The following is a 57,671-nucleotide window of genomic DNA, read 5'->3' as shown; positions in this document are numbered from 1 at the left end:
GTAGCGAATTAGATGCTCTAACTCAGTATTGTGAATAACTGCAGCCATGGCATGAACGGGCCGAGCTGAACATAGAACGACAATAGTATTCCAATTGATAACCTGCTTTATCGCGCTAATATTCTGTGCTGATATTTCATTTTCCTTATTGAGCAAGGTGCCATCAAGATCAAGGGCCAGTAATTTATACATAGTTTCACTCCAATAAAAAGGGAGAAAATATTCTCCCCCCTGCTTACTGACGGCAATTAGTGAGTAATAAACTGCGAGACAACGTCCTTGGCGGCATTGCAAACCACATTATCAATGGCCGTTCCCACCACCAAAATATTCACTCCAGTATCTTTAAATGCTTTGGCATTTTGCAGATTAATGCCTCCCTCCGCTAATGTTGGCACTGAAACCGCCCCTACCAGTGCCAGAAGCCGCTGTTTAATGGCCTCCGGAATATCGCCAGCAGTAACCCCCTCATAGCTCATACCCGTCATTAAACCAATCATATCAACACCCAGTGCTTCCATCTTTTTCGCCACTGCCGCAACATCAGCCGGTGTTTCAGCCGCGATACCGAAAGTGTGTAGATCACTTGGGTGGCCAATATAAGCGTCAACTGTCAGGCCATATTTATGAGCCAAATCGACCAATTCCTTTAAGTCCTCAAAACTGGATTTATGGGTATGCAAACCATCAGCACCTGATTGAGAAATCAATAAAATATCCTGTTCAGTAACCGGCGTGGGGATAGTTTCCGTAAAGCCCCCGGCAATTCCGACAGTAATAAAAATATCGTCGGCCACCACATTACGTACCCCCTGTACTGCTTCTGCCATTTGGTCGATGGTTATTTCATGGCGGATGCGTTCAGCGGCATGCATATTTGTTACGCCATTATGGCCACGCGCTAATGCCAATGCCGGATGATTAGGTTCCAATAATTTTACACCTGAATCGCATACTGCTTTCGCTAAGCGAGCATCATCGCCAGTTATTCCGGTGCTCAGAATAGTTTGACCGCCATGTAACTCAATTGCATTACGTACCTTATCCATGGCGACGGAACGTTTCTTACTCATATCAGCGTGGAACATATTGACCTCTACTTGATTTATATAAAGCTGCTTTTTTAATTGTTAACTCTTAGCCGAGATCCCTGATGCTGAGGATTCGGGCACTGCCTTTTTAATGGCAACAAATTTATTAGCTAATAGCGTGATAATGCAGGTCAGTACCAAGGTTACTGCCATCACCACTGCCATATAAAAAGCGTTATTTGATAAGAATGGTGAGGCAAACGCAGGAACATAAGCCACACCTTTAATATTGAGTAATCCCAGCAGCATGCCGCCAATACCGGCTGAGAATATTGCTCCTGCAAAGACGACTTTATTCGAGAACATAAACGGATAAGCTGATTCGACGAAAGTCCCAAAGCCAAGGTTAATTAACAGACCCGGAGCCGCCACCGCCGCTTCACTTTTTTCTCGTGGGGCAATAACGTTCGCTAGATTAATTCCTGCCGCCACCATGACTAAACCAACCATATCCACCGCACCAAGGAAACTGACTCCGGATTTTTCCATTTCCAGTAATACCAGTGGCAATATAACGGCATGATACACACCGCCCAAAATAGCTGGCCAAATCACCAAGCCGGCCAGTAATCCCGCTAAGATTGGGCTGAAAGCCAGTGTGGCTTCAATAGCCAATTTGATATAATCGCCAGCGGCTAATGCTAGTGGACTGAGCAGGTAATACATCACCAAACCGGAGAACAAACCGGATAACCCACCCGCGACGATATTGATGGTGGTCATTGGGAATTGCCATTTCAAGCACAACCCGAATAAGTAACGCACCATAATACCGGCACCTATACCACCTAAAATCCCACCAATTAATCCCCCTTCAACCGACAGCACACCTGCAACTACACCAGCCACAATCGATACTTCATCCAGCTCGGAGACTTGTTTTGCCGCAATCACCGCGACAATGACTGGCAGCCCTTTCAACAACAATTCAAAAATTGCATTCAGCGATTGCAGCCCAGGGATATGGCTCAATGCCAGTACAATTGCCATGGCAATAAAACCAGGTAAAGCCGGGATCATAATGCTGCGGATATTGATTCTTTTTAACAGGCTCTTGTTGCTACCCGGTACGCTGACATCACCGCTGCCTAGCACCGGGGTATATTTTATCTGCCAGTATTTGCACAATGAGGCCGTAAAGGAGATAGCACGAGTGCGGCTATTGGTGCCTGTAGTGCCTGATGTAGCAATGACATTCGCCCCTTTCGAGGTGATAATCGCCATCGAAGTACCGCCCGTACCGACTATGGGTATTTTCTTTTCTATTGCTGCCAGAATGGCTTCTTTATTGCTGCGCTCAGGATCTGCACTCATGATAATGATGCCATCAATATCACCAGCACGAATTTGTGCCGCAATTGCCGCATCCGACGATTTAACGGCGTCATTCACCTCAGACAGTTGCCCCTGAAAACTGATACGGGGCTGGTCCTGATCTTCTGCTGTTATGGAATAAACGGCGGCGGCAGTGGTGGGTTTTGCCACATCCATCGATTCTTCAGCAGCAATAAATTGCACGGCGCTGACAGCTAAACCGGCAGAATGGAGTTGGGTATAGATCTCTTGTAAAAGTCGCTCAGGGTATGCACCACCAAGATTGAACAGATTTCCCCCGCTGCTTCCGAGTATTGCTACATTTTTCATGTCGGGCCTCAAAAGATAAGAAATGTTAGAAAGTGTTATTATGTTTTTAACTGCAATTCACAATCACAGAAATAGCCAGACAAAGCAACATTAAACAACATATCGATATTGATTAGCCCCATTAACATGACAGCAATTAATTCCAATAATTAAATTTTAAATTCATAAAGTTAAACTAATATTCTTTAAAATTAAGATAGTATGAAATTTAAAACCATCAAGGTCCATTTTGTTGTTTTATTTTGTTTTGTTGTTTTCGTGATAAGGTTCAAACTATCGATGGGGATATTTCAGGCAGGAACGAAAATACAAAGAGAATGATGGGCAGAATGATTATTTTAGGCAACGGGCCTAGCAGCACATACTACCAAGCCCTATTGCACTATCACGCCGCGGGTCGATAACGCCATAACCAGCGGCCAGTGGACATGCGCCGGTAAAACAACACGCCACGGACTATCCAGTCGAGGAACATCCCCATCCATACGCCCGTGACACCGAATCCCAGGGTGATCCCCAGAATATAGCCAGCAACAATGCGACAACCCCACATGGCAGCTACCGCCACCCACATCGTGTAACTGGCATCTTTTGCCCCTTTCAAGCCCGACGGCAACACCCAGGCCGCCGCCCAGATGGGCATAAACAGCGCATTAATCCAGATAAGATGCTTCACAACCTCGATAACACTCGGTTCATTGGTATACAGCGATGCCAGAAAACCGGCGCTGGGAATAGACAGTAAGGCGATAAAACAAACCCCCAGTGTGGATAGCCAAAAGATATGTTTAAGCTGGCGAATCGGCTGCAAAATTTGCCCTTTCCCCAGACGGGTTCCGATAATAATCGTCGAGGTGTAACCCAGCGCATTGCCGGGTAAGTTAATCAATCCGACGATGGAAAAGGCAATAAAGTTACCTGCAATCACTTCCGTTCCCATTCCGGCAACAAAACGCTGAGTAATCAATTTACCTATGCTAAACATCACCGACTCAACACTGGCAGGGATGCCAATACTCAGAACCTCAAACATAATGGCCGAGGTAAAGGGCATAAAATAAGCCTTAAAAGGAATTCGCAGGGTATTACTGGCCCCAAAAATCAGCACCAGTACCACCACCAATGCACCAATATAGCGAGAAAGCGTAATGCCAATTCCTGCACCAACAAACCCCAATCCCGGCCAGCTAAACAGGCCATAAATCAGCACACTGCTGATAACAATATTGAGAATATTCATGGCGATATTAATAAACATCGGCAATCGTGTATTACCAGCGCCGCGCAATGCTCCACACCCCACCAGCGCTATCGCCATGGCGGGATAATTCCAGACTGTCAATTGCAGATAGGTCAATGCCATCGCCTTAACAGCAGGATCCGCCTGGCTGGCCATCAAATTAATGATGGTTTCCCCAGTAAAATGCACCAGCAATACCAATAACAGCGAGATGAGTACTAAGAGAGAAATAGACTCACGGGCGGCAGTTTGCGCTTGTTTGCGTTTACGTTGCCCTAAACTGAATGAGACCACTACCGATGTTCCGAGTGCGACGGCACCAAAAAATGCAGCAATCAACATATTGAAGCTGTCAGCTAGCCCCACCGCAGCCATGGCTTCTTTACCTAGCCAACTGACCAACAGGGTGCTGAACACCCCCATCAGCATGACACACAACCCTTCAATAAATAGCGGAATAGCCAGTGGTGTTATTTCACGCCAAAACAGCACTCGATAGGATTTTCGCTTTTTGTACCACGCGCTTTCGCGAAAGATTTTCAACTTAACAGTCCCTGAAACCATGTCTATTTGCATACATCCGCGCTTTCCACCACTATGGTGAAATATCCCTATGCGCCGATTTACAAAGGCGATTTCCCACTTTAAATTTTAACGGTTTATGCGTGATAAAAAGTTGATACAAACACCATAACAGAACGGTTAATTAATTTAAATGAAACGCGATTTTACCAAAGCGCCAATGAAATAGTTATGCAATGAAATACACATAAATATGCAAAATACCTTTGACCAAACTCGGGTTTTGCGATATCAATGTAGGCATTGAAACCTTTGCCAGACAGACCTAATTCATACAGGATTTAATTGATGACAACTATTCTCAAACACCTTCCTATTAATCAACGTGTTGGTATTGCTTTTTCCGGTGGTTTAGACACCAGTGCGGCACTGTTGTGGATGCAGAAAAAGGGGGCGATTCCTTATGCCTACACTGCCAATTTGGGTCAGCCTGATGAAGAAGATTACGATGCCATTCCGCGTAAAGCGATGGAGTATGGTGCTGAGAAAGCGCGTCTGATTGACTGCCGTAAGCAATTGGTTGCCGAAGGTATCGCTGCGATTCAATGTGGTGCTTTCCATAACACTACCGCCGGTGTGACTTATTTCAACACTACACCGCTGGGCCGTGCTGTAACAGGTACTATGCTGGTGGCTGCCATGAAAGAAGATGGCGTAAATATCTGGGGTGACGGAAGCACATATAAAGGTAACGATATTGAGCGTTTTTATCGTTACGGTTTGCTGACTAACGCTGAGCTAAAAATTTATAAACCTTGGCTAGATACCGACTTTATCGATGAGCTTGGTGGCCGCCATGAAATGTCTGAATTTATGATTCAGTCCGGTTTCGATTACAAAATGTCGACCGAGAAAGCGTATTCCACTGACTCCAATATGCTCGGGGCAACACACGAAGCCAAAGATCTGGAGTTCCTAAACTCTAGCGTCAAAATCGTTAACCCAATTATGGGCGTGAAATTCTGGGACGAAAATGTCGTTGTCAAAGCTGAACAAGTTTCTGTCCGTTTTGAACGTGGTTATCCGGTTGCGCTGAATGGCGTGGTCATTGAAGACAGCGTTGAATTGATGATGGAAGCCAACCGTATTGGCGGGCGTCACGGTCTGGGCATGAGCGACCAAATTGAAAACCGTATCATTGAAGCCAAGAGCCGTGGCATCTATGAAGCACCGGGGATGGCGTTGCTGCACATCGCTTACGAGCGCCTACTGACCGGTATTCATAACGAAGATACTATTGAGCAATACCATGCCAATGGTCGAGTGCTGGGCCGCCTGCTGTATCAAGGCCGTTGGTTTGATCCACAAGCGCTGATGCTGCGTGATTCAGCCCAGCGTTGGGTTGCCAGCGAAATTACCGGCGAAGTGACGTTGGAATTGCGTCGTGGCAATGATTATTCCATCTTAAATACCGTGTCTGACAATCTGACATATAAACCAGAACGTCTGACCATGGAGAAAGGGGATTCTGTGTTCTCACCAGATGACCGTATCGGCCAGTTGACCATGCGTAACCTGGATATCACCGATACCCGTGAGAAGCTGTTCAACTATGTTGAAACCGGGTTGTTATCTTCTTCTGCGACCACCGGTTTGCCGCAGGTAGATAATAATAATCTGAGTGCTCGTGGCTTGCAGGATAAACGTAAGTAATTATCGTTTTACCCGTTCAGGGGAGAAGTCCCCTGAACATTCTATCAACCCGCCAGATGATCCCGCCGCTTTAAATCCCTCAACGTAGTACAAGCTCGTGATTTCTCACTAATGACCAGCATCACACTTTCACTCCACAGATCTGTGATAGGCATCATGCACAATTTATCGGTTTTGCTATGTAGTTCGCACTTTACTCGAATAGCACTGTTTCTATCCCAGCCTCTATCCACCCCCCCATTTATTTCGTCAGGGAAATGCTTATGCTCATTTCAAGCTTAAGGCGTAGAAGCATCACACGACAAACTCATCGCCAAATGCCGAATTCTTTGTGGATCGAGCAACAGTTTGAACGTGTAAGGATGGTGCTCCCCAATGGTGAGAAACCACGTCTCCAGTTCGGTGACAAAGTGATGCAGTTTTTGTAATGCGAGTTGGAGTTGCTGCCGCTGCTGGGGATGATCACCATACTTATGGATCCACAGGCGGAGCGCAAAGGCATCCGTGATATGGCTAAAAGCTCGGGTATACCAGAAGGCTCGTTCCCAAGTATCAATAAGGGTCTGTTTGAACGTGTCAGTGAGCGCCATTGCGGGCAATTTCTTGTTCACTTGCGTACGTAGATACTCGGCCAAAAAACGGGATTTTTGCTTTTCCAGTGCGATAAGTTGCATCTGTTGCTCACCAACCACTTCATCGTCAGGGGGCATCAATGGCTGGAAAGATTGTGACCAGTTGGCACTGCGCGTATCCATATGCAGTAGCTGCAGCGCTTGTTCAAAGTCAAAAGGTGGCTGGCTATGACGTTGCAATAGACGGCCGAGCAAACTGGACGTTTTGCATATCCAGTCATAGCTGGAGGTGTAAATGGCAAAGAGATCGTCTATCTCTTGCTGTGGCAGTGGCTGTAGAGAATATGCTGCCAACCACTCAATAAAGATAGCGCGAGGTGAAATGGTGGGAGTACGAATCAGGCGCGCAAGAGCGAACAGATTTAGCTCATTGACGGCCCCCAGCAATGGGTTATTCGGCAGCCATTCCCAGTTGATACGGGCGGTTATCGCCTCAAGTTCGTCACCGAGGGTTTGGGTAGCCCAGTGCAAACGCTTTTGCAATTCGTCCAATAAGCAACATGGGAGCAACGCCCAGCCATACTCGATGCCCCAAAGGTCGAACTCTACCCATTTGCGATAGCCACTTAGGTTAGTCAAGTTTGGGTTATTCGCAAAACCGGGTCGATAGTCCAGTTCTGTGGCCTTCATTGAGGCTCGTACATCATAAGACAAAGCATCTAACGCCATCTTTAATTGCTGGCGGGGCCACTCTTTGTCCTGATAGTCACGCAAAACTAACTGGCGGCCCTGAAGGCGTAGGCTCTGATAGAGATGCTGAAGTGCTGTTTCCCATTCGGTTCGATGGACAGTTGGTGTCGAGAGGGACAGCCGTAACCCGCGAACCGTAGGCAGATGGCTCAATATTTCCGGCAATGTTTCGCTAAAAAAGAGATTAAGAAATGCCGCCTCATTATGAGAGTCATTGGACAAAAAATATTCGGGAAATTTACGACGCAGCTCGTGGTTATCGGGTGTCGCCTCCCCTTGCAGCCACAATTGAAGATGATTTTCTTCGCAATAGTGCCCCACTTTTTGCAGATATTGCAGGGCGTTATTTCGGGCCAACAACATGTGCTCGACCGTGGCACGTGGGCACCGAGGTGAAGGCTTGGCCAAGAGCGCCAGCAGTGATTGCTGATGCACGATTAAACCATTGCAGGGGAGTTTTTTGATATGACGCATCAGGTCGAGAAACACCTCCCATTGCCACATGGCAGGCGTGTTTATCTCAATAAACAGCAGCGGGACTGGGCTACCCATGATGGTTCTCCTACAAGCTGTATGGGCACGTCATACAAGTGAACGGATAGTAGAACGGGGGTTGTGGTGAGTCAATCGCAGTCCTGTGAATGAGCGAAAGGAAAAAGGAAATGAGTATGAAAACCTATGCACTGGTTGGCGCCGGTGGGCGTTCGGGAATGTATTTGGAGGCAATTGCCACAACTTACCGACCAACGGCGCGTCTGGTTGCGCTGTGTGACACGAATCAGACGCGCATGGATTATGCCAATCACAATCTCGAGAAATGGGGCCATCCCGCAGTAACAACATGGAAAGCCACAGATTTCGAGCAGATGATTGCTCAACATCGGCCCGATGTCGTCATTGTCACCAGTGTGGATCGCACACACGATCACTACATCATTCGTGCCATGGAGTTGGGGTGCGACGTCATCACAGAAAAACCAATGACAATTGATGCCGATCGTTGTCTGGCCATTGTTGACACTGTAGAGAAAACGGGGCGCGATCTGCGCGTCACGTTTAATTATCGATATGCACCGCACCACAGCAAATTGCGTGAGTTAATTCTCAACGGCACGGTTGGCGAGGTCTTTTCAGTACACTTTGAGTGGCTACTAAATACTCAACACGGAGCCGACTATTTTCGTCGCTGGCATCGAGATAAACGCAACAGTGGCGGGTTGCTGGTGCATAAATCTACTCACCATTTCGATTTGGTCAACTTCTGGCTCGACTCCGTACCCGAGTTTGTCTTTGCTCAAGGTGACCTGCGTTTTTATGGCAAGGAAAATGCCGAAAACCGTGGAGTGACCGAGTTTTACCCGCGCTGCCACCGCAATCCACATGCACTCAACGACCCCTTTGCTTTGCATATGGAAGAGCGAGACATGCTCAAGAGTCTGTATCTGGATGCCGAGCACGAAGATGGCTACTTACGTGATCAAAGCGTATTTAGCGATGGCATCAGCATAGAAGACACATTGGCAGTAATGGTGAAGTACCGCAATAAGACCCTGCTGACCTACTCCCTGAATGCCTATCAACCGTGGGAAGGACTAAACATCGCTTTCAATGGCAGTAAAGGGCGGCTGGAAATGAAGCTGGTGGAGAACTCTTACGTCAATGGTGGCGGTGAACGTAAGGAAGAAGGCAGCTTAATGGACTGTGATATCACTTGGTATCCAATGTTCGGTGCGCCAGAACACATCGCGGTGGAGTACGGACAAGGTGGGCATGGCGGTGGTGATGCCCTGATATTAGCAGAACTCTTTGGCAACCCCGGCCCGGATCCCCTCAAGCGACGAGCGGATAGTCATGCGGGGGCGATGTCCATTCTAACGGGCATTTGCGGCAATTTATCCATGCAGCGCAATCAACCTATTTTTATCGATCAATTACCCGTTGGCAGAAAACTTCTGTCGCGGCACAACAGGGAGCAATAACCAATGGCCAAGGGCGACATTTACCCACTCGAATATCATGAGTACATCGATCAAGATACTGGCTCGCGTGTCACCAGACTGACACCACCCAACGTAATCTGTCATCGTAATTACTTCTACCAAAAGTGTTTTCTGGACGAAGGGCGCGCACTGATTTTCGCGGCGGAATTTGACGGATTTCGCAATTATTACCGGCTGGAGTTATCCAGCGGTATAGCGACTCAATTGACCGAAGGCCCGGGTGATAACACCTTTGGTGGATTCCTCTCACCTGACGAGCAGTACCTCTACTACGTAAAAAGTGAGCGTCATTTAATGCGCGTGACGTTACAGGACTTATCAGAGGTCGCGGTATATCAGGTGGCTGATGAGTGGGTCGGTTATGGCACGTGGGTCGCTAACTCCGACTGCACCAAGCTGGTGGGTGTGGAAATCCACCGCGATAGTTGGCGGCCCGTCAGCGACTGGACGGTATTCCAACAGTTTTACGAAGAGCAGCCACTCTGCCGGGTCATTCGAGTCGATTTGCACACAGGGCAGCGCACCACGTTATTACAGGAAAACCAGTGGTTGGGTCATCCTATCTACCGTCCATATGATGATAATACCGTAGCATTTTGCCATGAAGGGCCACTGGATCGGGTAGATACCCGAATGTGGCTGATGAATGAAGATGGAAGCCATATTCGTAAGGTTAAACAGCCCACACCAGGGGAAAGTTATACTCACGAGTTTTGGGTGCCCGATGGTTCCGCCATGATGTACGTTACCTATGTCAAAGACAGTCCGGTACGCTATCTATGCCGGGTCAATCCCGATTCTGGACTGGATGAAAAGATCGTGGCAATGCCACCCTGCTCGCATGTGATGAGCAATGATAATGGGCAATTGGCCGTCGGTGATGGTTCTGGAAAACCTATTGATATCGTCGACAATGACAACTATGGCGATGCCACAGACCCTTATCTTTATCTTTTCGATCTGAAAAACAAGCAGACTCACAGGATAGCCAAGCACAGCAGTTCGTGGGCCGTACTTGATGGCGACCGTCAGGTCACCCATCCTCACCCTTCTTTCACTCCCGATGAGAAAAGCGTGTTGTTCTCCTCGGATAAAGATGGTCAGCCTGCGTTGTACCTAGCCACTCTTCCCGACTCAATTCTCGACAGTATTCAATAATAATAAGAGGGTTTAGCTATGTTAAAGACACCAAGAACCATTGCCGCAATGTTGTTACTCGCCACCTCCGGTATCGTACAAGCAGAAGATGTAGAATTAAGATTCTCATGGTGGGGGGGGAATAGCCGCCATCAGGCAACACTTCAGGCAATAAAAGCATTTGAGCAGCAACACCCCAACATCAAAGTGCAGGCAGAATACGCCGGTTGGGAGGGTTATCTATCACGTTTTACCACCCAGATTGCCGGTGGAAAAGAGCCGGATGTTATCCAAACTAACTGGAACTGGCTGCCGATCTTTTCCAAAGATGGCTCAGGGTTTTATGACCTGCGTAAGCTCGGCAAGACACTGGATCTGACGCAATATGAACCTGAGTCGTTAAAGAGCGTGACGGTCAATGACAAACTCAACGGTATCCCGGTGGCAATGACTGCTCGCAGTTTCTATTACAATAAAAAACTCTGGGAAGAGACGGGGGTCGCCTATCCCCAAAGTTGGGATGAGCTGAAAGCCGCAGGAATGGCCTTTAAAGCCAAGAATGACAATAGCTATCCATTGGTTCTGGACTATATGGAGTCGCTGACGCTTCTGCACTCTTATATGGCGCAGAAATACACTATCTCCGCCATTGATGAGCAAACCGGAAAATTCAATTACACCCCTGCTCAGTGGGAAGAGTTTTTCCAACTGTATAAAGATCTGGTCGACAGCCATGTCTTCCCTTCCATGCGCGTATTGGCCTCCTACGGAAAAGCCAACACTTGGGAAATGAAGCCTTGGATTAACGGAACTTGGGGTGGAATCTATATGTGGAATACCAACGCCACCATGTATGAAAACAGCCTACAGCCGCCGTACAACAAACTCGAACTAGGGCCATTTTTCATGTTGCCGGGAGCTAAAGATGCAGGCCTATTCTTTAAACCGACGATGATGTTCAGTATCAGCCGGACGACCAAACACCCTGAAGAGGCTGCCTTACTGGTTAACTTCCTGATGAATGAACCTGAAGGGATTAAAGCGATGGGGCTGGAGAGAGGTGTTCCGCTAAGTGAAAAAGCCTATCAGCAATTGGTACAAGACGGCGCAATTCAGGAGAGCAGTATCGCTGTCGCGGGGCTGAAATCATTTATGGCGCTACCCCACAATGTTCCGACTTCCCCTTATTTCGATTACCCACAGTTTGTATCGCTCTACCACGAAACGATTCAAAAGATCGACCAAGGTGATTTATCCGTTAAAGAGGCTGCATCTTCTTTTGCCAAAAATGCCGAGCGAATTATGAAGCGCGCCATGAAATAACGCACATCTTTGCCAATAATGACTCCGTCACAGGCTCCCCGATAACGTCGGGGAGCAAGGCTCTACTCTTTTTCCATGGAATGAGAATATGATTAAATTTAGTGCCACGCTCACCTGCCAATATGACGCTATTTTTTCCCCTTTCAGTGCCACAGACTTTCATCTAGGGCTGGCGTGGTTAAAAAAGAGCGGCTTTGACGCCGCGGAGTTGTGTATTGCCGATTATAACGATATTGATATCCAAACCATCGCCAAAGCACTCGCTAGACAGGGTTTGGAGTGTACAACGATTGCCAGCGGTCAGGCACGTAAGCGAGAAGGACTGTCGTTGTTGGCTAAAGACCCCGAGGTACTTCAGCGCACTCAGCAACGGATTTATCGCCATATTGATGCCGCTGCAATACTCGGCTCTTATGTCACCATTGGTTCATTGCGCGCCGCAGGATATCCCCTCAATGCGGAACACTATCGCCATTTGCTAGCTCAAGGATTAAGCCCTTGTCTGGATTATGCCCAAAAATGTGGCGTTACCCTGATTATCGAAGCTCTCAACCGCTACGAGATGGAGCATCTCAATAATGCTGCCGAGATGGTGTCATTCGTTGATTTCATTGGCGCACCATCTCATGTCGGTATTCTATGGGATGTGTTTCATGCCAATATTGAAGACCCACATTTTGCATCCGCAATCCAATTGATGGGAACCCGGCTGCGCCATGTGCATTTTGCCGACTCTAATCGCGCATTTCCGGGTTATGGTCATCTCTCTTTCGATGATATCTATCGACAACTGCTGCATTGCGGCTATCAAGGTGCCATCTCATTGGAGTGCCTCAACAGGCCATCAGCAGAGGTAGTCATTGAGGAGTCGGGGCCATTTATTCAGCGACTGCGTCAGTTATCCGTGGCAAAACCGCTGATGTCTAAAACTCAATATCAGCCACAATGCTAAACACGATGTAGCCCAACGGCTCACCCCCCATTTGCGGGTAACTCAATATTACTCTCGGCCAGTGATCCCATATTGTTGTACATCGCGCAGGCGGCATCCACTAAATGCATGGCAAGTGCCGCACCGCTGCCCTCACCTAACCGCATGCCCATTTGCAAATAGGGTTCGAGCTGCAAATGACTCAAGGCAATCACTGCACCTTTTTCTGCCGATAAATGAGAGGGAATCAGATAATCACGTACACCGGGCGCAATGCGACATGCAGCCAAGGCTGAAGCATAAGAGAGAAAACCATCCAAAATGACCGGCAATCCTGCGGCAGCTGCTCCCAGCATGACCCCAGTCATGCCCACCAAGTCAAATCCTCCCACTTTAGCCAGTACGTCAATCCCATCACTGCCATCGGGTTGGTTAGTTTCGATGGCACGCCGCACTACAGCAACTTTGTGATGCAGTTGATCCGTGGGGAAGTTTGCCCCAATCCCCACCACCAGCTGTGGGTCGCTATCGGTAAAGACACTGACCATCGCCGCCGCTGGCGTGGTGTTCGCCATTCCCAGTTCCCCTACAGCGAAAACTTTCACCCCATCTGCAGCCTGTCGCAATGTGAGCATGGCACTGGCCAGCAGTAAATCTTCAGCCTGCTGGCGGGTCATGGCTGCTTCACGGGCAATATTACCGGTGCCACGGGCCACTTTCATATTGAGAACACCGGGCAATTCATCGCAATCAATGCCCACATCGACAATTTTAACTTCAGCTCCGGCATTGGCGGCCAATACACAAACTCCGGTGACACCTTTCACCATATTGAGTGCCTGAACCATCGTCACTACACGTGGCGAGACGGCGACACCTTCATCATAAACACCGTGATCAGCCGCCATCACGATAACTTGCTTACGGCAGACTTGATGACCATACAGACCACGCATCCCGGCCAATTGTACAGCTAACTGCTCCAACCGCCCCAAACTGCCGGGGGGCTTAAGCAGGCCATCGAGTCGTTCTTTGGTGCGAGTCATCGCCTTGCTATCAAGCGGCGAAATGGTGCGTAGGACGGATGAAAGTGTTTGCATGGGTTTAATCTCTGTTTGCAGACTGCCAAGCAGCCCGGCTGTTCAACGCACGCAGCGTGACAAATCCTTCATGGATCTCCAACACACTGTATGCCCCCTGTTCAAAATGAAAATGCCACATCGCGCTCGCCGGCATTAACAGTAAGCGCGCCAACATCAGGCTTAATACCCCCTGATGGGCAACCAATAACTGATTGTTATCTTGGCGATGATCTGATGTAGTTGCTGCGGATAGAAGGGGTTGGACCACCCCTTCTATCCGGGTCGAAAATTGTGAAAAAGACTCTCCGCCGGTGGGACTGGCTTGCTGCCAATCGGCAACCCAAACGGCCCACGCATCAGGGTCTTCCCGTTGTAAATCCTGGTGATGGCGCATCTCCCACTCACCAAAATTCATCTCATTCAATTGAGCATCGGTGTTGGCCTTCAATGGATGGCCTGCCAGCACGATATCGGCCGTATGGCGCGCGCGTATAAGCTGGCTGCTGACACTGTGTGTGAAATCCACATTAGCCAGCCAACCTGCAACCTCTCCGGCCTGCTCCACACCTTGCGGGGTAAGAGCCACATCGGTCAGGCCACAAAATACACCGCGCAAATTGGCTTCTGTTTGCCCATGACGCACCAAAAAAAGTCGCATAACTGCCTCATTAAATGTGGTTATAGCAGTGCCAGCAAGAAGACAAACTCCCCCACTTCGGCTGCCGCGCCCAGCGTGTCGCCGGTTTGTCCACCTAAACGCCGGCGCAAATAAGTTGCCAACAGCAATACCACCACTACAGTGATGATCAACGCCCACAATGCTGCACTGTTGCCGAGCAATAGGGTCAGTATCGCGCCACCCACCAAGGTCACCACGGTTTGTCGGCCGGTGACTTTGCCGATATAAATATTGCCAAGCCCGTTGCCTTCACGAGCATAACGCTGGCGGTACATCAGCAGAACAATCACCGTGCGCCCAGCCACCGAGGCCGCCGTTAGCATGGCAAACATCGACTCATCACGCAGTGCCAGTTCACTGACCACCAGCACCTTGGCCACGACGATAAAAATTAGCGCCAAGCCGCCGTTAGTACCGAGTCGGCTATCACGCATGATCTCCAGCATTTGCTCGCGTTTGCGAGCAGAAAAGACCCCATCACAGGTATCAGCCAGCCCATCAAGATGAAAAGCACCGGTAATCAAGGCCAGTGCCAAAACATAACCCAACGCCGCCAGCGGCACACCGCACCAAGGTGCCAGCAAGGTAAAAACCGCCCCACCAATCACACCAACAATCAGACCAATAAAGGGGAAACCCACAATGCCACGTTCGTAGTTATCCATCGCCAGCCCCTGTGTCCAGCGCTCCGGCACCGGAATACGGGTCATAAACTGCAATGTGGCGAGAAACAGACGCAAACTCATTTAATCTTTACCTCAATACCTGAAACCACTAAGAACACTTCGTCAGCCGCTGCCGCCAAACGCTGGTTGACTCGGCCCGCAATATCACGAAAATGCCGTGCCAGCCGGTTTTCCGGCACAATCCCCATGCCCAACTCATTAGTGACAAGATAAATAGGCGCACGGCTACGGGCGCACGCAGCCAGCAGATCAGTAATCTGCTGCTGAATGCCCACCTCCAACACAGCAAAATCCATTTGCTCCGGCGAGGTATCACCCGCCAACTCGAATAATAGATTGGTAATAAGCGTAGTAATACATTCCAGCATTACCGCTTCATCGGGGTCTAGCTGTTGATCTATCACCGTGCCTAAGTCGCGATACCCTTCCCACGTCCGCCAATATGCGGGGCGACTGGCGCGATGTAATGCTACTCGCTCGGCCATTTCAGCATCAGTGACCACGGAGGTGGCGATGTAAAATACCCGCTCACACGTCTGTGCTGCCAAACGTTCCGCTAGCGAACTTTTGCCGCTGCGCGCCCCACCGGTAATCAAAATCACTGCGAACACTCCTGCTGGTGGGTTGTCATTAAGGTGAAAATTCTATCAATATCAATATGCTGTCGCATCTGTTCTGCCAGAATATCGAACTGCTGTTTTTTATGTTCGCCATAATCCACTGTCAGGCCATCAAAGGCTGCCAGCCCTTTACGTTGTCGTAGATTGTTCAGCAGTGCGCGGGTAAAGAAGTGGCTGTCGAACAGACCATGAATATAACTGCCCAATACCGTGCCGTCCGTGTTCACCGCGCCATCTACCCAGTGCTCCGCTTGCCCGTTGCGTAACGTCAAGCGCGCAAATGGCATAGCATCCGCTCCAAGATGGGAGGCTCCCATATGAATTTCATACCCCTCAAGTGGTCGATCACCACAGGCGGCTAACATACCCGGCAGGTCAATCTGGCAATAACCACTCACTCGCGTAGTGACTTTATCCTGTGCAAATTGGGTTTCAACGTCCAACAGCCCCAAGCCGTCCATCTGATCAAGTTCCGACTCCACCCCATCAATGATACGTTTACCCAACATCTGGTAACCACCACAGATCCCCATCACTGGCACGCCTTCTTGATGCAGTGCCAGCAATGCTGTCGCCAGCCCACTGTGGTGCAACCATTGCAAATCACCCAATGTATTCTTGCTACCCGGCAAGATAATCAGATCTGGTTGCCCTAATGCCGAGAGTTGAGAAACATAGCGCACGCGTACATCTGGCTGAGCGGCCAGTGCATTAAAATCGGTAAAATTGGCAATGTGCGGCAGACGAATAACGGCGATATCTAGCGCCTTTTCCGCCGCACCATGATATTTACCATTTTGCAGAGCAACGCCGTCTTCATCTTCCAAATCAATATCCAACCACGGCATCACGCCCAAAACAGGCACATTGGTTAGGGCTTCAATCTGCTCCAAGCCGGGCTTTAATAACGCAATATCACCACGAAATTTATTGATGATGACACCTTTGACTCGCGCTTTTTCATGTGGATGCAGTAACGCTAAAGTGCCATAAATAGATGCAAATACACCGCCGCGATCGATATCGGCCACTAATAAAACAGGGGCATCGGCTATAGCCGCCATGCCCATATTGACGATATCACGATCGCGCAGGTTAATTTCTGCTGGGCTACCCGCCCCCTCCAGCACCATGATGTCATACTCATTGGCCAGACTGTGGTAAACCTCGCTGATTTGCTGCTGCAACTGCGGCTTGTATTGGTGATACTCCACGGCATCCATATTGCAGGCTACTTTGCCCATCAGCACCACTTGTGCTTTGCGGTCACTGGTGGGTTTGAGCAGTACGGGATTCATACGGACATCCGGGGCAATTCCTGCGGCTTCTGCTTGAAAAATCTGAGCGCGCCCCATCTCTTCACCCTGCGGTGTAATCCCCGAATTAAGTGCCATATTCTGCGATTTAAAGGGGGCACAGCGATAACCATCTTGCCTAAAAATGCGGCACAGCCCTGCCACCAACACACTCTTACCGACATCCGAGGCCGTGCCTTGCACCATTATTGATAATTTCACCGCAGACTGATTCATCGCACTTCCTCCGCTTCACGCTGACGCATCAACGCAAAAAGTTGTTCTTCGGTTTTACACAGTGGTAAGCCCAGCTCACTATGCATTTTCACCAACCATGGCTGAACCAGCCCGGCAGCTTGCAATTTATCTTGTTGCAGGAACACCTCGGTGGTTTCACCTGCAATCATCAAATGACCATGCGATAAGACATAAAGATAATCACAAACCTTATAAATCAAATCGATATCATGGCTGGAGAGAATAACCCGTTTTCCCTCCGCCACAATGCGTTCAATGATAGTTATCATGTGCTGCCGCCCAGCCGGGTCCAGCCCAGCGGTGGGTTCATCCAGCAGCAGATACTCCGCTTCCATGACCAAGGCACCCGCAATGGCCACACGTTTTTTCTGGCCATGACTCAGATGTTGAATAGATTTATGGCGAAAACTCTGCGCGTCGACCAAGGTCAGCGCCCGGTCAACGCGCTCGGCGATCACCGCTTCTGGCATACCAAGATTGCGTAGACTGAAAGCAATATCACTGTCGATATCGGTATAAAAAATCTGCTGTTCTGGGTCCTGAAATACCGTCGTCACCCGCTGGCGTAGCTCACGCAGATGGGCTTTTTTATAACTTAGCGGTTGGCCTTGCCACAACACAGCACCTTGCTCTGGTTGCAAAATGCCGGTCAGGTTCATAAACAACGTCGACTTACCACAACCATTCGCTCCCAAGACACCGGTGACCGCATGCTGGCTGAAATCGAGCGTCAAATCATGCAAGACCTGCTCATCCTGATAACTGAAACCTAACTGTTGGGTGGCTAACATCAACTCCTGCCTTACAGGTGGAAATCACCCTGATAAAGTTTCATATCCAGCGAGATGACCATCTGTTGATAGCGAATCATCACGCGGGTAAATAGCATGCCGACCAGCATTGCCAGCGAATGGTAGCCAGTTCGCAATGAGATATAACCAAATCTCAGAGACTGCGCATGATGAATCGCCGCCGCCTCTTCAATCAAAATAAAAATAAAGCGCCAAGTCAGCAGGATTTGCTCGGTGAGCAATCGGGGAGCATGACAGCGTTTGAGTATTTGAATCAGCTGCGGAAACGGCGTATTGAGCACAAACCAGAAGGTCGCAGCCAATGCCGCCAGACTGCGCCACAACGTTTGATTCGCAGTCATTAGTCCTACGCGATCAATACCCAGCCACCAATGGCCTATTTGCACCCCCCACCACAAGCTTTCCGGTTGGCGGGCGAGCGATAGCACAATCGTCACCAACCCCACCAGTAGGAAAGAGAGCGGGATGGCCAACCAGCGCAGGTAGCGACGCGGGCCGACCCGCAGTAAATAGCAGGTCAATCCGGCGATGAACACCAACAGCAGTGCTTGATACATCGGTGGACTCAACATGGCCAGCAGCAGGAAGACCCCATACAGCACCAGTTTCCCGATGGGATCAGCCTGTCGCCAGCGGCTTTGATAACTTAGTTTATCAATCCCCAGCATGCTCACCGCGTTTCCCCCGGTAATAGCCCAAGATATAGAAAATCACCGCGGCCCCAATACTGCCTTGTAACGTGAATAACAGGCTTTCAATTTCACCGCTTGCCGGTTCATACAAAGGCTGGAACCACGGTTCATAATGTGGCGCAGTAACCTGAATCAGGGTTTCAGCTTCACCATCAGAGCCGCCGTATTCACCACCATGATTAATAAAGAATGGCAAGATAACCAGAGCGATAACCATTGCCAGCAGAATAAGTGTCTTTTTCATGTTAGTGAGTCTCCGCAGTAATGAGCTTGCGTTTAGTTAACTGGTCGTAAATCATGACGGTTAACAACCCTTCAGCAATAGCAATCGGAATTTGGGTAATGCAGAACACGCCCATAAATTTGACAATCGAACCGCTGACACCAAATTGTGGGTCGGGGAAGGCCAAACCAAGTTGTACAGAGGTGACAAAATAGGTGGTTAAATCTGCGAGCATCGCGCACAGAAATACCCCAACATCACGGCGTAATCCCGCTTTACAGGCCATTTTCCATACCAGATAGCCCACCACCGGCCCAATAACCGCCATCGACATGCCGTTAGCTCCCAGCGTCGTCAGTCCTCCGTGTGCCAGCAACAAGGCTTGGAATAACAACACAATAGCCCCTAATACGGCCACCACTACCGGCCCAAAGAGGATAACCGCTAGCCCAACGCCGGTTGGATGGGAGCAACTCCCCGTCACTGAGGGAATTTTCAATGCCGACAGCACGAAAATAAAGGCACCGCACAGTGCCAGCAGGACTTTCTGATTACTGTCTTCCGCGACAATCTGTTTCAGCCGTACCAATCCCATAAACAGACAGGGCAAGAACAGAACCCACCAAGCTAGCGCCCACATCGGTGGTAAGAACCCCTCCATAATGTGCATTGCAAAAACATCATTCGGGGCAATCGTCAGGAGTATTGCCATCGCCAAACCGGTGAATGACAATTTCTTTAGTTGTTGTTCCATTTCGAATTCCTTTAAATAGTTTTTTATGCAAAAACTTAACTCACCCGTATTCGAACTGACTTACTCATCGCGACTCACGATCTGCTGCTTATTGACTAAAATGGTCGAGAAATAGGGCAGTGGCTGATCTGCGGCAACGCTATCGAGTTGACGCCAGCATACTTCCCCCGGTAATGAGGCTTCCGACATCAATAGCGCATGCGGGAACAGATTTAACCGCGCCAACAGCGCCTGTATTTGGGCAAAACGGCCATAGACTTTCATCAGCACCACACAATCATGGTCGCGCAATGCGCGCTCTAACTCCGCTTGTGGTGCGGTGCAAGACATAATCGCTAGGGATTGCTGCTCCATCGCCAGCGGCAAACCCGCGCGCGAGGCAATCGCAGCAAAAGAAGTCACGCCGGGAACAATTTCCAACCAATCGGGCCGACCAATTCGTTCTAACAAAAAGACCCAGGTGCTAAATAACATGGCATCACCGAGAGTGATAAACCCAACCTGACGGCCTTTTTCCACTTCCGCCTGCAGCTGCTGCGCCACGTCATCCCATACCGCTTGCTTCTCACTGTCATCAGCACTCATCGGGAAATGACAGGTGCGTATTTCGGTATTCGGTGATAAATATTCACGCACAATAGACAATGCCAGGCTGTCGCCGCCTTTACGTCCTGCGGGGGCATACAACACATCGAGTTGGGCGACTAACCGTGCAGCACGTACCGTGATTAAATCGCTAGCACCGGGGCCGACCCCTAATGCATAAAGTCTGCCGCTCATTACGCTGCCTCCTGCTGTTTTTGTTGTAAGGCATGATCTAAATGCTCAACAAACATCTGGCGAATCAATGGGTTTTCACCCAAACCTTGCAGCCATGACTGGGCACGAATACCCGCTGCCTCCAACTGTGATTGCCATGAATCTGGTTCATCTGAAGCCATATCGTTGATAGCGTGATCCCCCGCGACCAACATCAATGGCATTAAGTGCACTTTCCGCACTCCCTGCTGTTGTAACCGGGTGATGATATGACTGATTTCCGGGTAGCTTTCGACCGCTCCGACCAGCGCAGGAAAATTCAGTGAGGCCATTAAATGGTCAAGGCAGGCATAGGCAGAAAAAGCATAGTGACTGGCACCGTGCCCCATAAAGACCACACGCTCATCAGCGGCCAGCGACGGCATTTGTGCTTGCAGCGCCACCAGCAATTGCTGGTAATCAGCAAAACTGCTCAATAATGGCGTGCCTAACACCAGATGATGAAAACAGTCACTGAAAGCTCGCACTTCATTGGCCACTTTTTCGTATTCATCGCCATTGATCACATGCAACGATTGAATCGCGACATCCTGATAGCCCTGCTCTGCCAACAGTTTTAGGGCTTCTCGCGGGTTATTGATTAGCAAACCATCACGTTTGCGTAACTTGCGAATAATCATTTCCGAAGTGAATGCACGGAACACATCTCTATCGCTGTAGGCTGCCGCCAGTTGCTGCTCGCAAGCGTCAATATTCTTTTGGCGGGTTTGTTCATAACTGGTGCCGAAACTGATGACCAACAGTGCTTTTTTCATTTTATTGTCCTCGTTGTTGCTGCCAGCGCGTCAGATGCTGGGCAAATTCATCCAATGACGTGACTTGCTGCCCAATATTGTCCAAAACCACGCTGGCCGGGCGACGCACCACAATGCAGGGAAGATTCAGCGCCAGACAGGGAGCCACTTTTTCTTGATAGCCGCCTTGTGCGCCAGACTCCTTGGTGATGACGACATCCGGTTGACAAAACTCATACAGCGCCTGATTGAATTGCGCGCTAAATGGCCCACGCAGCGCAATAATATTCCCCACGCCTAGCCCCAATGCCTCGCATTGGCTCAGAACATCAGCAGTGGGCAATACCCGCACCAGCAGAGTTTTACCTGTCAGCCCCTGTTGATACTCAGCCAACTGTTTGCTGCCGGTCGTGAGCAATATCCGCTCCCCCAACTTCTGCGCTACAGCACAAGCGGCCGTAACACTGTCAACTTTGTGTAGCAGTGGGTGACTGAGCACCTCAATTTCACTCGGGCGCGCATAGCGAGTTAGTGGCACAAAGGCTTGCCTGCAAGCGGCCACCACATTGTCACTGAGTAGCTCGGCGTATGGGTGCGATGCGTCAATCACCCATTGCACTTGCCTAGTGATAAGAAAATCGACCATTGCCACCGTATCCATCCGCCCCACCACCACCTCGCCGCGAATATCGCCCGCCAGTTGCAAACCCGCATCACTGGCGACTGACAGGCTATAGCGCTCACCGGCTGTATCCAGCAACTGACAAATTAGCCGTGCATCACTGGTGCCGCCAAAAACATGAATCGGCGGATAGCGGCCAGTCATAATGAATTGCTCGTCATAATGCATAACCTCGAGGGGTGATCATCAGCCCGTCACGGCAATATGTAGCCTGGTTACCCACGATCACTAGACTGGTCATGTCGACCGGTTCGTAATCCATTTCGCCCAATGTAGTTAACCATTTTTCCTGTTTTTTACGCCCCGCCGCTTTCACCACACCAACCGGAGTTTCCGCTTTTTTCCATGGCTGCATTAACTCAAAAGCGCGTGCCAGATGCCCTTCGCGGCCACGGCTGCGCGGGTTATAGAAACAGATAACAAAATCAGCCTGTGCTGCGGCGATAATGCGTTTCTCAATCACGGCCCATGGCGTCATCAAGTCACTCAAGCTGATATGACAAAAATCATGCATTAGTGGTGCGCCAAGTAAGGAGGCTGCGGCAATACTGGCGGTAATCCCGGCCACCAACCGCACTTCCAAAACCAACTTTTGTTGCGTGACCAACTCCAAAACCAATCCGGCCATGCCATAAATACCGGCATCACCACTGCTAATTAGCGCCACGTTATGCCCGGCCAGCGCCAAATCAATTGCGGTTTGGCAGCGCTCAATCTCTTTGCACATACCGGTTTTGATCACCTGCTTATCCCCAGTCAGGGGCTTGACCAGATGGGTATAGGTTTTATAACCGACGATAATTTCAGCTTCGCGGATTGCCGCAATCGCTTCCTGCGTCATCATCGATTCACTGCCCGGTCCAATGCCAATCACGGTTAACATTAATGCGATACTCCCAGAGTGATGGTGACGCCCTGCTGACGCAGAGTATTGCCAACCAATTTACCGTCGCTCATCAGCCAGGCGACCGGTTGTGACACGCTGCCGACACCCACCGTTTGGCGGACAAAATCAGAAGCAGGAAAACGCTGTTCGTGGCGGCTCAACTCGCCCACACTGAACAGCTCGAAGGGCACCCGCCAGCACTGTGCTAGTTGGTGCAGTGCGGGTTCGTCTTTTTTGATGGTGACACTGCCAATCGCCCGCAGCGCCATCACGTCGAAGTGATTCTCAGCCATTTGCTGTTGCAGCAATTCAACCAGTGTTTGCAGTGAGGTCGCGCGGCGACAACCAATACCTGCAACCACTCGGCGCGGCACTAATTTGTAAACAGGCAATGGCAGTGACGGCAACGAGTCGCGTAGAGTGATGCACACTAAGGCATCCAATGAGGGAAGCGCATCCAATGAATCTACGGGCACAAAGCCACGGGTATCGCAGCGTTCACGCTCAGAGATCAATGGCGTGTCCCACCACAACCCAACTTTTTGCTCACTGACCAACATTTGATTGACCACTTTGACCGCGTGGCGGAAATCCTGCATTTCGGCATCTAATTGGGTCGCTAAAGTGTCCAGTGCCGCCATCTCATTAACATCGGTGGCAGTCGTTATCACCGGATCCGCCCCCAAAATCCCCGCCAGATAGCGGGTTAACGTATTGGCACCGCCCACATGACCCGACAGCAAACTGATCACGTGCTGCCCGCGCTCATCAATCACAACTACCGCGGGGTCCGTCATCTTGTCATTGACCAACGGCGCAATAACTCGCACGGTCAGGCCGATAGCCCCAACCACCACGAGCGCCGAGTAGTGTTTGAAGGCCTCACGTAGCGTGTCACCGAAGCTACCGTTAAATGGTAAAAAACCCGATTCCAGCAATTTGTCACTGGTAAAACAGGTCAGTGGCAGATGCATTTTCAAACGTCGAGCGAGCCGTACTCCGCCCGGAGTGAGGCAAAAAACGGCTATCGATTCAGGCTTGACGATATTCATGACTGAACCCCGCGTCATAGAGTTTGGAATAGTGGTATTCATCACCCAAGAAGGCCCCCACCAAAATTAAGGCGGTTTTATGAATACCTGCGGCCCGTACCAATTCAGCAATGTTTGTTAATGTGCCGCGCACGGTACGACTTTCAGCCCAAGTGGCTTTGTATACCACTGCCACTGGCGTCGTCGCCGGATAGCCCCCCGCGATCAAACGCTCTGCAACTCGGTCCATTTCTTGCACCGACAAGAAAATAGCCATTGATGTTTGGTGTGCCGCAAAAGACTCCAGTTGCTCCAGTGGTGGCATTGGTGTGCGCCCTTCAATCCGGGTGATAATCAGGCTTTGCGCCACTTCAGGTACGGTGTATTCCACGCCCAATTGTGCTGCTGCCCCCAGAAAAGCACTGACTCCCGGCACTGACACAAAGCCAATGCCATGCTCACCCAACACTTCCCCCTGCTCACGAATGGAACCATATAAAGAAAGGTCACCGGTTTGTAACCGCACCACCAATTTGCCCGCCCGAACCCCTTCCACCATCAACTGGATAATTTGCTCCAGATTCAAACTCGCGCTGTCGTAGCAATGCGCCTGTGGCGAGCAGTACTCCAGCAGTTCGGTATTGATCAACGATCCGGCATAGATAACGACTTGCGCTTGTTGCAACAAACGGTAGCCTTTGAGCGTAATCAACTCTTTATCACCGGGGCCAGCACCGACAAACCAGACTTTTTGTGTATCCCATTCGGGGGTGACTGATGATGGAACAGAACTAAGATGCTCGGACATTGCGCGGCTCCTTGTGGCAGGAAATAAGATAAGTTGGATTGTTCGGTTTAAAGTAGTGCCCGCTGCCTAAGGGGGTCAGGGTGGAGAGTTGCAATTGAACACAGTCCAACTGGCTGATGGCGAAGGTCTGGGAGTGCGCCAACCGGTCTAAATGGCTGAGTGCATCATTCAGGTTATTGAGCAAAATAAAGGTCATTACCAAACGACCTCCGGGGTTTAACATCATCAGCGCCCAGTCGATGAGATCAGTCAAATGGCCACCGCTGCCGCCGATAAAAATGGCGTCGGCTTTGTCTGCCAGTGGCAGTGGCGCGATGCCAGCAATAACGGCCACATTGTTGCATCCCAACCGTTGGCGGTTTTCAGCGATTAACTCAAGGGCTACCGGATTGCGCTCAATCGCTGTCACGTTGAGCTTGGGGAACCGTAGTGCTGCTTCCAGTGCCACACTGCCAGTGCCCGCGCCCACATCAATCAGATGAGCCGCACCGGGTAACACCAATCGTTCCAGTGCCAGTGCTCGCACGACTTCTTTGGTCATGGGGACTTTTTGCCCACGTAAGAACAGTTCATCTCTCATTGAGGATCACCACCACATTCATGTCATAGCGGGTCGCTACCTGCTCGACTGGCAGGCGGTGAATTCGTTCGTCAGGTTGTGAGAGATTTTCACCAATAATCAAGGTACGAGACAGACCACGTTGATGTAGAGCATCAGCAATCGCACGTGGGCCGATAATGCCGTCGGTCACCATCGCCACTTTGTCGTGCTGAAAAATCCAGTCAAAATCAGGTTCTCGCCCATGACTGCTCGTAAGAAAAAGGTCGTTCATATCCAGCGAGACTTTGGCACACAGATATTGAATCGCGCTAATGCCGGGGACGATATGTAACTCCTCGGGACTGAAGTTTGCGGCCAGCAATTTGCCAATGCCAAATAGCAAAGGATCACCAGAGGCTAGCACCACAATGGCGCGATCTTTATGGCTATCTAGCCACTCCAATAACCCCAGTAAGTCAGCATCCAATAGGCGGCTCTGTTTAATATTGCCGCTAAATGTCGCCAGATGGCGTTTCCCCCCCACCAAGACCTCGGCCTGTTCAATAGCATGCCGGGCATTGGGGGTAAGATATTCGGTGCCTCCGGGGCCAATCCCCACAACAGTAATCATCGTAGAACCTCCACAATGTCACCCAGCGGGCGGTTACTCCCCAGAACCTGATTATCAAAAGAGAATAAAATAGCGTCACACTGCGGAGGATTAACGGAGAAACGCATCATCTCGGCAATACGTTCGCAGATGCGTTCTGCAATGCGCGAGTACACGCCTTCCCAGCCCTGATCGGCAATCAATTCCATTGCCGCCTCGGTGGTATCGCATTGATTCACTTCAAGTAACAGAGCATGTGGTGCACCCATCAGAGCCAGATGTGCCACTAATGTCTCCATACGACCGTCAGCAATGTGGCTGTGAGTGTGAAAGATACCGGCAGCCACTTTAACTAACTTGCCGGGGTGCCCTACCAACAGGACATGGCGAAAACCCAGCCGCACGGTTTCTTGCAGCATATAGCCGACGAAGTTACTCATCGTGACCACCCGTTGGCTATCAAGGCCCAAATGGTCACGTACAAAACGTTCACCATGGTTACCTGGCACCAGAATAACTCGGTCCTCACCGGCCGCGCGCTTCATCTCCAGCTCCAACGCCAATGAACGTTTCCAACTCTCTTCCGACATCGGCGTCACAATGCCAGTGGTACCGATGATGGAGATCCCCCCCAAGATTCCCAGTCGCCCGTTGTATGTTTTCTTTGCCCGCTCTTCGCCCTCTGGAGCAAAGATTTCAACCTCCGCCCCACGTAATGGACCGATAACTTCACGCACTGCGGCTTCGATAGTTTGGCGCGGAGTACGATTAATGGCACTGCTCCCCACCGGCAAGCCAATACCCTTGCGAGTGACGGTGCCCACCCCTTCGCCACCGCGTAAGGTGATATCAGTTTTATCCGTTAGGGTCACGCGGGCAAAAATCAACATGCCGTGGGTGGCATCAATATCATCACCGCCATCCTTAAGAATCGCCGCTGTGGCTTGTTGGCCCTCAATCAGTGGTTGCTCAACATTTAGGCACAGGGTGACACCGGATGGCGTAACAATCGAAATCTGGTCAATCACTTGTTGGCGTAACACCATCAGCGCAGCCACTTTAGCCGCAGCTGTAGCACAAGATCCGGTGGTATAGCCTTTACGGTATTGCTTGCCGTTATGCCAAATACTGTCTAATTGCTGGTTTTGTAGCGCAGCGTCATCACTGACCAGCTCCTCATTAACCAGATTGTCACTCATAATGCCCCCCTTAACTGATAGAGGATGGCGTTAATAATGGCGGCGGCCACATTGCTACCGCCTTTACGTCCCAGTGCCGCAATGCACGGCAAGTCACTCTCAAGTAGCGCGTCTTTAGATTCCGCCGCCCCAACAAAGCCGACGGGCACACCAATGACCGCCACCGGATCTGCCTGACGCTCCAGCAGACGGAATAAGGCCGTTGGCGCATTGCCAAACACAAACAGTTTTTCGCCCGGCTCCGCCAGTGCAACATCCACCGCTGCCATCGAACGGGTAATGCCCTGTCTGGGCGCACTGTCCACCACCCGAGGGTCACTGATATAGCAGCGGCATTCGCAGCCCATCTGCGCTAATAGGGTTTTATTGATACCGGACATTGCCATGGTGGTGTCGGTGTACAAGGTGCAACCTCGGCTGATCCCGTCAGCAATGCGGGTCAGCACCTCTGGTGAAAAATGCAAAATATCCAACCAGTCAAAATCTGCCGTGGTATGGATAACCCGCTTGATCACCGCTTCGTGCATTTCACTGACAAAAACATAATCGGGCCGCTCATTGGCAATGATGTCGCCAATAATCGCAAAGCTGTTTTGCTCTATTTTTTGCGGGTTCTTTATATAGTTCATCAGGTTATCCTTATTAAATGCCAACGAGCAGCAGATGGATCAGGGCAAACAGTAAAAGGGCGAGTAACGACGCCACCTTCATCAAATGGATGCTGCGCGGGATATCGCTCAGTGCGACGTCGCGCCGCTCATCGCCAATCCAAGGTTTTTCTACCCGCTCACCAAAGTATTCATTCGGGCCGCCAAGGCGTATCCCCAGCGCACCCGCCACCGTGGCCTCTGACCAAGCACAATTCGGACTGGAATGTTGATAACGGTCACGCCAGCCAATCCGCAGCGCCTGCCGATAATCGGCCCGAATAAGCCACGCTGCCGCACTCAATAGCAGCCAGCTCAGTCGGGCGGGGATCCCATTCGCCAAATCATCCATGCGCGCCGATACATAGCCGATAGCCCGGTATTTCGGAGTTTTGTACCCCACCATCGAATCCAGGGTATTGATTGCCTTGTACGCCATCGCCAACGGCGCCCCCCCTAACATCAGAAAGAACAGCGGTGCAATCACGCCATCGACACTGTTCTCCGCTACCGTTTCGACTACCGCACGGGTAATTTGCGGTTTCTCCAATTGCGAGGTATCACGCCCAACAATCCATGACAGTTTTTCGCGACTTTGCGCCAATGACCCCTGTTGCAGCGCATCAAAAACCAAAAGTGCCGCGTCACTCAGACAGCGCCCGGCCAGCAAGGTGTAAATCATCCACACCTGCGCCAACCACCCAAGCCACGGATTAATCTCAGCCATCAGCCATAAAAACCCCCAACTGATAAGCCAAGTGATCCCCACCACCGCTATCCACAACACCGCCCCTCCCCACTTGAGCGCCCGCTCGCTAGGACACACTGCGCGAATAGCCCGTTGTAGCACGGTGATTAGGTTACCAATCCAGCGCACCGGATGTGGCCAGTGCGGCGGGTCACCGAGCCAACTATCAAGCAGAAACGCCACAAACCACGCGGCAAGAGTCATAACCGACTCCGCGCGGCATTTAGCCAGCCATTTAATAAACCGGGGCGCTGTGCGAAATGAATATGTAGATAACTGGCCTGCGTCTGTTGTACTTGATAGCCGCTGCTCCAGTGCTGAATCACCTCGCCATCACGCCACTTGCTGCTATCAAATACTGGCGTCAGCGGGCTGGTAAAATCGGAGTAATGGAATTCATGACCACGTAACATCTCGCCTTGCGCGGCCAATAAAGTGTCACGACGGGCCTGCGCCTGACAGTAGCCAAAGCGGGTTAAGCGTTTTCCCATTTGGCTTTCACCCGCCAAAATCCCTACCATCGAGTGGCGTTGTCCATTTTCATCCGTTAACCCCTCACCCAAATACATCAAGCCGCCACATTCGCCATACAATGGAATTTGCAGGCGATGGGCCTGTTGTAATGCCGTGTGCATGGCAGTATTGGCCGCAAGCTTTGCGGCGTGAATTTCTGGATAGCCGCCCCCCAGATAGATCATCTGGCATGTGGGTAATTGGCGGTCATGTAGAGGGCTGAAACGTTGAATGCGCACCCCGGCCTGCTCCAGCAGATCAAGATTATCGGGATAATAGAAATTGAAGGCTTCATCTTCGGCTAGCGCCAGTGTCAGGCCCTCAGCTAAAGCTTGAGGAGGTAGCTCCGGAGAAGTTCCCACAGGAAGTTCAGTGCGGGAAGTCAGTGACAGTAGCCGGTCCAGATCGATAAATTCTTCAACCTGCTGTGCAAGACGTTGCCAACGTGGTGCGCTATCGGGGTGTTTGCCCACTGACCCGCCGCGCTCTTGAGCCGGAATTAATCCTAAGTGGCGCGATGGCAATGCCACATCGTCCATCACCGGCAGACGGCCTAATACTGGAATACCGCAATAGTGTTCGATGGCATGGCGGATAAGTTGGTAGTGATTATCTGAATTGACGCGGTTAACAATAACGCCCGCAATGTGGAGGTTTGAATCAAATTGACAAAAACCCAGCACCGTGGCGGCAACCGAGGTTGATACGGCTTTACCGTCGACCAGTAAAATAACCGGGCAGCCAAGTTGTTTGGCCATGGCGGCGCTGCTGCAATAATCAGGGTCAGTGCCATAACCGTCATACAGGCCCATGACACCTTCAATCACCGCCACATCGGCATGCCGCACATGTTGGTTATACAATCCATTGAGTGTGGTGGGGGGCAGCATAAACGCATCAAGGTTGCGTGAAGTTACGCCACTGACCGCGGTATGCCAGCCGGTATCCAGATAGTCTGGCCCCACTTTAAACGGTTGCACCGACAATCCACGCGCCATCAGCGCTCGCAAAATACCCAGCGTCACGGTGGTTTTACCGCATCCGCTACCGGTTCCCGCGATGATAAATGCTTGTTTGTCTGAGCGCTGCATAAAAAATCCCGCCATTTCAAGCGGGATAAGCAGTGTCAAAAAGGTGCGCCTACACAACGTCACCGCTGCGCGCATCTGATGACAACCCGCTTCCCACCGAAGGAGTTGAATATCTTTTACTGAGTTGGCTGGTCTTCTGGCTTAGCGTCATCCTCCCCTGCACCTTCCCAATCCTGTGGATCAGTGGTTTCAGCAGGTTCGTCAGCATCACAGCAGCGGGGGCTGCGGGGGATTGTCACCCCCTTCCCAGTTATGCTTTAGTGCATAACATATCCATTTCAGTAACTACGTGAGTTTAGATTTTGTTATTTAATTTTATGTTACTATAGAATTTATCTCTTTATTTACACAGTTGTAACGTCAACTGACTTATTAAGCTTGATGAATATTAATATACTCTTTTCCACAAATAAAAAATGGTTAATTTCATTTTTTTGTGACTATTTTATTGCGTAGTTATAGCAAAAAATTGCTACAAAAAATAAAAATAATCATTAAAAAACAATAAATTACCATTGGTTTTTTCTTTAAAATTATAACAAAATATTGTCATTAATTATTTTAAGAACTTAATTACTAATTTGACTTTTAAATAAACAAACATGAATTAAAAACATGAGGAATTGATATTAATTCAATAACTGCTATTCCATTTCATTACGCTCAGAAGAAAGTGAGCGAAATACCTGTGGTGTCACATTATAGGCTTGGCGGAATACTTTGCAGAAATAGCTGGTTTGTGAAAAACCCAGGTTCTTGGCAATACTGGCAATGCTCCAATCGCTATGCTGTAACATCTCTCTCGCATTGGCCATTCGTTGCTGATTCACCCACGCATTAAAACCAATACCCTGATATTTTTTAAATAATTTGCTGAAGTAGTAGGGGCTGAGATAGACCTTGGCTGCCACATCCTCCAACCGCAACTCTTCTGACAGATGAGTATCAATATAGCGCAATGCTTTCTTCATTTTACTGTCATGAGGATGTACCGGACGAATTCTGCCGGGCTCTTTGCTGCCCATGTTGTCATTGATAACCACAAAATTAAGGTGCTTTTTCAGACAATTTTCAACAATCAACTTCAGCAAGTCCGCAGACGCGATCACTCGAGAGAAATCCATGATAGGGACATTATGAAATTCATCCATCAGTGCCGGATTCTGTTGCCAGTGATTATCAACATTCAGGATATCAATCAGATAAACATCCGTGTGCAGCCGCACCTGACCACATAAAACAAAGCCAACCAGATGACCGGCAATCACCAATGGGATAGAGAAATCTGTGAGTCCGGCGTGACAACGATAAATACAAGGTTCGTTGGATTTTGAGGCCTCAAGGCCACCACAGCGATCACTCATACGACATCGAAGATGATTCACCGGATCTTGGCGCATCAATTGACAAAACGGTGTGAAGTTGAATAGGTCGGAGATCTCCTCACCGTGAATATTCACAACCACCACCGCCAGCCCCGTTGCTTGAGCAAAATCCTGGGCGATTTTATTTATGAGCTCTGAGTTTAGAGAACTGGCAGAAATCATGATAAAACCTCTCAGTTAATTTTAATTTATTGTTATTAAATTTCGTTTATTACTATAAATCATCCCTGTAATGATAGATGTGTTACCGCATTGTTATATTTTCATTCCCATTAGCCATGGTGAAAAACCTATTTCCCTGTGAAGGTATACTCTCCGGTGAAATGAAAACAAATAACAACCCACCTTACCAGAGTCATAATCAACAGGGGATGATAATCCATGCATTAACCCGAACAGATCACGAAATTTCCTCACCTTAATACCCATTTGCAGTCCCAAGATGAGGAAGTCGTCATTCATTTTCAGGTTTAATTAATAGCTTCTTCATCATCTAACTTACAGGTATTGCACGGCAAATTTTTACCAATTAAGAAGCGATAAACTGCGGCACCCAGGCAAGCACCAATAATAGGCGCCACAATAGGAATGATGAAGTAAGGAATATCACGCCCACCGGTCATTGAAATTTTTCCCCAACCGGCAAAGAAGGTAAATAATTTAGGGCCAAAATCACGCGCCGGGTTCATGGCAAACCCCGTTAATGGGCCGGTTGCCGCCCCAATCACCGCAACCAGAATACCGATTAATAAAGGGCCTAATGCGCCACGCGGCACACCATTACCATCATCTGTAAGTGCCATAATCAGCCCCATCAGAATTGAGGTGATAATGATTTCAACAAACGCTGCCTGCCAAACACTGATGGCGGGGGATGGGAATGTACTGAAAATACTGGCTAATTGCAGACTTTCCAAACTGCCACGCACCATCTGATGGGCAGTTTCAAAATCAGTAAATAAGTTGTGATACAGCATGTAAGATAATGCTGCTCCACCAAAAGCACCGGCAATTTGTGCAATGCTATAAGGGATAACTTTACGGCCTGGGAAGCAGGCAAACAGCCATAAAGCAATGGTGATGGCTGGGTTGAGGTGAGCACCCGAAATTCCGGCGGTCAGGTAGACGGCCAGTGAAATCCCAAGCCCCCATACGATACAAATTTCCCACAGACCAAAACTGGCACCGGCCACTTTCATCGCAGCCAGACAACTAATACCAAAAAATAGAAACAGCCCGGTACCGAGGAATTCCGCAATACACTGAGCTTTTAGCGAGTCGTTCATAGGGTTACCCTGCTTGTAATTAATAGGTTATATGACTTTCTGTATCGAATGCACGGCCCATGACCTACCCACTATAAAGAGACGAAAAATGAAAGTGTTGTCGTGATCTGCCATTCACTAAACAAAAACTAGAGTTTCTATAACAAATTATTGCTATTACATCCTTAAAAAACAGCCACAATACCCGATGAATAAGCAAGTTAGCGGATAATTAAATAATGTGACTTTCTTGCCATTTATTCTTTCTATTATTGTTATCAAGCTCGCAGTTTCTCATTTAATGTGAACTAGCCCCTTCCTTATATTAATGCGCGCAATACCAAAGATAATATCGGCTGTCACGAGTTTAATTGTAATTTTGAATATACAATAACCAATTATTATCACCATGCAATCATAAAATAGACTTAAAAAATAATAAGTTAACATATTCGGTGACAATATTTTGTTATTTCATCACTAACCATTCTCGCCAGTAAATTCATTACAGCCATTCTTTTTCATTGCTTGTTTGTATATTCAATTCCAGCACGAACCTGACAACGCTATTTCTGAACATGACAATTCAAGCCAGAACAAGGCATCTGATATTCCGTCGAGGTATTTATGCAACAAGAAGCACTAGGAATGGTGGAAACCAAAGGGCTAACCGCTGCCATTGAGGCGGCTGACACCATGGTGAAATCAGCCAATGTGACGTTGGTGGGCTACGAAAAAATTGGCTCAGGTCTGGTCACCGTCATCGTCCGTGGCGATGTAGGGGCGGTTAAAGCGGCCACGGATGCAGGTGCCATTGCGGCTGCAAATGTGGGTGAAGTGAAATCAACTCATGTTATTCCGCGTCCGCACACTGATGTCGAGAAATTTTTACCTAAGGGAAATAACTAATGAAAAGCAATGACCTGGTCGACCAAATCATGGCGCAGGTGATAGCGAAAGTCAGCGAACACGCTCCGGCGTCTTCCTCACCCTCATTCGATAAACAACCATCCTATAAACAACGAGATACGGCTATGGCTGAGAAAACTTGCAGTTTAACGGAATTTGTTGGCACCGCGATCGGCGACACCGTCGGACTGGTCATCGCCAACGTCGATAGTGCCTTGCTAGATGCAATGAAGTTGGAAAAACGCTATCGCTCCATTGGCATCTTGGGCGCACGTACCGGTGCTGGCCCACACATTATGGCGGCAGATGAAGCAGTAAAAGCCACCAATACCGAAGTGGTCAGCATTGAGTTACCGCGCGATACCAAAGGCGGCGCAGGCCACGGTTCGCTGATTATCTTCGGTGGTGACGATGTTTCTGATGTGAAACGTGCTGTCGAAGTCGCACTGAAAGAGCTAGACCGGACATTCGGTGACGTTTACGCCAATGAAGCTGGCCACATTGAATTGCAGTACAGCGCCCGTGCGAGCCATGCACTGGAAAAAGCCTTCGGCGCGCCACTGGGTCGCTCTTGCGGTGTGATTGTCGGCGCACCGGCATCTATTGGTGTTCTGATGGCTGATACCGCCGTCAAATCTGCCAATGTTGACGTAGTGGCCTACAGCTCTCCGGCTCAAGGGACAAGCTTTAGTAACGAAGTGATTCTGGTTATCTCCGGCGATTCTGGCGCAGTTCGTCAGGCAGTGATTTCTGCCCGTGAGATCGGCAAAACGGTATTGGCGACCTTGGGTGCTGAACCAAAAAATGACCGCCCTTCTTATATCTGACGCCACAGTGAGGCTGTTTCATGAAATCGAAAAGATTTGAAGCGTTGGCGAAACGCCCGGTTAATCAGGACGGCTTTGTCAAAGAGTGGATCGAAGAAGGCTTTATTGCCATGGAAAGCCCGAATGATCCGAAACCTTCCATCAAGATTGTAAATGGTGTGGTGACTGAGTTAGACGGTAAACCACAGAGCAGTTTCGACCTGATCGACCACTTTATCGCCCGCTACGGTATTAATCTGACACATGCGGAAGAAGTGATGAAGATGGACTCCATCAAGTTGGCCAATATGCTGTGTGACCCAAATGTGTCGCGCCGTACCATTGTGCCGCTGACGACAGCCATGACACCGGCCAAAATCGTCGAGGTGGTCTCCCACATGAACGTGGTGGAAATGATGATGTCGATGCAGAAAATGCGCGCTCGTCGTACCCCATCACAACAAGCTCACGTCACCAACGTGAAAGATAACCCGGTGCAGATTGCCGCAGACGCTGCCGAAGGGGCTTTCCGTGGTTTCGATGAACAAGAAACCACCGTGGCCGTAGCCCGTTACGCGCCCTTTAATGCTATCGCGCTATTGGTTGGCTCGCAGGTGGGGCGTCCTGGCGTATTAACACAGTGCTCTCTGGAAGAAGCTACCGAGCTGAAATTGGGGATGCTCGGCCACACCTGTTACGCCGAAACCATTTCGGTTTATGGGACTGAGCCGGTGTTCACCGACGGTGATGACACCCCATGGTCAAAAGGTTTCCTCGCCTCATCCTATGCATCACGTGGTCTGAAAATGCGCTTTACCTCCGGCTCTGGTTCTGAGGTCCAAATGGGCTACGCCGAAGGCAAATCCATGCTGTATCTGGAAGCTCGCTGTATTTACATCACGAAAGCCGCCGGGGTTCAGGGGCTGCAAAATGGCTCAGTCAGTTGTGTCGGTGTGCCATCCGCTGTGCCATCCGGTATCCGCGCTATCTTGGCGGAAAACCTGATCTGCTCGGCACTGGATTTAGAATGTGCATCCAGTAACGACCAAACGTTTACCCACTCAGATATGCGTCGTACCGCTCGCCTGCTGATGCAGTTCCTGCCGGGTACTGACTTTATCTCCTCTGGTTATTCTGCGGTACCGAACTACGACAACATGTTCGCCGGTTCTAACGAGGATGCCGAAGACTTTGACGATTACAACGTGATGCAGCGCGACCTGAAAGTTGATGGTGGCTTGCGTCCGGTATTAGAAGCCGATGTGGTGGCTATTCGTAATAAAGCTGCGCGCGCTCTACAAGCCGTCTTTGCCGGAATGGGCCTGCCGCCCATCACCGATGAAGAAGTGATTGCCGCAACCTATGCCCACGGCTCGAAAGATATGCCGGAGCGTAACATCGTCGAAGACATCAAGTTCGCTCAGGAAATCATCAGCAAAAACCGCACCGGTCTGGAAGTGGTTAAAGCCTTAGCACAAGGCGGTTTCGAAGATGTGGCGCAAGACATGCTCAACATCCAGAAAGCCAAAATTGCCGGTGACTACCTGCATACCTCGGCGATCATCAAAGGCGACAACCAAGTGCTGTCGGCAGTGAATGACGTCAATGACTACGCAGGGCCAGCTACCGGTTATCGGCTGGAAGGTGCACGTTGGGAAGAGATCAAAAATATTCCAAACGCGCTTGATCCGAATGAGCTTGGCTAAGGGGTTCACGAGATGGTGGATATTAACGAAAAACTGTTACGCCAAATTATTGAGGGCGTATTGCAGGAAATGCAGGGAGACCAGAATACCGTCTCCTTTAAGCAAGAGACTCAGCCTGTAGCGGCGGCAAACACCGGAGCATCTGGGGATTTTCTCACTGAAGTGGGTGAAGCCCGTCCCGGAACGCATCAGGACGAAGTGATTATTGCTGTTGGCCCGGCATTTGGTTTGTCACAAACCGCCAACATCGTTGGGATACCGCACAAAAATATTCTGCGCGAACTGATTGCCGGTATTGAAGAGGAAGGCATCAAAGCTCGAGTTATTCGCTGCTTTAAATCTTCCGATGTGGCCTTTGTTGCCGTCGAAGGTAACCGTTTGAGTGGCTCTGGGATCTCTATCGGCGTCCAGTCAAAAGGCACCACAGTCATTCATCAGCAAGGTCTGCCACCGCTTTCTAATCTGGAGTTGTTCCCGCAAGCACCGCTGTTGACGCTGGAAACTTACCGCCTGATTGGCAAAAACGCTGCTCGCTACGCCAAACGGGAATCACCACAACCGGTTCCGACCCTAAATGACCAAATGGCCCGGCCAAAATATCAGGCCAAGTCGGCGATTCTGCACATTAAAGAAACCAAATATGTGGTGACCGGCAAGAATCCTCAGGAACTCCGGGTCGCGCTTTAACAAAGGAAAACACAATGAATTCCGAAGCTATTGAATCCATGGTCCGCGATGTACTGAGCAAGATGAACAGCTTACAAGGCCAGACACCTGCAGCGACTTGCCCAGCGCCAACAGGCAGTTCGCGCAGTGATGCCAAAGTCACGGATTATCCACTGGCTAATAAACACCCTGAATGGGTGAAAACCGCCACCAATAAAACGTTGGATGACCTGACGCTGGCTAACGTGTTGAACGGCAGTGTGACTTCACAAGATTTGCGTATTACACCGGAAATCCTGCGAATTCAGGCCGCTATCGCCAAAGATGCGGGCCGCCCACTGTTGGCAATGAACTTTGAACGCGCAGCAGAACTGACTGCGGTACCGGATGACAAGGTATTGGATATCTATAACGCCCTGCGCCCATTCCGCTCCAGTAAAGAAGAGTTAAATGCCATCGCTGATGATCTGGAAAAAAATTACAACGCCACGATTTGCGCCGCGTTTGTGCGCGAAGCTGCCGTTTTGTATATCCAGCGCAAGAAGTTGAAAGGCGACGATTAATCCATTTCTGGATTAATCAATTGTTATACCCAATAGATTTCAAGTTGCAGGTAGGCAGCAAAGAAAGGAATCCCCAGAAGCTGACTCAAGTCAGTGACTGGGGGGCAAATCTACCGGGGACAGATTTGAACGCTGCTTGCCGCGGCAAGCCCCAAGGATAGGCCAAGTCACGAGTGCGGCCAACATCGCTGCAAATTGAAAGATAAAGGGTATTTGAGGGAGGGGAAATGCGTTACATAGCAGGTGTGGACATCGGTAACTCATCAACAGAAGTGGCATTGGCGCAATGTGCAGCTGACGGTCAGTTGCAATTTGTTGCCAGCACCCTGACGGAGACCACCGGTGTCAAAGGAACACAGCGCAACATTTTCGGCATCAATAAGGCGTTGAACATGTTGGTGGAAAAGGCCGGAATCACGCTCAGTGATATCAGTCTGATCCGCATCAATGAGGCGACCCCGGTAATTGGTGATGTGGCGATGGAAACCATCACTGAAACCATAATCACTGAATCCACTATGATCGGTCACAACCCGAAAACTCCCGGCGGACTAGGGTTAGGGGTCGGGCTGACTATCACCCTTGATGAGCTGGTAACACGTGACCCTGCCCAACCTTACATTCTGGTCGTGCCCTCTGCAGTCGATTTTGCTGATGTCGCCGCCGTGGTCAACGCCGCAAATGGTGCCGGATACCGCATCACTGCGATTATCTTGCAGCGAGATGATGGCGTACTGGTCAGCAACCGCTTAAACCACCCATTACCTATTGTCGATGAGGTGTTGCATATCGACCGCATCCCTATGGGCATGCTGGCGGCGGTTGAAGTTGCTATGCCGGGTCAAGTGATTGAAACCCTCTCTAACCCTTATGGCATTGCCACAGTATTTGAACTCAGTGCCGAAGAAACCAAAAACATTGTTCCGGTGGCACGCGCCTTGATAGGCACCCGTTCAGCGGTCGTCGTTAAAACACCCGAAGGGGATGTTAAAGCTCGTGCTATTCCCGCTGGCCATCTGGAGTTGTTTGCTGAAGGTCGCACTGTTCGTGTGGATGTTGCCACCGGCAGCGAGACCATTATGACGGCAGTGAACAGTTTTCGGCATCTGGATAATGTCAGCGGCGAACCCGGCACCAACATCGGCGGCATGCTCGAACACGTGCGCCAAACGATGGCAGAACTGACCAACAAACCCACCAATGAAATCTTCATTCAAGACTTGCTGGCTGTTGATACTGCCGTGCCAGTCAATGTTATTGGGGGTCTGGCGGGAGAGTTCTCACTCGAACAGGCGGTGGGTATTGCCTCCATGGTGAAATCTGATCGTCTGCAAATGGCGCACATCGCCAGTGAAATCGAGAGGACTCTGAGTATTGATGTGCAGGTTGGTGGAGCGGAGGCCGAAGCCGCTATTCTCGGTGCGTTGACCACACCAGGGACACGACGACCACTCGCCATTCTCGATTTAGGGGCCGGCTCTACCGATGCCTCCATCATCAATGCCCAAGGTCAAATTGTGGCAACACATCTGGCTGGTGCCGGAGACATGGTCACGATGATCATTGCCTCCGAACTGGATCTCCAAGACCGCTATTTGGCTGAAGACATCAAAAAATACCCGCTGGCAAAAGTGGAAAGTCTATTCCACCTGCGCCACGAGGACGGCAGTGTGCAGTTTTTCCCACAACCGCTGCCACCAGAAGTTTTTGCCCGATTGGTGGTCGTCAAGCCGGAAGGTCTGGTGCCACTGCCGGGTGATTACGCACTGGAAAAAGTGCGCAATATCCGACGTTCTGCAAAAGAGCGGGTATTTGTGACCAATGCGTTACGCGCCCTGCGCCAAGTCAGCCCGACCGGCAATATCCGCGATATCCCCTTCGTGGTGCTGGTCGGCGGCTCTTCGCTGGACTTTGAAATTCCGCAATTAGTCACAGACGCCCTCTCCCATTACAAGCTGGTGGCTGGCCGCGGCAATATTCGCGCTTGTGAAGGCCCGCGCAATGCGGTGGCAACCGGGCTGATTCTAGCTTATCAGCGGGAGAGTGACTGATGAACTTTACCAACGATACCCCCGCCATCGTGATAAGCCGGACCGCGCAAACACTGGAGACCGTTTGGCATCAAGTGTTACTGGGCATAGAGGAAGAAGGCATTCCTTGGTGCTGGCAACAAGACGATGACGGTGATGCGATACAGCGCGCTTGGCAGGCGGCCACCCGTTCTCCGCTCTTGGTAGGGCTGGCAGGTTCTGCCGATGAAGTCGTGGTGCATTTCCGTAATTTACCGCCCACCAACCCGCTATTTAGGCAAGCGTGGGCACAAGACGAAGATCAATTACGGCGGCTTGGTAATAACGCCGCCCGGTTGGTGAAAGGTTTACCGTTTAAGTTATCGCCATAACCCATAAAAGGATAAATGAAATATGAACAACGCATTGGGCTTAGTTGAAACCAAAGGTCTGGTCGCTGCTATTGAAGCGGCTGACGCCATGGTCAAGTCTGCCAACGTACAACTGGTGGGATACGAAAAAATCGGCTCCGGTTTGGTCACTGTCATGGTTCGCGGCGATGTCGGCGCAGTAAAAGCAGCGGTTGATGCTGGATCTGCAGCAGCCAGCGCGGTGGGTGAAGTGAAATCTTGCCATGTGATCCCACGTCCACATAGCGATGTAGAAGCCATTTTACCGACCTCTGCCTAAGGGCAAGAAGAGGAGCACAGCGTGAAAACGTCACTGGGTTTACTTGAAGTTAGCGGTCTAGCGCTGGCGATCGGCGCGGCGGATGCCATGGCAAAAGCGGCATCCGTCAACCTGATTGGGATAGAAAAAACCAACGGCTCTGGCTGGATGTTAATCCGCCTGACCGGTGATGTGGCCTCTGTACAGGCGGCAATCAGTACCGGTGCCGCCTTTGCCGAACAGCATCATGGTTTGGTTTCCCGCTCAGTGTTGGCTCGCCCGGCAGATACGCTGATGGCGTATTGGCAGGCTCCTGCGGTTGAGGTGGCGGTGGTCGAACCGGCAGTGGAAACCCTCCTCATTATTGAGGAGACGGAAGAAACCGATGCCCCACAACTGGCGGATAGCGCCAGCGATGATGCGCCAGAGGCCCCCTCTAGTGCGGAAAGCCGCACGGAAATAAACAGCATGGAGGAGAGTGAGGCTTCAGTAGCGCCGCACGTGAGCTGCAATCTCTGTCTCGATCCGGCTTGCCGACGCCATAAAGGCGAGCCTCGCTTTCGCTGTATCCACTTGGGTAAACGAGGAAAAGTCTGATGGAAAAAGCGTTACTGGAGCCCGTTGTCAGTAAGATCCTCGACGAAATGCGTCTTCGTCCGATCCCGCTTGGGGTTTCCAATCGACACCTGCATCTTTCGGTGCAGGACTACCAACAATTGTTCCCAGACCAGCCACTGGTCGAGAAAAAAGCCCTGCTGCAACCCGGCCAGTTTGCCGCCGAGCAGACGGTCACCTTGGTTGGACCAAAGGGTAGCTTAAAAAACGTTCGTATTTTAGGGCCGCTACGCAGCCGTAGCCAGGTGGAAATTTCTCGCACCGATGCCCGTACCTTAGGCATCAATGCCCCTCTGCGGATGTCGGGCAATTTAGACGACACACCGGCTATCCGTTTGGTCAGCCCGTACGGTGAGCTGGAATTGTCTCAGGGTGTGATTGTGGCGCTACGCCATATTCATATGTCACCGCTAGATGCCCTTATCTATCGGGTCAAGCACGGTGACCGGGTACAGGTTGCCATTCAAGGCAGTGGTCGCCGATTGATTATGGATGATGTCGCTATCCGCGTTTCACCCCAAATGAAACTGGAAATGCACATCGATACTGACGAGGCCAATGCCGCAGGTGCCGATGATCCAGCGGCTTTTGCCACCTTGTTAACGCCACCACAGGCGACGCAGCCATGAATCTGACTCAGGCGCAAACCGAGCAACTGGTCAGCCAGATTGTCACGCGGTTAGTTGAGCGCGAACGCCGGGTTCATGCCCTGCTGCTACCTCAACTGCGCGCCGGGCTGGATCCTGCGGTATTCGTGCAATATGCCAATCTGCATTTGATGTTACCGGACTTGGCATTTATCTGCCGCTTGGCGCAATCCGACACAAGTTGCCCTGCGGTTGCTGCACTGAACGAAGCGTGGTCATGGGGGATGAAAGTGCATATTAGCCTGCATAGTCAACTGCTGCCGGCACTGCCCGCTGCGGCATTGCGCCCTTTCCCGCTGACTTTCAGTGATAGCCGTGGCGTAGCTGTGCGGTTTCATGCAGGTAAGGTGCTGAGTTATCGCGATATTGCCACACTCAGCCCCGGCTGGTTGCTCATTGACCACCACACACTGGTGACATCGCTGGCACAAGACCAGTTGTCGGCCGGTCACATTCAACTGTTAAGGCAGGAGTAAATCATGCAACTGGCCAGAGTGGTAGGTTCCGTGGTCTCAACGCAAAAATCGCCGACGCTGATTGGAAAAAAACTGCTGCTGGTACGCCGTGTTGCCGGTGATGGCTCACTGCCACCAGACAGCAATACGCCGGATGAAGTCGCCGTCGATTCAGTGGGAGCGGGTCAGGGCGAGCTGGTGCTGTTGTCCGGCGGCTCCAGCGCTCGGCGAGTCTTTGCTGAACCGAATGATGCCATCGATCTGGCGATCGTCGCCATTGTCGATGAGTGTTCTTACTGATTGAGCAGGTGATTTTATGAGTATCTATACCAAAACTGGCGACGCAGGCACCACGGCCTTGTTCACTGGTCAACGGGTGAAAAAAACCCACCCACGGGTAGAAACCTACGGCACCTTGGATGAACTGAATGCCGCGCTGAGTCTGTGTGCTCGTGCGACACAAGGCGAGGAAAACCTTCAGTTGCTTGATGCCGTACAGCATCAGTTGTTTTATTTCAGTGCCGAACTCGCCAGCGAAGGTATTGAGACGCCACCGGTTGGGCGTAAAAGCATCAATGAACAAGATATTCATGCCCTAGAACACGCCGTTGACCGCTGCATGGCACAGTTACCGCCAGTGCGCGGTTTTATCCTACCCGGAAAGACTGAAGCGGGTAGCCGTTTGCATTTTGCCCGCACTTTAGCACGGCGCTGCGAACGACGGCTGATTGAATTAGCAGAACAAATTTCGGTACGCCCGGTGTTATTGCAATACCTCAACCGGCTATCCGATTGCCTGTATGCGCTGGCGCGCGATGAAGACCAGCGTCAGCAGTTGCAACAAACAGCTCAAACCGTGGTTGCTCGTTATTTGGCCGCGACTGAGGCATCAATGATGCAAGCACACCCCACAATGGCTGCAAAAGCGGCATCACCCACGACGACTGGGCTCGGATTTTCTGATGTCCATCAGCTCGTTAAGTTAGCCGTCGACGCTGCCATGAAATTACAAATCGCGGTAGTCGTGGCCCTGGCTGACCGCCACGGCAACATGATCATGACCTACCGTATGCCCGATACCTTGCTGGTGAGCAGCGAACTGGCACCGAAAAAAGCCTGGACTGCCGTGGCGTTAAAAACCGCCACACACCAACTGAGCCATGCCATTCAACCAGGGGCCGACCTATTCCAACTCGAAGCCAGCACCGGCGGCAAAGTCGTGAGTTTTGGTGGCGGCTACCCGCTATGGCGCAATGGCCAACTGGTGGGAGGTTTAGGGATTAGCGGCGGTAGCGTCGAACAAGATATGCACATAGCAGAAGCGGCCATATCGGCTTTACATCTGAGGAATGAATAATGAATACCCATGATCTTGAATCTCTCATTCGTACTATCCTCACCGAGCAACTGACGCCCACACCTGCGTCTGCCTCCAGCGCTATTTTTGCCAGTGTGGATGAAGCAGTGAATGCCGCCCACAGCGCATTTTTGCGCTACCAGCAAAGCCCAATGAAAACCCGCAGCGCCATTATCAGCGCTATCCGTGAGCAACTCAAACCGCAGCTCGCCTCTTTGTCTGAGCGCGGTGCCAACGAAACCGGCATGGGAAATAAAGAAGATAAGTTACTGAAAAACAAAGCCGCACTGGAAAACACCCCCGGTATTGAAGATCTATCGACCACGGCCTTAACCGGCGATGGCGGCATGGTGTTATTCGAATATTCGCCGTTTGGTGTGATTGGATCCGTCGCGCCGAGCACCAACCCGACAGAAACTATTATCAACAACAGCATCAGCATGCTAGCAGCGGGCAATGCGGTGTATTTCAGCCCGCACCCCGGAGCCAAAGCAGTATCACTGGATTTAATCGCTCAAATTGAAGAGATCGTTTTCAGCAGTTGCGGCATCCGCAATCTGGTGGTGACCGTGCAAGATCCCAGCTTCGAAGCCACCCAGCAAATGATGGCACACGACAAGATTGCGCTACTGGCCATCACCGGCGGGCCGGGTATTGTGGCCATGGGCATGAAAAGCGGCAAGAAAGTGATTGGTGCCGGAGCCGGAAATCCACCTTGCCTAGTGGATGAAACCGCCGAGTTAGTAAAAGCGGCGCAGGATATCGTGGCTGGAGCCTCATTTGACAATAATCTGCCCTGTATTGCGGAGAAAAGTCTGATTGTAGTGGAGAGTGTCGCCGACCGCCTATTGCAGCAAATGCAAGCTTTCGATGCTTTGTTAATCAGTGATCCGCAAGAGGTCGACAGCCTGCGCAAGACCTGTCTGACACCTCAAGGCCATGCCAATAAAAATCTGGTCGGCAAAAGCCCAACTGAGCTGCTGAAAGCGGCAGGACTCACTTGCCCAGCAAAAGCCCCGCGCCTGTTACTGGTCGAAGTGGCCGGTGATGACCCTCTCGTCACGACCGAGCAACTGATGCCGCTGTTACCGGTCGTTCGGGTAAAGGACTTTGATGCTGGCTTGACGCTGGCACTGCAAGTGGAAGCGGGCTTACACCACACCGCGACCATGCATTCACAAAATGTTTCGCGCCTGAATCTAGCAGCTCGCCTTTTGCAGACCTCCATTTTTGTGAAAAACGGCCCATCTTATGCCGGAATTGGCGTCGGTGGCGAAGGTTTTACGACCTTTACCATCGCCACCCCGACCGGAGAAGGCACCACATCGGCGCGAACCTTTGCACGTCAACGCCGCTGTGTGTTGACCAACGGTTTCTCCATTCGCTGAGCGAGGTCGTATGAAGACTTTTTTCCTGCAAACACGCATTTATAGCGGGGAAGGCAGCCTTAAAGTGCTGCAACGTTTCCATCAGCGCAAAATATGGATTGTGTGCGACGGCTTCTTGGCGACCTCGCCATTATTGGATCGCCTGAAACAAGCGCTCCCCGCAGACAACCAGATAAGCCTGTTCAGCGATATCACGCCAGATCCCAACATCGCCACTGTGGTCAAGGGCATTGAGCAAATGCATGCGCAGCATCCTGACATCGTGATCGGGTTTGGCGGTGGCTCGGCGCTGGACGCCGCCAAAGCCATTGTCTGGTTTAGCCGTAAGCAAGGGCTGGAGATAGAAACCTGTATTGCTATCCCAACCACCAGCGGCACTGGCTCGGAAGTTACCAGCGCTTGCGTGATAAGTGATCCGGAAAAAAGCATTAAATATCCGCTATTTGACGATGAAATTTATCCGGACATTGCGATTTTGGATCCGGCGCTGGTGGCAACCGTGCCGCCGGTTATCACCGCCAATACCGGATTGGACGTGTTGACACATGCACTGGAAGCCTACGTGTCACCGCGTGCCAGCGATTTTACCGACGCACTGGCAGAGAAAGCGGTGCAGCTAGTATTTCGTTATCTGCCAACCGCTTGCCGTAAAGGGGATTGCCTGATAACTCGCGGCAAAATGCACAATGCCTCAACACTGGCTGGGATGGCGTTCAGTCAAGCGGGGCTTGGCATTAACCACGCGATTGCTCACCAGTTGGGGGGGCAATTCCATATCGCTCATGGTCTAGCAAATGCACTGCTGCTGGTGCCGGTCATCCGTTTTAACGCCGCCGATTCGCGAGCGCGTAAACGTTATGCCCGATTAGCGAAAATATGTCACTTCAGTCCAGCAAAAGGGGACGACCGTGGTGCAGTGAATCAGCTCATTCATCAGATTGAACAGCTAAAACGCCAGTGCGGAATACCCCAACCTCTCGCGGCGATAAAAGTGAACGAGCGCCAATTACAACAACGGATTCCGGACATGATAACCGCCGCACTGGCAGACGTTACCCTGCGTACCAATCCGCGTCCGGCAAGCGACAATGATATTCGTGGAATCATCGAGGCGCTTTATGAGTGATATTCAGATGTCTGATGCCACCCAACTTCACTCGCCCCCCGCCTATGGCGAATTGGCACGTTGTGACGCGGCCACCATCCAGCAGCGGGTACGAGATGCAGGTGTGGTCGGGGCTGGCGGGGCCGGGTTCCCGACGGCAGTGAAGCTTCAGGCACAGGCTGAGATTTTTCTGGTTAATGCCGCTGAGTGTGAGCCGATGCTGAAAGTGGATCAACAATTGATCCCACGACAGGCTGCGCGGCTGGTACGTGGCGTACTGTATGGCATGACCGCCACGGGTGCGCGTGAAGGTATTATTGCGCTGAAAGCCAAATATATAGAGGCGATTGCCGCACTAACTCCGCTGCTGCCGGCACAGATTCGCCTGCATATTTTACCCGACGTTTACCCTGCCGGTGATGAAGTGATCACTATCTGGCTGGCAACCGGCCGTAGGGTTCCTCCTGCCGCCCTGCCCGTCAGCATTGGCGTGGTGGTGAATAACGTACAAACCCTGCTCAATGTGGCTCGCGCGGTTGAACAGCAATGGCCGGTCACGCGCCGCACCCTGACAGTGAATGGAGCCGTGGCGCGGCCAGTAACATTAACTGTGCCACTGGGTACGCCACTGCGAGAAGTGCTGGCGCTGGCCGGTGGCGTCACCATACATAATCCCGCCTATATTAATGGTGGCCCGATGATGGGTCACGCTCTGCATGACCTTGATCAGCCAGTGACCAAAACCACCGGGGGCCTGCTCGTGCTGCCCGCCGACCATCTGTTAATCACCCGCCGCGCACGCAGCGATAAAGATGTACTCGCGATTGCCCGTACGGTGTGTGAACAGTGCCGCATGTGCACTGAGCTGTGTCCACGCCACTTGATCGGCCATGAATTACCGCCGCATCTGTTGGTGCGGGCGATTATCTATCAGCAAGTCGCTACCCCAGACATCTTACTCAGCGCACTGACTTGTTCGGAATGTGGTGTGTGCGAAAGCTATGCCTGCCCGGTGGATATCTCGCCAATGCGCATTAATCGCCTACTGAAAACCCAGCTACGCGCACAAGGCGCTCGCTACCAAGGAGAACTGCGCGAAGCCGACCCGATGGCCAATTACCGCATGGTGCCGATATCCCGACTCATCGCCCGGCTGGACTTGACCGACTGGTATCAGGCCGCCCCGTTTAGTGAGGATACCTACCTACCACCACGGGTCATTTTGCCACTGCGCCAGCATATCGGCGCCGCCGCCGAAGCGATGGTTACCGTAGGTGAACACGTCGAACAGGGCCAGCTTATCGGGCTGATTCCGAATAACGCCTTAGGTGCACCACTGCACGCCAGCATCCGTGGTGTTGTCACCGCCATTAGTACCAGCGCCATCACCATTGAACGGGTTTCTTAAAGAGGAATGGGCATGTCACAAGCCATTGGAATTGTTGAATTAAGCAGTATCGCCAAGGGGATGGAAGTCTGCGACCTGATGCTGAAAAGTGCCAACGTCAATTTGCTGGTAAGCAAAACCCTCTGCCCCGGCAAGTATCTGCTGATGGTGGGAGGCGATATTGGTGCCGTCAGTCAGTCTGTACAAAATGGTGAGCGGCACAGCGGCCATTTATTAGTCGATAGCATCGTGCTTCCCAATCTCCACCCTTCGGTATTGCCAGCCATTAGCGGCCTAAACCCAGTGGAAAACCGCCAAGCGGCAGGCGTGGTAGAAACCTGGAGCGTGGCGGCCTGTATTACCGCGGCCGACCGTGCAGTCAAAGCCGCCAATGTCACCTTGGTACGCATTCATATGGCATTTGGCATCGGCGGCAAATGTTATCAAGTGCTCAGTGGCGATATTGCCGATGTGCAAACTGCCGTGGATGTGGCCAGCCAGTGCGCCGGTGAGAAGGGGTTATTGGTTTACAGCGCCACTATCCCGCGCCCCCATGAGGCGCTGTGGCGTCAGTTAATTCAGGAGGCATGATGGAAGCGAATAGTACCCCCGAGCGCGTAATTCAAGAATATGTTCCCGGCAAACAGATAACTCTCGCGCATCTGATAGCCAACCCCAATAAGGCACTTTATAAAAAATTGGGGCTAAACGATGTCAGCAGTGCCATCGGCATTTTGACCATTACACCCAGCGAAGCCTCCATTATTGCCAGTGATATCGCCACTAAATCGGGTGCGGTTGAGATTGGTTTTATTGACCGTTTCACTGGGGCGGTGGTGTTTACCGGCGATGTTTCGGCGGTGGAATACGCACTCAAACAAGTGATTCACACTTTGGGCGACATGATGAAATTTACCGCCTGCCCAATGACTCGGACCTGATGCCATGCAGCGCATTATGTTGATTGGCCCCAGCCAGTGCGGCAAAACCTCACTGATTCAGCGCTTGCAGGGAGAGGCGCTGAATTACCAGAAAACTCAATCCATTATCTGGCAGGACAATGCCATTGATACTCCGGGTGAATATCTGGAAAACCGCTGTTTATACAGTGCGTTGCTTGCCAGTGCTTGCGAGTCGGATGTGGTGGGATTGGTGCAAAACGCCGATGCCACGCAGAGCTGGTTTGCGCCCATGCTGGCACAGGTTTTCAACAGACCGGTGATAGGCATCATCAGCAAAGTCGACACTGTCAGCCACCCAGACCAACTGGACTGGGCAGCGGATTGCCTGACTCAAGCAGGCGCACAACATATTTTTGTTACCTCGGCGCTCACCGGCGAAGGGTTAACTGACCTTATAACGTATTTGAATTATTCTGGAGAGTCGCATGCCCGGTAAGATTATGGCGATTAACGCCGGCAGTTCTTCGTTGAAATTTCAGTTGTTTTCTATGCCAAATGAACAGACCGGCCAACGTGAAGAGCGGGTGCTGTGTCAGGGGCTGATTGAGCGCATCGGCATGGATGATGCCGTATTTAATCTGCGGGCTGGTGATGTGAAATGGCGCGAAACCTTACCCATCGCTGATTGCCGCCAAGGTGCCGAGCACCTGCTTAGGGCGCTTATCGAACACAATATTATTGATTCACTGGATGAAATTAGTGGTGTAGGTCATCGCGTTGCCCACGGCGGTGAAGCTTTTGCCGATTCGGTGCTAATCACCCCACAGGTACTGGATAAAATAGAGCAACTTGGCACATTAGCACCTTTACATAACCCAGTGAATGCGCTGGGGATTCGGGTGTTCCAACATGCCCTGCCCCACGCGACTGCGGTGGCCGTATTTGATACTGCATTTCACCAAACACTTAGCCAGACCTCTTATCTCTACCCGCTGCCATGGCGCTACTATGAAGAGCTGGGGATCCGCCGTTATGGCTTCCACGGCACCAGTCATAAATATGTCAGTACAGTCTGCGCCGAGCGCATGGGTCGGCCACTAGAAACCTTGCGGATTGTCTCCTGCCACTTGGGTAATGGCTCCAGCATCTGTGCTATTGGCAATGGGCGCTCGATCAATACCTCCATGGGTTTTACTCCCCAAGCAGGCATCATGATGGGGACTCGTAGCGGCGATATCGACCCTTCCATTCTGCCGTTTATTCAGCAAACCGAAGGTAAGAGCGCGGCTGAAATTAACCATCTAATTAACAATCAATCTGGCTTATTGGGTGTTTCTGGTATCTCACATGATTACCGTGATGTGGAACTCGCCGCCAGTCACGGCAACCCCCGTGCCGCCGTCGCGCTAGAGTTGTTTGCCGAGCGAATTCGTGCCGTGATTGGCAGCTATATCGTGCAATTAGGGGGGATAGACGCACTGATCTTTACAGGCGGAATTGGTGAAAATGCCCGCCATGCTCGCCAACAAATTTGCCGCGAACTGGCCTTCCTCGGCATTGCGCTGGATGAAGAAAAAAACGCAAAAAATCAGTTCTTTATTCAACAGGATAATGCGCCAGTGCAAATTGCCATCGTCAATACCAATGAAGAATTAATGATTGCCCGTGATGTGCTGCGCGTGGCTCTGAATCAACCGGTACAACCGGTTCTCGCCATACAATGAGAGACAATATGAAAAGTGGGAAAGTTTGGTTGGTGGGCGCAGGGCCAGGAGATGCAGCGCTGATCACCGTAAAAGGATTACAGGCTATTCGCCAAGCCGAAGCGCTGGTATATGACCGCTTGGTCTGTGCCGAGCTATTAGCCCAAGCGCCAGATGGCTGTGAAATGATTAATGTGGGCAAAAATCCAAATCATCACTTGGTGCCACAGCCGGAAATTAATCAGATTCTGGTCGATTGCGCACAGCGTGGATTAAATGTGGTCCGGCTCAAAGGTGGTGACCCTTATGTGTTCGGACGCGGAGGGGAGGAAGCCGAGGCACTGGCGCTGGCAAATATTCCATTTGAAGTCGTACCGGGAATAAGCTCCGCCATAGGGGGTTTGGCCTACGCCGGGATCCCGGTGACTCACCGGGATTATGCCTCCGGTTTTCATGTGATAACCGGCCACTTGCGCCAAGGCAATGAGCCGCAAGATTGGGCAACACTAGCCAAGCTGGAAGGCACGCTGGTTATTTTGATGGGGATGACGCAGTTGGCGACGATTTGCCAACAATTGGTCGCTGGTGGTAAAGCCCCGACGACCCCTGCCGCCGTGGTGATGTATGCCAGCCATCAGCAACAGCAAGTTGCCAGTGGCACACTCATCACGCTAGCAGATCAAGTTGCCGCCCAAGGTTTATCCGCCCCTGCCCTGATCGTTATTGGTGATGTGGTACGTCTGCGGGAGATATTGGCATTCACGCCGGAAGTGTTGTCGCTGAACTCAATTCCCTCGCTTATGGTACTCTAAACGCACAAGCTAAATAAGGGTTTAACGTAGCGATGAGTGAGCATGGTGGGAATGTGCTGGAAATGGCACTGAAAATTGGAACAGATGCAGCGAACATCATTGATTTCAGTGCCAATATTAATCCGCTAGGAATGCCAGAGTCTTTAAAAGTGGCCATTGTTGAGCAGTTAGCGCGTGCTGAACACTACCCTGATGTTGAATATCGCCAGTTACACAGTGCGCTGGCGCGTGCTCACCATTGTTTGCCAGAAAATATCATGGCCGGAAATGGTGCCACTGAACTGATTTACGCGGTAGTGCAGTATCTCCAGCCGCGCAGCGCAATGTTACTGACACCAGGATTTGCTGAATACCGCCGCGCTCTGCAACGGGTGGGTTGCCAGATTCATGACTATGCAATGAGCGAAGCAGAGGGGTATCAACCCAATGAACGTTTACTGAACACATTGGAACAACAGCGCCCTGACTGCCTATTTCTGGCAACACCGAACAACCCAACCGGCTTGATGCCTGATGCTGTACTGCTACAAGCCCTTGTGCAATGTTGTCATCAACACCAAATTGCCCTGATTGTCGATGAAGCTTTTATCGATTTTCAGCCACATGCACCGGGACTGATCCCACAACTTACCGACTTCCCACGTTTATATGTGCTTCGCTCACTCACTAAGTTTTTCGCCATTCCGGGGCTGCGTTTAGGTTACCTACTCAGCGGGGATCTGGCGGGGATCCAACAGATGAAACAGCAGCGCGAACCTTGGACTATCAATGCCTTTGCGGCACTGGCTGGCGAGATTATTCTTGATGACCAGCCTTATATTCAAGCCACCCATCAATGGCTAGCACAGCAGCAGCACTGGCTGTATCAGGCATTGTGTAAAATTCCGGCATTGCAAGTGTGGCGGGGCACAGCAAACTATCTGTTCTTGCGCTGCCTGAGGCCAGAAATCGACCTGCAACAAGCATTATTACAACACCATATTCTGATCCGCCATTGTGCTAACTACCCAGGTCTGACCCGCGACCACTATCGAGTAGCCATTAAGAGTGCTACGGATAACCAGAAGCTAGTAACCGCGATGAAGCAGGTTTTCGGCCATGGCTGAAGCCCGTTGCCCCGCCTCCTGTGGCGAATTGATTCAGGGCTGGATATTGGGGGGGGAAAAGCTAATTTCCTGCCCTATAAACTGGTTCAGCACGGTATCGGTTACTGAGGGTATGCCAGGTCACCATGAACGCCCTCGCATGCGCCAGATGCTGACAGCAGTGCTGGCCTATTTCGAGCTGCCTGTGGACATGGCCCGTGGCTTACATATCAGTTTTGACTCCTCTATTCCGGTCGCCAAAGGGTTGGCTAGTAGCACCGCAGATATTGCAGCCACCGCGCTGGCAACCGCTCGCCATTTGGGAGAAACACTCGATGAAGCTGCTCTTGCCGCGTTGTGTGTTAGCCTCGAACCTACCGACAGCACCCTATTTCGGCAACTGACCTTGTTTGACCACCAGACTGCTGCCACACAAATTTCTTATGGCTGGCAACCTACTGTCGATATTCTGCTGCTAGAAAGCCCGCATATCCTCAACACCGAGGACTATCATCGTCGTGATCGCCAGACAGCCCTGCTGGCGGGTGCCGCGTCTTTGGAACGGGCATGGCAACTCTTTGTGCAAGCCGCCAAGCAGCAAGATTGCTCACTATTAGGTCAGGCTACTACGCTTAGCGCGCAAGCCAGTCAGCATTTATTGGTCAAGCCCGATTTTGCCGCCCTGCTGGCGTTAGTCGAAGAGTTAGATTTATATGGTTTGAATGTGGCCCATAGCGGCAGCATTGTTGGCCTGCTAATAAACCGCCAACGCCATGATGTAGAAAAACTTTATTGGCAACTAGAGCAAAGCGGCATCACCCAAAACTACCCACGTCAGCACCTACTCGCGATGGTGCCCGGCGGAGTGCGTTAGTTCATATCAAGCCCTTATTTCGCCTTTTTTATCGTCAATAGTCTCTCTGTCACTAAACCAAAATATCCATGCTAATAACAATGTTATTAGCTTTCTGATACCCATTTCTGTGCAATTCTCTTGGCCTTACCGCTGAAAATCATGACCTCAGTCACAAACCGGGAAAGCAGCCATTTCGTCCATGTAAATAGCATTCAGAGATATGGGGAAAATAGCTGCCGGAGTATTAGAGTCCACCTACAGGAAATGTAGTGCAGATGTAAAATCTGCTCCTGTTAAATCTTCATTTTTTTAAAAACATAAATAAAACTCATGTCATTACGAGTTAAACATATTGCACCAATGCATCAGGAAATAACGATAACCTCAACCTACACACGCTCTTGGAGCCTTAGATGAAAAAATTGAGTGTAAAAACCTTACTGGCCGCTAGCCTATTTAGCATGATGGTGTGCTCTGGTAGCGCACTGGCACAAGAAATAGAAGTGGTCAATATCTCGAAAATTGCAGGTATGCCTTGGTTTAACCGTATGGGCGAAGGTGTGGAACGCGCCGGTAAAGATCTGGGTATCAAAGCCTATCAAGTTGGCCCATCCAGCACGGATGCACCGCAACAAGTTAAGATAATCGAAGATTTAATTGCTAAAAAAGTCAGTGCTATCAGCATTGTACCCAATGACGCCGATGTGCTGGAGCCGGTGTTCAAGAAAGCCCGCGATGCCGGTATCGTGGTGCTCACTAACGAATCCCCAGGGCAACCGAGTGCTAACTGGGATATCGAAATTATTGATAATGCCAAATTCGCTGCGGATAACGTGGAAGAAATGGCGAAAGCCATGGGTGGCAAAGGCGGCTATGTGATTTATGTCGGCAGCCTGACCGTGCCACAACATAACCTGTGGGCAGATTTATTTGTTAAATATCAGAAAGAACACTATCCAGAAATGTTTGAAGTGACCAGCCGTATGCCAGTCGCTGAGAGCATTGATGATTCACGCCGCACTACATTGGATTTGATGAAAGCGCACAGTGATTTGAAAGGTATTGTCGCTTTCGGTTCACAAGGCCCAATTGGTGCAGGCCGTGCAGTGAAAGAAAAACGCGCGAAAAACAACGTCCATGTGTTCGGTATGATGATCCCATCTCAAGCCGCTTCGCTGGTTAAAAGTGGTGATATCGCCATGGGTGTGACCTATGACCCAGGTTCAGCTGGTTATGCCCTGACAGCCGTGGCTGACAAAGTGCTGAAAGGCGAAAAAATTGAGACTGGTATGGACGTTCCAGGGGTGGGTAAAGCAGAAGTTGATCAAGATAAGCGTCTGATTCAATTCCACAATGTGCTACGGGTCACCAAAGATAACGTCGACTCGCTGTATTGATTCTTTGTGTTATCGCAGAGCCGGGAGCCACTTCCGGCTCTGTCATTAATACCCAACAGAATCAAGAGGATGTAGCTATGCAGCCATTCATTACCCTGGAAAATATCAGTAAAACCTTTTATGGCGTTAAAGCGCTAAATAAGGTTGCCATGACCCTGCTGCCGGGTGAGGTTCACTGCCTCGCAGGACAGAATGGTTGTGGTAAATCAACCTTGATCAAAATTATCTCCGGTGTCTATCAGCCCGATGTTGATGCCGCCATCACTATCGATGGCAAAACCTATTCGACCCTGACCCCCATTGAATCTGTTCGTTTAGGGATTCAGGTGATTTATCAAGATTTATCTTTATTCCCAAATTTAACCGTGGCTGAGAATATCGCCATGAACCATTATCACCATCATCTGTGGGTTGATAAACGCCAGATGCGGCAAACTGCCGAGCTGGTGATCAACAGTATTAATGCCCATCTTGATCTGGATGAATTGGTTGAAAATTTACCCATCGCGCAGAAGCAGCTGGTCGCCATCTGCCGAGCGCTGGCGCAAGATGCTCGCCTGATTGTCATGGACGAACCCACCGCCTCTCTCACTCGCCAAGAGGTTAACGGCTTGCTGCGGGTGGTGCATGAACTTAAATCTCGCAATATCTGTGTAGTATTTGTCAGCCATCGCTTGAGTGAAGTGCTGGAAATTTCAGACCGTATTACCGTGCTGAAAGATGGCGATTGGGTGGGCACCTACCCGGCAGTTGACGTAGATGACGCTCGTCTGGCCTGGTTGATGACTGGTATGAAGTTTGACTTTCAGGTGCTACCGCCTTACAGCGCAGCCCGTCCACCGGTGCTGGCGGTGGAGGAGTTATCTCGGGGTAACGAATACCACAATATTTCCCTGACGTTGCACCCTGGTGAAATTGTCTCACTGGTTGGTTTGCTTGGCTCTGGCCGAACAGAACTGTGCCTCAGCCTATTTGGTTTAACCGCACCAGAATCCGGCACTATTCGTATCAATGATGAGCCGATGATTTTTACCAGTAACCGTGATGCGATTGCAGCCGGTGTCGGGTATGTCTCGGAAGATCGAATGAGCACTGGGCTGATTATGGAGCAATCGATTCGTGACAACATCAGTGCCACCGTATTGCACCGGCTGAAAAATGCTTTCCATCTAATGCGTACCGAGCGAGTCGATACATTAGTAGAAGATATGGTTAAACACCTATCGATTAAAATCGGTAACAGCGACTTGCCAGTCAATACCTTATCGGGTGGCAATGCACAGCGCATCGCCATTGCCAAGTGGCTGGCAACCGATCCGCAAATATTGATTCTAGACTCCCCAACTGTGGGGGTAGATATCGCGAACAAAGCAGGTATCTATAATATTATCAATGCACTGGCTGCACGGGGGATCGCAGTATTAATGGTGTGTGATGAGATTGATGAGGCTTACTTTAACAGCCACCGTATTTTAGTCATGCGGTCAGGGCGACTTGTGCAGGAGTTCTTGCCAGGCAACAGCAGCGAAGCAGCCATTGCGGAGGTAGTAAATGGCTAACCCCCATGCAGTCAATAAATCTGATGTGGCTAAATCAGGTCTATTCAATAAAGAACAACTGAAACGCCATGAAGTGATGTTGGCTTTCACTATCTTGATTATTTCGACTTATCTTGCTTTCACCAGCCCCGATTTTCTCACCCTCGCCAATATTTATGACTTGATAAATAACTACGCCATGCTGACCATTTTGGCTTGCGGCTTATTTATCGTGCTGATTTCTGGCGGTATTGATATTTCGTTCCCGGCCATGACCATTATTTCTCAATATGTCATGGTGACACTGATTGTGAAATTTGGCGGTAATTTCCCGATAGCTTTCGCACTGGCTGGCGGTATTGGTCTCTTGCTCGGCTTGATAAATGCGCTACTGGTTAATCGGCTGCGCGTGCCGTCCATCATTATTACTATTTCTACCCTGAATATTTTCTATGGCTTATTGCTCTATCTCAGCCGCGGGGTCTGGCTATATACCTACCCAGAATGGTTTGAACATGGGCCAATGTTGTTCTCTTTCACGGCGGCTGATGGTTATGACTATGGCCTCTCGCTGCCTATTCTGACGTTGCTGTCCACCATTATTGTCACCGCTGTGCTGATGACACGCACCAGTATTGGTCGCCAAATTTATGCATTGGGCGGCAATCAGGAAGCAGCATCACGCATGGGGTTCAGCATTCTCAAGCTACAACTGTTTGTCTATGGCTATATGGGTTTTTTATCCGGTATCGCCGGTGTCGTACAGTCCTATACCGTATTAACCGTCGCGCCGGATTCATTGCTCGGTTATGAACTAACAGTATTGGCCGCGGTGGTCTTGGGGGGCACCAGTATTGTCGGCGGGCGCGGTACCCTAACCGGAACTTTGCTGGGGGTTATTTTACTGGCTATATTGCAGAATGGATTGAATTTACTGGGTATTTCGTCGTACTGGCATACCGTGGTTATCGGTCTGGTCATTGTCATCAGTATCAGTGTGACGGCCTGGGGCCAACGTCATAAGGTAGGGATATAATCATGTCGAAAACAACGCAACGTGATCATACCGAACGCTGGCTGGTGGCACTGCTGGTGTTGGTTGCTGTCGTGTTCAGTGTGCTGATTCCGCAGGTTTTCTGGTCTGCGGCTAACTTCCAATCCATTGCTTCGCAAATCCCTGTTGCAGGGGTATTAACATTGGCCATGGCTATCACTATGCTGACGGGTGGGATTAACTTATCCATTATTGCGACCGCCAATGCCAGTGCTCTGGTCATGGCATGGGTTTGTACTCATCTGGAGCCGACATTCAGCTCAATGATATTGATGTTGCTGGCTGGTGCGTCGGTTGCTTTGGTTGTGGGGCTAATTAATGGGGTGCTTATCTCGGTTGTCCGGGTCTCCCCTATTCTGGCAACACTTGGCATCATGACCTTGCTCAAAGGCGTGAATGTGCTCATATCCAAAGGCTCCGCTATTTCTAACTTCCCCAACTATGTGCTGGCACTGGATCGCAGCTATTTTCTTGGGATTCCTTTACCGCTCTATCTGTTCGCGGCAGTAGCAACAATTATCTGGTTAATATTGGCTAAAACCCCCCTAGGTCGCCAAATCTATTTGTCTGGTTCCAATGAGAAGGCGACATTCTTCTCGGGAATTAATACGCGCCGTACGCTAATTTGGGTGTATGTCATTTCATCACTGCTGTGCGCTGTGGCTGCGTTATTGATGATGTCAAAATTGAACTCAGCGAAAGCCTCCTATGGCGAGTCACTGCTGCTTATCACTATTTTGGCGACGGTATTAGGCGGAGTAAATCCTGACGGCGGGTTCGGTAAGATTTTCGGTATTGTGTTGGCGCTGTTCCTACTGCAAATGCTGGAAAGTGGGCTAAACATTATGGGTGTGAGTAGCTATATCACTATGGCATTGTGGGGATCTTTGCTGCTGGCATTTATCTTTGTCAAAGGGGTAAATATCCCTGCGTTTCGTTTCTTAAGATCAGGAAAATCGTCTAATTGATCACTCTGTTAGGCAAAATAAATATCCTCCGGCATAGCCGGAGGTTTTTCATATGCGCCTATAAGGCTCTGTTGCCAGCCGCGCCCTAACA

General features: G+C 50.5%; 60 protein-coding genes and 1 riboswitch (1 of these 61 running past the window's edge). Of the genes, 32 read left to right on the top strand and 28 right to left on the bottom strand.

What is annotated here, in order from left to right; genetic code table 11:
- The 4 genes from HUZ92_RS18910 to HUZ92_RS18895 form a co-directional block, all read right to left on the bottom strand.
- On the bottom strand, positions 1–192 hold the 5' portion of the coding sequence (locus HUZ92_RS18910; protein WP_050295487.1) for a Cof-type HAD-IIB family hydrolase. 618 nt of this gene lie to the left of the window's left edge; 192 of the gene's 810 nt are visible here — the first part of the coding sequence; its start codon is at positions 190–192; the stop codon falls past the left edge of the window.
- Between the two features lie 56 nt (positions 193–248).
- Positions 249–1,088: a histidine biosynthesis protein gene (locus tag HUZ92_RS18905; RefSeq protein WP_050140749.1), complete on the bottom strand. Its 840-nt coding sequence runs from the start codon at positions 1,086–1,088 to the stop codon at positions 249–251.
- A 42-nt stretch (positions 1,089–1,130) separates the two neighbouring features.
- Complete coding sequence (locus HUZ92_RS18900; RefSeq protein ID WP_050098451.1) at positions 1,131–2,735, bottom strand: PTS sugar transporter; 1,605 nt, start codon at positions 2,733–2,735, stop codon at positions 1,131–1,133.
- Between the two features lie 385 nt (positions 2,736–3,120).
- Positions 3,121–4,518 (bottom strand): EmmdR/YeeO family multidrug/toxin efflux MATE transporter, encoded by a 1,398-nt coding sequence (locus tag HUZ92_RS18895; protein ID WP_072086575.1) that lies wholly within the window; start codon positions 4,516–4,518, stop codon positions 3,121–3,123.
- 327 nt (positions 4,519–4,845) lie between these two features.
- Here HUZ92_RS18895 and argG point away from each other — a divergent pair, with 327 nt between their 5' ends.
- Complete coding sequence (gene argG / locus HUZ92_RS18890; RefSeq protein ID WP_050098453.1) at positions 4,846–6,210, top strand: argininosuccinate synthase; 1,365 nt, start codon at positions 4,846–4,848, stop codon at positions 6,208–6,210.
- A 278-nt stretch (positions 6,211–6,488) separates the two neighbouring features.
- Here the strand turns inward: argG and HUZ92_RS18885 are convergent, their stop codons facing one another.
- Complete coding sequence (locus HUZ92_RS18885; protein ID WP_145579708.1) at positions 6,489–8,084, bottom strand: hypothetical protein; 1,596 nt, start codon at positions 8,082–8,084, stop codon at positions 6,489–6,491.
- 116 nt (positions 8,085–8,200) lie between these two features.
- On the opposite strand from HUZ92_RS18885, the gene HUZ92_RS18880 reads away from it, so the two are divergent.
- The 4 genes from HUZ92_RS18880 to HUZ92_RS18865 all read left to right on the top strand — a co-directional run bounded on the left by HUZ92_RS18880 (position 8,201) and on the right by HUZ92_RS18865 (position 12,944).
- On the top strand, positions 8,201–9,511 hold the full coding sequence (locus HUZ92_RS18880; protein ID WP_050098455.1) for a Gfo/Idh/MocA family protein: 1,311 nt from the start codon (positions 8,201–8,203) through the stop codon (positions 9,509–9,511).
- A gap of 3 nt (positions 9,512–9,514) precedes the next feature.
- Positions 9,515–10,690, top strand: a complete 1,176-nt coding sequence (locus HUZ92_RS18875) for an oligogalacturonate lyase family protein (protein WP_050098456.1) — start codon at positions 9,515–9,517, stop codon at positions 10,688–10,690.
- A gap of 18 nt (positions 10,691–10,708) precedes the next feature.
- Positions 10,709–11,992 (top strand): ABC transporter substrate-binding protein, encoded by a 1,284-nt coding sequence (locus HUZ92_RS18870; protein WP_050098457.1) that lies wholly within the window; start codon positions 10,709–10,711, stop codon positions 11,990–11,992.
- A gap of 88 nt (positions 11,993–12,080) precedes the next feature.
- Positions 12,081–12,944 carry a sugar phosphate isomerase/epimerase family protein gene (locus HUZ92_RS18865; protein ID WP_145579707.1) on the top strand — a complete coding sequence of 288 codons (864 nt, stop codon included), beginning with the start codon at positions 12,081–12,083 and terminating at the stop codon, positions 12,942–12,944.
- Between the two features lie 20 nt (positions 12,945–12,964).
- Here HUZ92_RS18865 and cobT read toward each other — a convergent pair whose 3' ends face one another.
- The 23 genes from cobT to pduF form a co-directional block, all read right to left on the bottom strand.
- Positions 12,965–14,023, bottom strand: coding sequence for a nicotinate-nucleotide--dimethylbenzimidazole phosphoribosyltransferase (cobT, locus tag HUZ92_RS18860; protein WP_145579706.1), 1,059 nt, complete (start codon positions 14,021–14,023; stop codon positions 12,965–12,967).
- A 4-nt stretch (positions 14,024–14,027) separates the two neighbouring features.
- The gene (locus tag HUZ92_RS18855) at positions 14,028–14,663 is read right to left on the bottom strand and encodes an adenosylcobalamin/alpha-ribazole phosphatase (RefSeq protein ID WP_145579705.1); all 636 of its coding nucleotides are present in this window, start codon (positions 14,661–14,663) and stop codon (positions 14,028–14,030) included.
- A 20-nt stretch (positions 14,664–14,683) separates the two neighbouring features.
- Positions 14,684–15,430: an adenosylcobinamide-GDP ribazoletransferase gene (gene cobS / locus HUZ92_RS18850; protein ID WP_050098461.1), complete on the bottom strand. Its 747-nt coding sequence runs from the start codon at positions 15,428–15,430 to the stop codon at positions 14,684–14,686.
- Positions 15,427–15,972: a bifunctional adenosylcobinamide kinase/adenosylcobinamide-phosphate guanylyltransferase gene (gene cobU, locus HUZ92_RS18845; RefSeq protein WP_145579704.1), complete on the bottom strand. Its 546-nt coding sequence runs from the start codon at positions 15,970–15,972 to the stop codon at positions 15,427–15,429. Before cobU ends, cobS begins: the two co-directional genes overlap by 4 nt.
- The gene (locus tag HUZ92_RS18840) at positions 15,969–17,507 is read right to left on the bottom strand and encodes a cobyric acid synthase (protein WP_072086576.1); all 1,539 of its coding nucleotides are present in this window, start codon (positions 17,505–17,507) and stop codon (positions 15,969–15,971) included. Before HUZ92_RS18840 ends, cobU begins: the two co-directional genes overlap by 4 nt.
- Positions 17,508–17,518: 11 nt before the next feature.
- Complete coding sequence (locus HUZ92_RS18835) at positions 17,519–18,334, bottom strand: ATP-binding cassette domain-containing protein (RefSeq protein ID WP_050098464.1); 816 nt, start codon at positions 18,332–18,334, stop codon at positions 17,519–17,521.
- A gap of 11 nt (positions 18,335–18,345) precedes the next feature.
- Complete coding sequence (locus HUZ92_RS18830) at positions 18,346–19,023, bottom strand: energy-coupling factor ABC transporter transmembrane protein (protein ID WP_050098465.1); 678 nt, start codon at positions 19,021–19,023, stop codon at positions 18,346–18,348.
- On the bottom strand, positions 19,010–19,291 hold the full coding sequence (locus HUZ92_RS18825) for an energy-coupling factor ABC transporter substrate-binding protein (RefSeq protein WP_050098466.1): 282 nt from the start codon (positions 19,289–19,291) through the stop codon (positions 19,010–19,012). Before HUZ92_RS18825 ends, HUZ92_RS18830 begins: the two co-directional genes overlap by 14 nt.
- A gap of 1 nt (position 19,292) precedes the next feature.
- A complete protein-coding gene (gene cbiM, locus HUZ92_RS18820; protein ID WP_050098468.1) occupies positions 19,293–20,024 on the bottom strand; it encodes a cobalt ECF transporter S component CbiM in 732 nt (243 codons plus the stop codon).
- A gap of 60 nt (positions 20,025–20,084) precedes the next feature.
- Entirely contained in the window at positions 20,085–20,804 is a 720-nt protein-coding gene (locus HUZ92_RS18815; RefSeq protein ID WP_050140741.1) for a cobalt-factor II C(20)-methyltransferase, read from the bottom strand.
- The gene (gene cbiK / locus HUZ92_RS18810) at positions 20,804–21,598 is read right to left on the bottom strand and encodes a sirohydrochlorin cobaltochelatase (RefSeq protein WP_128451081.1); all 795 of its coding nucleotides are present in this window, start codon (positions 21,596–21,598) and stop codon (positions 20,804–20,806) included. Before cbiK ends, HUZ92_RS18815 begins: the two co-directional genes overlap by 1 nt.
- A 1-nt stretch (position 21,599) precedes the next feature.
- Positions 21,600–22,403, bottom strand: a complete 804-nt coding sequence (locus tag HUZ92_RS18805; RefSeq protein WP_050098645.1) for a cobalt-precorrin-6A reductase — start codon at positions 22,401–22,403, stop codon at positions 21,600–21,602.
- Positions 22,404–22,416: 13 nt separating this feature from the next.
- Positions 22,417–23,142 carry a precorrin-3B C(17)-methyltransferase gene (locus tag HUZ92_RS18800; protein WP_050098472.1) on the bottom strand — a complete coding sequence of 242 codons (726 nt, stop codon included), beginning with the start codon at positions 23,140–23,142 and terminating at the stop codon, positions 22,417–22,419.
- Positions 23,142–24,197: a cobalt-precorrin 5A hydrolase gene (cbiG, locus tag HUZ92_RS18795; protein WP_050140739.1), complete on the bottom strand. Its 1,056-nt coding sequence runs from the start codon at positions 24,195–24,197 to the stop codon at positions 23,142–23,144. The genes HUZ92_RS18800 and cbiG overlap by 1 nt, the downstream gene beginning before the upstream one ends.
- Complete coding sequence (locus tag HUZ92_RS18790) at positions 24,178–24,984, bottom strand: cobalt-precorrin-4 methyltransferase (RefSeq protein ID WP_050098477.1); 807 nt, start codon at positions 24,982–24,984, stop codon at positions 24,178–24,180. The genes cbiG and HUZ92_RS18790 overlap by 20 nt, the downstream gene beginning before the upstream one ends.
- Entirely contained in the window at positions 24,968–25,564 is a 597-nt protein-coding gene (locus tag HUZ92_RS18785; protein ID WP_050098478.1) for a decarboxylating cobalt-precorrin-6B (C(15))-methyltransferase, read from the bottom strand. The genes HUZ92_RS18790 and HUZ92_RS18785 overlap by 17 nt, the downstream gene beginning before the upstream one ends.
- Positions 25,554–26,156, bottom strand: coding sequence for a cobalt-precorrin-7 (C(5))-methyltransferase (locus HUZ92_RS18780; protein WP_050098480.1), 603 nt, complete (start codon positions 26,154–26,156; stop codon positions 25,554–25,556). Before HUZ92_RS18780 ends, HUZ92_RS18785 begins: the two co-directional genes overlap by 11 nt.
- Complete coding sequence (gene cbiD, locus HUZ92_RS18775) at positions 26,153–27,334, bottom strand: cobalt-precorrin-5B (C(1))-methyltransferase CbiD (RefSeq protein WP_050098481.1); 1,182 nt, start codon at positions 27,332–27,334, stop codon at positions 26,153–26,155. The genes HUZ92_RS18780 and cbiD overlap by 4 nt, the downstream gene beginning before the upstream one ends.
- Positions 27,331–27,963 (bottom strand): cobalt-precorrin-8 methylmutase, encoded by a 633-nt coding sequence (locus HUZ92_RS18770; RefSeq protein ID WP_050098482.1) that lies wholly within the window; start codon positions 27,961–27,963, stop codon positions 27,331–27,333. The genes cbiD and HUZ92_RS18770 overlap by 4 nt, the downstream gene beginning before the upstream one ends.
- Positions 27,964–27,976: 13 nt before the next feature.
- Positions 27,977–28,933: an adenosylcobinamide-phosphate synthase CbiB gene (gene cbiB, locus HUZ92_RS18765; RefSeq protein ID WP_050098484.1), complete on the bottom strand. Its 957-nt coding sequence runs from the start codon at positions 28,931–28,933 to the stop codon at positions 27,977–27,979.
- Entirely contained in the window at positions 28,930–30,333 is a 1,404-nt protein-coding gene (locus HUZ92_RS18760; protein WP_050140794.1) for a cobyrinate a,c-diamide synthase, read from the bottom strand. Before HUZ92_RS18760 ends, cbiB begins: the two co-directional genes overlap by 4 nt.
- Positions 30,334–30,442: 109 nt before the next feature.
- A riboswitch (cobalamin riboswitch) is annotated at positions 30,443–30,626 on the bottom strand.
- A gap of 351 nt (positions 30,627–30,977) precedes the next feature.
- Positions 30,978–31,880, bottom strand: coding sequence for a transcriptional regulator PocR (gene pocR / locus HUZ92_RS18755; protein ID WP_050098487.1), 903 nt, complete (start codon positions 31,878–31,880; stop codon positions 30,978–30,980).
- 308 nt (positions 31,881–32,188) lie between these two features.
- Entirely contained in the window at positions 32,189–33,004 is an 816-nt protein-coding gene (gene pduF / locus HUZ92_RS18750) for a propanediol diffusion facilitator PduF (protein WP_050098489.1), read from the bottom strand.
- 606 nt (positions 33,005–33,610) lie between these two features.
- On the opposite strand from pduF, the gene pduA reads away from it, so the two are divergent.
- From pduA to HUZ92_RS18615, 27 genes are all read left to right on the top strand, one after another.
- Entirely contained in the window at positions 33,611–33,892 is a 282-nt protein-coding gene (gene pduA / locus HUZ92_RS18745; protein WP_050098490.1) for a propanediol utilization microcompartment protein PduA, read from the top strand.
- The gene (pduB, locus tag HUZ92_RS18740; protein ID WP_050140735.1) at positions 33,892–34,719 is read left to right on the top strand and encodes a propanediol utilization microcompartment protein PduB; all 828 of its coding nucleotides are present in this window, start codon (positions 33,892–33,894) and stop codon (positions 34,717–34,719) included. The genes pduA and pduB overlap by 1 nt, the downstream gene beginning before the upstream one ends.
- Before the next feature lie 20 nt (positions 34,720–34,739).
- Positions 34,740–36,404: a propanediol dehydratase large subunit PduC gene (gene pduC / locus HUZ92_RS18735; RefSeq protein ID WP_050098493.1), complete on the top strand. Its 1,665-nt coding sequence runs from the start codon at positions 34,740–34,742 to the stop codon at positions 36,402–36,404.
- A gap of 15 nt (positions 36,405–36,419) precedes the next feature.
- Entirely contained in the window at positions 36,420–37,091 is a 672-nt protein-coding gene (locus HUZ92_RS18730; RefSeq protein WP_164908329.1) for a propanediol/glycerol family dehydratase medium subunit, read from the top strand.
- A 14-nt stretch (positions 37,092–37,105) separates the two neighbouring features.
- A complete protein-coding gene (pduE, locus tag HUZ92_RS18725) occupies positions 37,106–37,633 on the top strand; it encodes a propanediol dehydratase small subunit PduE (protein ID WP_145579703.1) in 528 nt (175 codons plus the stop codon).
- A 227-nt stretch (positions 37,634–37,860) separates the two neighbouring features.
- A complete protein-coding gene (locus tag HUZ92_RS18720; protein WP_145579702.1) occupies positions 37,861–39,684 on the top strand; it encodes a diol dehydratase reactivase subunit alpha in 1,824 nt (607 codons plus the stop codon).
- Positions 39,684–40,034, top strand: coding sequence for a glycerol dehydratase reactivase beta/small subunit family protein (locus HUZ92_RS18715; protein WP_050098501.1), 351 nt, complete (start codon positions 39,684–39,686; stop codon positions 40,032–40,034). Before HUZ92_RS18720 ends, HUZ92_RS18715 begins: the two co-directional genes overlap by 1 nt.
- 22 nt (positions 40,035–40,056) lie before the next feature.
- The gene (pduJ, locus tag HUZ92_RS18710; protein ID WP_004090424.1) at positions 40,057–40,332 is read left to right on the top strand and encodes a propanediol utilization microcompartment protein PduJ; all 276 of its coding nucleotides are present in this window, start codon (positions 40,057–40,059) and stop codon (positions 40,330–40,332) included.
- A gap of 21 nt (positions 40,333–40,353) precedes the next feature.
- Entirely contained in the window at positions 40,354–40,908 is a 555-nt protein-coding gene (locus tag HUZ92_RS18705; RefSeq protein WP_050098503.1) for a BMC domain-containing protein, read from the top strand.
- The gene (locus HUZ92_RS18700) at positions 40,908–41,555 is read left to right on the top strand and encodes a phosphate propanoyltransferase (RefSeq protein WP_050140733.1); all 648 of its coding nucleotides are present in this window, start codon (positions 40,908–40,910) and stop codon (positions 41,553–41,555) included. The genes HUZ92_RS18705 and HUZ92_RS18700 overlap by 1 nt, the downstream gene beginning before the upstream one ends.
- Positions 41,552–42,049 carry a microcompartment protein PduM gene (gene pduM, locus HUZ92_RS18695; protein WP_050098506.1) on the top strand — a complete coding sequence of 166 codons (498 nt, stop codon included), beginning with the start codon at positions 41,552–41,554 and terminating at the stop codon, positions 42,047–42,049. Before HUZ92_RS18700 ends, pduM begins: the two co-directional genes overlap by 4 nt.
- 3 nt (positions 42,050–42,052) lie before the next feature.
- Positions 42,053–42,328 carry a EutN/CcmL family microcompartment protein gene (locus HUZ92_RS18690; RefSeq protein WP_004699362.1) on the top strand — a complete coding sequence of 92 codons (276 nt, stop codon included), beginning with the start codon at positions 42,053–42,055 and terminating at the stop codon, positions 42,326–42,328.
- Between the two features lie 16 nt (positions 42,329–42,344).
- Entirely contained in the window at positions 42,345–43,385 is a 1,041-nt protein-coding gene (locus tag HUZ92_RS18685) for a cob(I)yrinic acid a,c-diamide adenosyltransferase (RefSeq protein WP_050098507.1), read from the top strand.
- The gene (locus tag HUZ92_RS18680; RefSeq protein WP_050098508.1) at positions 43,385–44,773 is read left to right on the top strand and encodes an aldehyde dehydrogenase family protein; all 1,389 of its coding nucleotides are present in this window, start codon (positions 43,385–43,387) and stop codon (positions 44,771–44,773) included. The genes HUZ92_RS18685 and HUZ92_RS18680 overlap by 1 nt, the downstream gene beginning before the upstream one ends.
- Before the next feature lie 10 nt (positions 44,774–44,783).
- Positions 44,784–45,899, top strand: a complete 1,116-nt coding sequence (locus HUZ92_RS18675; RefSeq protein ID WP_050098509.1) for a 1-propanol dehydrogenase PduQ — start codon at positions 44,784–44,786, stop codon at positions 45,897–45,899.
- Positions 45,892–47,286 carry a 4Fe-4S dicluster domain-containing protein gene (locus HUZ92_RS18670; RefSeq protein WP_050295474.1) on the top strand — a complete coding sequence of 465 codons (1,395 nt, stop codon included), beginning with the start codon at positions 45,892–45,894 and terminating at the stop codon, positions 47,284–47,286. The genes HUZ92_RS18675 and HUZ92_RS18670 overlap by 8 nt, the downstream gene beginning before the upstream one ends.
- A gap of 12 nt (positions 47,287–47,298) precedes the next feature.
- On the top strand, positions 47,299–47,856 hold the full coding sequence (locus HUZ92_RS18665) for a BMC domain-containing protein (protein WP_050098511.1): 558 nt from the start codon (positions 47,299–47,301) through the stop codon (positions 47,854–47,856).
- Positions 47,856–48,206, top strand: a complete 351-nt coding sequence (pduU, locus tag HUZ92_RS18660; RefSeq protein ID WP_005157716.1) for a propanediol utilization microcompartment protein PduU — start codon at positions 47,856–47,858, stop codon at positions 48,204–48,206. Before HUZ92_RS18665 ends, pduU begins: the two co-directional genes overlap by 1 nt.
- Before the next feature lie 4 nt (positions 48,207–48,210).
- Positions 48,211–48,663, top strand: a complete 453-nt coding sequence (locus HUZ92_RS18655) for a EutP/PduV family microcompartment system protein (protein ID WP_050098512.1) — start codon at positions 48,211–48,213, stop codon at positions 48,661–48,663.
- Complete coding sequence (locus tag HUZ92_RS18650) at positions 48,653–49,891, top strand: acetate/propionate family kinase (protein WP_128451089.1); 1,239 nt, start codon at positions 48,653–48,655, stop codon at positions 49,889–49,891. The genes HUZ92_RS18655 and HUZ92_RS18650 overlap by 11 nt, the downstream gene beginning before the upstream one ends.
- An 8-nt stretch (positions 49,892–49,899) precedes the next feature.
- The gene (gene cobA, locus HUZ92_RS18645) at positions 49,900–50,682 is read left to right on the top strand and encodes a uroporphyrinogen-III C-methyltransferase (RefSeq protein ID WP_050098515.1); all 783 of its coding nucleotides are present in this window, start codon (positions 49,900–49,902) and stop codon (positions 50,680–50,682) included.
- Positions 50,683–50,714: 32 nt separating this feature from the next.
- On the top strand, positions 50,715–51,788 hold the full coding sequence (gene cobD / locus HUZ92_RS18640; protein WP_050098516.1) for a threonine-phosphate decarboxylase CobD: 1,074 nt from the start codon (positions 50,715–50,717) through the stop codon (positions 51,786–51,788).
- Positions 51,781–52,641, top strand: a complete 861-nt coding sequence (locus HUZ92_RS18635) for a GHMP family kinase ATP-binding protein (protein ID WP_050098517.1) — start codon at positions 51,781–51,783, stop codon at positions 52,639–52,641. The genes cobD and HUZ92_RS18635 overlap by 8 nt, the downstream gene beginning before the upstream one ends.
- A 443-nt stretch (positions 52,642–53,084) precedes the next feature.
- A complete protein-coding gene (locus tag HUZ92_RS18630; RefSeq protein WP_230678331.1) occupies positions 53,085–54,020 on the top strand; it encodes an autoinducer 2 ABC transporter substrate-binding protein in 936 nt (311 codons plus the stop codon).
- A gap of 77 nt (positions 54,021–54,097) precedes the next feature.
- Positions 54,098–55,579, top strand: a complete 1,482-nt coding sequence (locus HUZ92_RS18625) for a sugar ABC transporter ATP-binding protein (protein ID WP_050098519.1) — start codon at positions 54,098–54,100, stop codon at positions 55,577–55,579.
- Positions 55,572–56,594, top strand: a complete 1,023-nt coding sequence (locus HUZ92_RS18620; protein ID WP_145579701.1) for an ABC transporter permease — start codon at positions 55,572–55,574, stop codon at positions 56,592–56,594. The genes HUZ92_RS18625 and HUZ92_RS18620 overlap by 8 nt, the downstream gene beginning before the upstream one ends.
- A 2-nt stretch (positions 56,595–56,596) precedes the next feature.
- A complete protein-coding gene (locus HUZ92_RS18615; protein WP_050098521.1) occupies positions 56,597–57,580 on the top strand; it encodes an ABC transporter permease in 984 nt (327 codons plus the stop codon).
- The last annotated feature ends 91 nt before the right edge of the window (positions 57,581–57,671 follow it).

Origin of the sequence: Yersinia vastinensis (genome assembly GCF_902726565.1) — a bacterium.
GTDB classification, from domain to species: Bacteria; Pseudomonadota; Gammaproteobacteria; order Enterobacterales; family Enterobacteriaceae; genus Yersinia; species Yersinia vastinensis.
The sequence above is the reverse complement of the archived record's forward strand: the minus strand, read 5'-3'. Positions and strand labels throughout refer to the sequence as shown.

Excerpts from the sequence above, each read along its gene's own strand:
- HUZ92_RS18870 (WP_050098457.1), top strand. The coding sequence starts at position 10,709 with ATGTTAAAGACACCAAGAACCATTGCCGCAATGTTGTTACTCGCCACC.
- HUZ92_RS18675 (WP_050098509.1), top strand. The coding sequence starts at position 44,784 with ATGAAGACTTTTTTCCTGCAAACACGCATTTATAGCGGGGAAGGCAGC.
- HUZ92_RS18655 (WP_050098512.1), top strand. The coding sequence starts at position 48,211 with ATGCAGCGCATTATGTTGATTGGCCCCAGCCAGTGCGGCAAAACCTCA.
- HUZ92_RS18715 (WP_050098501.1), top strand. The coding sequence starts at position 39,684 with ATGAACTTTACCAACGATACCCCCGCCATCGTGATAAGCCGGACCGCG.
- HUZ92_RS18805 (WP_050098645.1), bottom strand. The coding sequence starts at position 22,403 with ATGACTGGCCGCTATCCGCCGATTCATGTTTTTGGCGGCACCAGTGAT.
- HUZ92_RS18670 (WP_050295474.1), top strand. The coding sequence starts at position 45,892 with ATGAGTGATATTCAGATGTCTGATGCCACCCAACTTCACTCGCCCCCC.
- pduF (WP_050098489.1), bottom strand. The coding sequence starts at position 33,004 with ATGAACGACTCGCTAAAAGCTCAGTGTATTGCGGAATTCCTCGGTACC.
- cobD (WP_050098516.1), top strand. The coding sequence starts at position 50,715 with ATGAGTGAGCATGGTGGGAATGTGCTGGAAATGGCACTGAAAATTGGA.
- pduE (WP_145579703.1), top strand. The coding sequence starts at position 37,106 with ATGAATTCCGAAGCTATTGAATCCATGGTCCGCGATGTACTGAGCAAG.
- cbiM (WP_050098468.1), bottom strand. The coding sequence starts at position 20,024 with ATGGAACAACAACTAAAGAAATTGTCATTCACCGGTTTGGCGATGGCA.
- pduJ (WP_004090424.1), top strand. The coding sequence starts at position 40,057 with ATGAACAACGCATTGGGCTTAGTTGAAACCAAAGGTCTGGTCGCTGCT.
- HUZ92_RS18800 (WP_050098472.1), bottom strand. The coding sequence starts at position 23,142 with ATGTTAACCGTGATTGGCATTGGACCGGGCAGTGAATCGATGATGACG.
- HUZ92_RS18825 (WP_050098466.1), bottom strand. The coding sequence starts at position 19,291 with ATGAAAAAGACACTTATTCTGCTGGCAATGGTTATCGCTCTGGTTATC.
- argG (WP_050098453.1), top strand. The coding sequence starts at position 4,846 with ATGACAACTATTCTCAAACACCTTCCTATTAATCAACGTGTTGGTATT.
- pduM (WP_050098506.1), top strand. The coding sequence starts at position 41,552 with ATGAATCTGACTCAGGCGCAAACCGAGCAACTGGTCAGCCAGATTGTC.
- HUZ92_RS18665 (WP_050098511.1), top strand. The coding sequence starts at position 47,299 with ATGTCACAAGCCATTGGAATTGTTGAATTAAGCAGTATCGCCAAGGGG.
- cbiK (WP_128451081.1), bottom strand. The coding sequence starts at position 21,598 with ATGAAAAAAGCACTGTTGGTCATCAGTTTCGGCACCAGTTATGAACAA.
- HUZ92_RS18790 (WP_050098477.1), bottom strand. The coding sequence starts at position 24,984 with ATGTCCGAGCATCTTAGTTCTGTTCCATCATCAGTCACCCCCGAATGG.
- HUZ92_RS18830 (WP_050098465.1), bottom strand. The coding sequence starts at position 19,023 with ATGCTGGGGATTGATAAACTAAGTTATCAAAGCCGCTGGCGACAGGCT.
- cbiG (WP_050140739.1), bottom strand. The coding sequence starts at position 24,197 with ATGAATATCGTCAAGCCTGAATCGATAGCCGTTTTTTGCCTCACTCCG.
- HUZ92_RS18635 (WP_050098517.1), top strand. The coding sequence starts at position 51,781 with ATGGCTGAAGCCCGTTGCCCCGCCTCCTGTGGCGAATTGATTCAGGGC.
- HUZ92_RS18855 (WP_145579705.1), bottom strand. The coding sequence starts at position 14,663 with ATGCGACTTTTTTTGGTGCGTCATGGGCAAACAGAAGCCAATTTGCGC.
- HUZ92_RS18690 (WP_004699362.1), top strand. The coding sequence starts at position 42,053 with ATGCAACTGGCCAGAGTGGTAGGTTCCGTGGTCTCAACGCAAAAATCG.
- pocR (WP_050098487.1), bottom strand. The coding sequence starts at position 31,880 with ATGATTTCTGCCAGTTCTCTAAACTCAGAGCTCATAAATAAAATCGCC.
- HUZ92_RS18875 (WP_050098456.1), top strand. The coding sequence starts at position 9,515 with ATGGCCAAGGGCGACATTTACCCACTCGAATATCATGAGTACATCGAT.
- HUZ92_RS18780 (WP_050098480.1), bottom strand. The coding sequence starts at position 26,156 with ATGATTACTGTTGTGGGGATTGGCCCCGGAGGCACCGAATATCTTACC.
- HUZ92_RS18880 (WP_050098455.1), top strand. The coding sequence starts at position 8,201 with ATGAAAACCTATGCACTGGTTGGCGCCGGTGGGCGTTCGGGAATGTAT.
- pduB (WP_050140735.1), top strand. The coding sequence starts at position 33,892 with ATGAAAAGCAATGACCTGGTCGACCAAATCATGGCGCAGGTGATAGCG.
- HUZ92_RS18720 (WP_145579702.1), top strand. The coding sequence starts at position 37,861 with ATGCGTTACATAGCAGGTGTGGACATCGGTAACTCATCAACAGAAGTG.
- HUZ92_RS18615 (WP_050098521.1), top strand. The coding sequence starts at position 56,597 with ATGTCGAAAACAACGCAACGTGATCATACCGAACGCTGGCTGGTGGCA.
- HUZ92_RS18885 (WP_145579708.1), bottom strand. The coding sequence starts at position 8,084 with ATGGGTAGCCCAGTCCCGCTGCTGTTTATTGAGATAAACACGCCTGCC.
- HUZ92_RS18620 (WP_145579701.1), top strand. The coding sequence starts at position 55,572 with ATGGCTAACCCCCATGCAGTCAATAAATCTGATGTGGCTAAATCAGGT.
- HUZ92_RS18630 (WP_230678331.1), top strand. The coding sequence starts at position 53,085 with ATGATGGTGTGCTCTGGTAGCGCACTGGCACAAGAAATAGAAGTGGTC.
- cobT (WP_145579706.1), bottom strand. The coding sequence starts at position 14,023 with ATGCAAACACTTTCATCCGTCCTACGCACCATTTCGCCGCTTGATAGC.
- HUZ92_RS18900 (WP_050098451.1), bottom strand. The coding sequence starts at position 2,735 with ATGAAAAATGTAGCAATACTCGGAAGCAGCGGGGGAAATCTGTTCAAT.
- HUZ92_RS18815 (WP_050140741.1), bottom strand. The coding sequence starts at position 20,804 with ATGAGCGGCAGACTTTATGCATTAGGGGTCGGCCCCGGTGCTAGCGAT.
- cbiB (WP_050098484.1), bottom strand. The coding sequence starts at position 28,933 with ATGACTCTTGCCGCGTGGTTTGTGGCGTTTCTGCTTGATAGTTGGCTC.
- HUZ92_RS18785 (WP_050098478.1), bottom strand. The coding sequence starts at position 25,564 with ATGAGAGATGAACTGTTCTTACGTGGGCAAAAAGTCCCCATGACCAAA.
- HUZ92_RS18770 (WP_050098482.1), bottom strand. The coding sequence starts at position 27,963 with ATGAACTATATAAAGAACCCGCAAAAAATAGAGCAAAACAGCTTTGCG.
- pduA (WP_050098490.1), top strand. The coding sequence starts at position 33,611 with ATGCAACAAGAAGCACTAGGAATGGTGGAAACCAAAGGGCTAACCGCT.
- HUZ92_RS18625 (WP_050098519.1), top strand. The coding sequence starts at position 54,098 with ATGCAGCCATTCATTACCCTGGAAAATATCAGTAAAACCTTTTATGGC.
- HUZ92_RS18760 (WP_050140794.1), bottom strand. The coding sequence starts at position 30,333 with ATGCAGCGCTCAGACAAACAAGCATTTATCATCGCGGGAACCGGTAGC.
- HUZ92_RS18680 (WP_050098508.1), top strand. The coding sequence starts at position 43,385 with ATGAATACCCATGATCTTGAATCTCTCATTCGTACTATCCTCACCGAG.
- HUZ92_RS18865 (WP_145579707.1), top strand. The coding sequence starts at position 12,081 with ATGATTAAATTTAGTGCCACGCTCACCTGCCAATATGACGCTATTTTT.
- HUZ92_RS18700 (WP_050140733.1), top strand. The coding sequence starts at position 40,908 with ATGGAAAAAGCGTTACTGGAGCCCGTTGTCAGTAAGATCCTCGACGAA.
- cbiD (WP_050098481.1), bottom strand. The coding sequence starts at position 27,334 with ATGAGTGACAATCTGGTTAATGAGGAGCTGGTCAGTGATGACGCTGCG.
- HUZ92_RS18685 (WP_050098507.1), top strand. The coding sequence starts at position 42,345 with ATGAGTATCTATACCAAAACTGGCGACGCAGGCACCACGGCCTTGTTC.
- HUZ92_RS18905 (WP_050140749.1), bottom strand. The coding sequence starts at position 1,088 with ATGTTCCACGCTGATATGAGTAAGAAACGTTCCGTCGCCATGGATAAG.
- HUZ92_RS18835 (WP_050098464.1), bottom strand. The coding sequence starts at position 18,334 with ATGTTAGCCACCCAACAGTTAGGTTTCAGTTATCAGGATGAGCAGGTC.
- cobA (WP_050098515.1), top strand. The coding sequence starts at position 49,900 with ATGAAAAGTGGGAAAGTTTGGTTGGTGGGCGCAGGGCCAGGAGATGCA.
- cobS (WP_050098461.1), bottom strand. The coding sequence starts at position 15,430 with ATGAGTTTGCGTCTGTTTCTCGCCACATTGCAGTTTATGACCCGTATT.
- pduC (WP_050098493.1), top strand. The coding sequence starts at position 34,740 with ATGAAATCGAAAAGATTTGAAGCGTTGGCGAAACGCCCGGTTAATCAG.
- HUZ92_RS18650 (WP_128451089.1), top strand. The coding sequence starts at position 48,653 with ATGCCCGGTAAGATTATGGCGATTAACGCCGGCAGTTCTTCGTTGAAA.
- pduU (WP_005157716.1), top strand. The coding sequence starts at position 47,856 with ATGGAAGCGAATAGTACCCCCGAGCGCGTAATTCAAGAATATGTTCCC.